The sequence below is a fragment of the Virgibacillus sp. GM2-2 genome (assembly GCF_055329585.1).
Window position 1 is genome coordinate 57672 of sequence record NZ_JBUZWC010000010.1, and the last position, 57671, is coordinate 115342.

General features: G+C 38.8%; 55 protein-coding genes, 1 riboswitch and 2 other annotated features (1 of these 58 only partly in view). Of the genes, 32 read left to right on the forward strand and 23 right to left on the reverse strand.

Annotated features, from left to right (window positions below):
- Window positions 1-50: 50 nt before the first annotated feature.
- The 6 genes from ACY9Z2_RS12620 to ACY9Z2_RS12645 all read left to right on the forward strand — a co-directional run bounded on the left by ACY9Z2_RS12620 (window position 51) and on the right by ACY9Z2_RS12645 (window position 6456).
- Window positions 51-920, forward strand: a complete 870-nt coding sequence (locus tag ACY9Z2_RS12620; protein ID WP_463610008.1) for a branched-chain amino acid ABC transporter permease — start codon at window positions 51-53, stop codon at window positions 918-920.
- The gene (locus ACY9Z2_RS12625) at window positions 917-1948 is read left to right on the forward strand and encodes a branched-chain amino acid ABC transporter permease (protein WP_463610009.1); all 1032 of its coding nucleotides are present in this window, start codon (window positions 917-919) and stop codon (window positions 1946-1948) included. The genes ACY9Z2_RS12620 and ACY9Z2_RS12625 overlap by 4 nt, the downstream gene beginning before the upstream one ends.
- A 318-nt stretch (window positions 1949-2266) precedes the next feature.
- Complete coding sequence (locus ACY9Z2_RS12630) at window positions 2267-3277, forward strand: 3-oxoacyl-ACP synthase (RefSeq protein WP_463610010.1); 1011 nt, start codon at window positions 2267-2269, stop codon at window positions 3275-3277.
- A gap of 11 nt (window positions 3278-3288) precedes the next feature.
- On the forward strand, window positions 3289-4197 hold the full coding sequence (gene phaZ / locus ACY9Z2_RS12635; RefSeq protein WP_463610011.1) for an intracellular short-chain-length polyhydroxyalkanoate depolymerase: 909 nt from the start codon (window positions 3289-3291) through the stop codon (window positions 4195-4197).
- Window positions 4194-4934: a 3-oxoacyl-ACP reductase FabG gene (gene fabG, locus ACY9Z2_RS12640; RefSeq protein ID WP_463610012.1), complete on the forward strand. Its 741-nt coding sequence runs from the start codon at window positions 4194-4196 to the stop codon at window positions 4932-4934. The genes phaZ and fabG overlap by 4 nt, the downstream gene beginning before the upstream one ends.
- Before the next feature lie 28 nt (window positions 4935-4962).
- Window positions 4963-6456 carry an acyl-CoA synthetase gene (locus ACY9Z2_RS12645; RefSeq protein WP_463610013.1) on the forward strand — a complete coding sequence of 498 codons (1494 nt, stop codon included), beginning with the start codon at window positions 4963-4965 and terminating at the stop codon, window positions 6454-6456.
- 328 nt (window positions 6457-6784) lie between these two features.
- On the opposite strand, the gene lipA is transcribed toward ACY9Z2_RS12645, so the two are convergent.
- Both lipA and ACY9Z2_RS12655 read right to left on the reverse strand, forming a co-directional pair.
- The gene (gene lipA, locus ACY9Z2_RS12650; RefSeq protein ID WP_463610014.1) at window positions 6785-7729 is read right to left on the reverse strand and encodes a lipoyl synthase; all 945 of its coding nucleotides are present in this window, start codon (window positions 7727-7729) and stop codon (window positions 6785-6787) included.
- A gap of 3 nt (window positions 7730-7732) precedes the next feature.
- A complete protein-coding gene (locus ACY9Z2_RS12655; RefSeq protein WP_463610015.1) occupies window positions 7733-8557 on the reverse strand; it encodes a lipoate--protein ligase family protein in 825 nt (274 codons plus the stop codon).
- Between the two features lie 191 nt (window positions 8558-8748).
- Window positions 8749-8855, reverse strand: a riboswitch (TPP riboswitch).
- A 463-nt stretch (window positions 8856-9318) separates the two neighbouring features.
- Between ACY9Z2_RS12655 and ACY9Z2_RS12660 the strand changes: the two genes are divergently transcribed.
- From ACY9Z2_RS12660 to ACY9Z2_RS12685, 6 genes are all read left to right on the forward strand, one after another.
- A complete protein-coding gene (locus ACY9Z2_RS12660) occupies window positions 9319-10971 on the forward strand; it encodes a M4 family metallopeptidase (RefSeq protein ID WP_463610082.1) in 1653 nt (550 codons plus the stop codon).
- Window positions 10972-11065: 94 nt separating this feature from the next.
- Window positions 11066-11458, forward strand: a complete 393-nt coding sequence (locus tag ACY9Z2_RS12665; protein WP_463610016.1) for a BsuPI-related putative proteinase inhibitor — start codon at window positions 11066-11068, stop codon at window positions 11456-11458.
- 415 nt (window positions 11459-11873) lie between these two features.
- Entirely contained in the window at window positions 11874-12887 is a 1014-nt protein-coding gene (locus tag ACY9Z2_RS12670; protein WP_463610083.1) for a S66 family peptidase, read from the forward strand.
- A gap of 81 nt (window positions 12888-12968) precedes the next feature.
- Window positions 12969-13832 (forward strand): AraC family transcriptional regulator, encoded by an 864-nt coding sequence (locus tag ACY9Z2_RS12675; protein WP_463610017.1) that lies wholly within the window; start codon window positions 12969-12971, stop codon window positions 13830-13832.
- Between the two features lie 135 nt (window positions 13833-13967).
- A complete protein-coding gene (locus ACY9Z2_RS12680) occupies window positions 13968-14600 on the forward strand; it encodes a TetR/AcrR family transcriptional regulator (protein WP_463610018.1) in 633 nt (210 codons plus the stop codon).
- Window positions 14587-15468 carry a GNAT family N-acetyltransferase gene (locus tag ACY9Z2_RS12685; protein ID WP_463610019.1) on the forward strand — a complete coding sequence of 294 codons (882 nt, stop codon included), beginning with the start codon at window positions 14587-14589 and terminating at the stop codon, window positions 15466-15468. Before ACY9Z2_RS12680 ends, ACY9Z2_RS12685 begins: the two co-directional genes overlap by 14 nt.
- Before the next feature lie 277 nt (window positions 15469-15745).
- Here the strand turns inward: ACY9Z2_RS12685 and trpA are convergent, their stop codons facing one another.
- From trpA to trpE, 7 genes are all read right to left on the reverse strand, one after another.
- Window positions 15746-16516, reverse strand: coding sequence for a tryptophan synthase subunit alpha (gene trpA / locus ACY9Z2_RS12690; protein WP_463610020.1), 771 nt, complete (start codon window positions 16514-16516; stop codon window positions 15746-15748).
- Window positions 16509-17714 carry a tryptophan synthase subunit beta gene (trpB, locus tag ACY9Z2_RS12695; protein ID WP_463610021.1) on the reverse strand — a complete coding sequence of 402 codons (1206 nt, stop codon included), beginning with the start codon at window positions 17712-17714 and terminating at the stop codon, window positions 16509-16511. The genes trpA and trpB overlap by 8 nt, the downstream gene beginning before the upstream one ends.
- A gap of 5 nt (window positions 17715-17719) precedes the next feature.
- On the reverse strand, window positions 17720-18319 hold the full coding sequence (locus tag ACY9Z2_RS12700) for a phosphoribosylanthranilate isomerase (RefSeq protein WP_463610022.1): 600 nt from the start codon (window positions 18317-18319) through the stop codon (window positions 17720-17722).
- Complete coding sequence (gene trpC / locus ACY9Z2_RS12705) at window positions 18309-19103, reverse strand: indole-3-glycerol phosphate synthase TrpC (RefSeq protein WP_463610023.1); 795 nt, start codon at window positions 19101-19103, stop codon at window positions 18309-18311. Before trpC ends, ACY9Z2_RS12700 begins: the two co-directional genes overlap by 11 nt.
- The gene (gene trpD / locus ACY9Z2_RS12710) at window positions 19104-20129 is read right to left on the reverse strand and encodes an anthranilate phosphoribosyltransferase (protein WP_463610024.1); all 1026 of its coding nucleotides are present in this window, start codon (window positions 20127-20129) and stop codon (window positions 19104-19106) included.
- A 140-nt stretch (window positions 20130-20269) separates the two neighbouring features.
- Window positions 20270-20869 carry an anthranilate synthase component II gene (locus tag ACY9Z2_RS12715; RefSeq protein ID WP_463610025.1) on the reverse strand — a complete coding sequence of 200 codons (600 nt, stop codon included), beginning with the start codon at window positions 20867-20869 and terminating at the stop codon, window positions 20270-20272.
- Entirely contained in the window at window positions 20853-22262 is a 1410-nt protein-coding gene (gene trpE, locus ACY9Z2_RS12720) for an anthranilate synthase component I (RefSeq protein ID WP_463610026.1), read from the reverse strand. Before trpE ends, ACY9Z2_RS12715 begins: the two co-directional genes overlap by 17 nt.
- A 62-nt stretch (window positions 22263-22324) precedes the next feature.
- Window positions 22325-22579: a binding site (T-box leader), on the reverse strand.
- Between the two features lie 40 nt (window positions 22580-22619).
- Window positions 22620-22869, reverse strand: a binding site (T-box leader).
- A gap of 146 nt (window positions 22870-23015) precedes the next feature.
- On the opposite strand from trpE, the gene ddlA reads away from it, so the two are divergent.
- Entirely contained in the window at window positions 23016-24122 is a 1107-nt protein-coding gene (gene ddlA, locus ACY9Z2_RS12725) for a D-alanine--D-alanine ligase (RefSeq protein ID WP_463610027.1), read from the forward strand.
- Between the two features lie 186 nt (window positions 24123-24308).
- On the opposite strand, the gene ACY9Z2_RS12730 is transcribed toward ddlA, so the two are convergent.
- Window positions 24309-24869, reverse strand: coding sequence for a nitroreductase family protein (locus ACY9Z2_RS12730; RefSeq protein ID WP_463610028.1), 561 nt, complete (start codon window positions 24867-24869; stop codon window positions 24309-24311).
- Between the two features lie 219 nt (window positions 24870-25088).
- On the opposite strand from ACY9Z2_RS12730, the gene ACY9Z2_RS12735 reads away from it, so the two are divergent.
- From ACY9Z2_RS12735 to ACY9Z2_RS12750, 4 genes are all read left to right on the forward strand, one after another.
- The gene (locus tag ACY9Z2_RS12735; RefSeq protein WP_463610029.1) at window positions 25089-26126 is read left to right on the forward strand and encodes a PTS sugar transporter subunit IIC; all 1038 of its coding nucleotides are present in this window, start codon (window positions 25089-25091) and stop codon (window positions 26124-26126) included.
- 72 nt (window positions 26127-26198) lie between these two features.
- Window positions 26199-26648 carry a nucleoside deaminase gene (locus tag ACY9Z2_RS12740; RefSeq protein WP_463610030.1) on the forward strand — a complete coding sequence of 150 codons (450 nt, stop codon included), beginning with the start codon at window positions 26199-26201 and terminating at the stop codon, window positions 26646-26648.
- A gap of 409 nt (window positions 26649-27057) precedes the next feature.
- Window positions 27058-28860: a ribosomal protection-like ABC-F family protein gene (gene abc-f, locus ACY9Z2_RS12745; RefSeq protein WP_463610031.1), complete on the forward strand. Its 1803-nt coding sequence runs from the start codon at window positions 27058-27060 to the stop codon at window positions 28858-28860.
- 85 nt (window positions 28861-28945) lie between these two features.
- Complete coding sequence (locus tag ACY9Z2_RS12750; RefSeq protein WP_463610032.1) at window positions 28946-29398, forward strand: DUF2269 family protein; 453 nt, start codon at window positions 28946-28948, stop codon at window positions 29396-29398.
- Window positions 29399-29620: 222 nt separating this feature from the next.
- Here the strand turns inward: ACY9Z2_RS12750 and ACY9Z2_RS12755 are convergent, their stop codons facing one another.
- The 3 genes from ACY9Z2_RS12755 to ACY9Z2_RS12765 are packed head-to-tail and all read right to left on the reverse strand — an operon-like array spanning window position 29621 to window position 33189.
- On the reverse strand, window positions 29621-31522 hold the full coding sequence (locus tag ACY9Z2_RS12755) for a PTS fructose transporter subunit IIABC (protein WP_463610033.1): 1902 nt from the start codon (window positions 31520-31522) through the stop codon (window positions 29621-29623).
- Window positions 31523-32440, reverse strand: a complete 918-nt coding sequence (gene pfkB, locus ACY9Z2_RS12760) for a 1-phosphofructokinase (protein WP_463610034.1) — start codon at window positions 32438-32440, stop codon at window positions 31523-31525.
- A complete protein-coding gene (locus ACY9Z2_RS12765) occupies window positions 32437-33189 on the reverse strand; it encodes a DeoR/GlpR family DNA-binding transcription regulator (RefSeq protein WP_463610035.1) in 753 nt (250 codons plus the stop codon). Before ACY9Z2_RS12765 ends, pfkB begins: the two co-directional genes overlap by 4 nt.
- A gap of 229 nt (window positions 33190-33418) precedes the next feature.
- On the opposite strand from ACY9Z2_RS12765, the gene ACY9Z2_RS12770 reads away from it, so the two are divergent.
- Window positions 33419-33955 carry an HD domain-containing protein gene (locus ACY9Z2_RS12770; protein ID WP_463610036.1) on the forward strand — a complete coding sequence of 179 codons (537 nt, stop codon included), beginning with the start codon at window positions 33419-33421 and terminating at the stop codon, window positions 33953-33955.
- A 157-nt stretch (window positions 33956-34112) separates the two neighbouring features.
- Here the strand turns inward: ACY9Z2_RS12770 and ACY9Z2_RS12775 are convergent, their stop codons facing one another.
- The gene (locus ACY9Z2_RS12775; protein WP_463610037.1) at window positions 34113-35114 is read right to left on the reverse strand and encodes a D-alanyl-D-alanine carboxypeptidase family protein; all 1002 of its coding nucleotides are present in this window, start codon (window positions 35112-35114) and stop codon (window positions 34113-34115) included.
- A gap of 273 nt (window positions 35115-35387) precedes the next feature.
- On the reverse strand, window positions 35388-36617 hold the full coding sequence (gene pepT / locus ACY9Z2_RS12780) for a peptidase T (protein WP_463610038.1): 1230 nt from the start codon (window positions 36615-36617) through the stop codon (window positions 35388-35390).
- Between the two features lie 62 nt (window positions 36618-36679).
- Here pepT and ACY9Z2_RS12785 point away from each other — a divergent pair, with 62 nt between their 5' ends.
- Window positions 36680-37177, forward strand: coding sequence for a GNAT family N-acetyltransferase (locus tag ACY9Z2_RS12785; RefSeq protein ID WP_463610039.1), 498 nt, complete (start codon window positions 36680-36682; stop codon window positions 37175-37177).
- A 50-nt stretch (window positions 37178-37227) separates the two neighbouring features.
- Here ACY9Z2_RS12785 and ACY9Z2_RS12790 read toward each other — a convergent pair whose 3' ends face one another.
- Window positions 37228-37839, reverse strand: coding sequence for a sterol desaturase family protein (locus tag ACY9Z2_RS12790; RefSeq protein WP_463610040.1), 612 nt, complete (start codon window positions 37837-37839; stop codon window positions 37228-37230).
- Window positions 37832-38542, reverse strand: a complete 711-nt coding sequence (locus ACY9Z2_RS12795; protein ID WP_463610041.1) for a GntR family transcriptional regulator — start codon at window positions 38540-38542, stop codon at window positions 37832-37834. Before ACY9Z2_RS12795 ends, ACY9Z2_RS12790 begins: the two co-directional genes overlap by 8 nt.
- A gap of 182 nt (window positions 38543-38724) precedes the next feature.
- Between ACY9Z2_RS12795 and ACY9Z2_RS12800 the strand changes: the two genes are divergently transcribed.
- Window positions 38725-39567: a sulfurtransferase gene (locus ACY9Z2_RS12800; protein WP_463610042.1), complete on the forward strand. Its 843-nt coding sequence runs from the start codon at window positions 38725-38727 to the stop codon at window positions 39565-39567.
- Between the two features lie 11 nt (window positions 39568-39578).
- On the forward strand, window positions 39579-40160 hold the full coding sequence (locus ACY9Z2_RS12805) for a DNA-3-methyladenine glycosylase I (protein WP_463610043.1): 582 nt from the start codon (window positions 39579-39581) through the stop codon (window positions 40158-40160).
- A gap of 220 nt (window positions 40161-40380) precedes the next feature.
- On the opposite strand, the gene bioB is transcribed toward ACY9Z2_RS12805, so the two are convergent.
- From bioB to ACY9Z2_RS12820, 3 genes are all read right to left on the reverse strand, one after another.
- Window positions 40381-41373 carry a biotin synthase BioB gene (bioB, locus tag ACY9Z2_RS12810; protein ID WP_463610044.1) on the reverse strand — a complete coding sequence of 331 codons (993 nt, stop codon included), beginning with the start codon at window positions 41371-41373 and terminating at the stop codon, window positions 40381-40383.
- A 19-nt stretch (window positions 41374-41392) separates the two neighbouring features.
- Window positions 41393-41992, reverse strand: coding sequence for a biotin transporter BioY (locus ACY9Z2_RS12815; protein WP_463610045.1), 600 nt, complete (start codon window positions 41990-41992; stop codon window positions 41393-41395).
- A 563-nt stretch (window positions 41993-42555) separates the two neighbouring features.
- On the reverse strand, window positions 42556-44319 hold the full coding sequence (locus tag ACY9Z2_RS12820) for a methyl-accepting chemotaxis protein (protein WP_463610046.1): 1764 nt from the start codon (window positions 44317-44319) through the stop codon (window positions 42556-42558).
- Window positions 44320-44489: 170 nt separating this feature from the next.
- On the opposite strand from ACY9Z2_RS12820, the gene ACY9Z2_RS12825 reads away from it, so the two are divergent.
- Window positions 44490-45002 (forward strand): hypothetical protein, encoded by a 513-nt coding sequence (locus ACY9Z2_RS12825; protein ID WP_463610047.1) that lies wholly within the window; start codon window positions 44490-44492, stop codon window positions 45000-45002.
- Between the two features lie 40 nt (window positions 45003-45042).
- On the opposite strand, the gene ACY9Z2_RS12830 is transcribed toward ACY9Z2_RS12825, so the two are convergent.
- On the reverse strand, window positions 45043-46476 hold the full coding sequence (locus ACY9Z2_RS12830; RefSeq protein WP_463610048.1) for an amidase family protein: 1434 nt from the start codon (window positions 46474-46476) through the stop codon (window positions 45043-45045).
- A gap of 388 nt (window positions 46477-46864) precedes the next feature.
- Here ACY9Z2_RS12830 and ACY9Z2_RS12835 point away from each other — a divergent pair, with 388 nt between their 5' ends.
- The 4 genes from ACY9Z2_RS12835 (at window position 46865) to rsgA (ending at window position 51068) form a co-directional block, all read left to right on the forward strand.
- Window positions 46865-46996: an RAxF-45 family protein gene (locus ACY9Z2_RS12835; protein ID WP_463610049.1), complete on the forward strand. Its 132-nt coding sequence runs from the start codon at window positions 46865-46867 to the stop codon at window positions 46994-46996.
- 109 nt (window positions 46997-47105) lie between these two features.
- Window positions 47106-48749, forward strand: coding sequence for a ribosomal protection-like ABC-F family protein (gene abc-f, locus ACY9Z2_RS12840; protein ID WP_463610050.1), 1644 nt, complete (start codon window positions 47106-47108; stop codon window positions 48747-48749).
- Between the two features lie 66 nt (window positions 48750-48815).
- Window positions 48816-49640, forward strand: coding sequence for an aldo/keto reductase (locus ACY9Z2_RS12845; RefSeq protein ID WP_463610051.1), 825 nt, complete (start codon window positions 48816-48818; stop codon window positions 49638-49640).
- A gap of 363 nt (window positions 49641-50003) precedes the next feature.
- The gene (gene rsgA / locus ACY9Z2_RS12850; protein ID WP_463610052.1) at window positions 50004-51068 is read left to right on the forward strand and encodes a ribosome small subunit-dependent GTPase A; all 1065 of its coding nucleotides are present in this window, start codon (window positions 50004-50006) and stop codon (window positions 51066-51068) included.
- A gap of 119 nt (window positions 51069-51187) precedes the next feature.
- Here rsgA and ACY9Z2_RS12855 read toward each other — a convergent pair whose 3' ends face one another.
- The gene (locus tag ACY9Z2_RS12855) at window positions 51188-51727 is read right to left on the reverse strand and encodes an HD domain-containing protein (RefSeq protein ID WP_463610053.1); all 540 of its coding nucleotides are present in this window, start codon (window positions 51725-51727) and stop codon (window positions 51188-51190) included.
- A complete protein-coding gene (locus ACY9Z2_RS12860) occupies window positions 51711-52331 on the reverse strand; it encodes a TetR/AcrR family transcriptional regulator (RefSeq protein ID WP_463610054.1) in 621 nt (206 codons plus the stop codon). The genes ACY9Z2_RS12855 and ACY9Z2_RS12860 overlap by 17 nt, the downstream gene beginning before the upstream one ends.
- Before the next feature lie 84 nt (window positions 52332-52415).
- Between ACY9Z2_RS12860 and ACY9Z2_RS12865 the strand changes: the two genes are divergently transcribed.
- From ACY9Z2_RS12865 to ACY9Z2_RS12890, 6 genes are all read left to right on the forward strand, one after another.
- Window positions 52416-52961, forward strand: coding sequence for a hypothetical protein (locus ACY9Z2_RS12865; protein ID WP_463610055.1), 546 nt, complete (start codon window positions 52416-52418; stop codon window positions 52959-52961).
- A 77-nt stretch (window positions 52962-53038) separates the two neighbouring features.
- Window positions 53039-53881: a VOC family protein gene (locus ACY9Z2_RS12870; RefSeq protein WP_463610056.1), complete on the forward strand. Its 843-nt coding sequence runs from the start codon at window positions 53039-53041 to the stop codon at window positions 53879-53881.
- A 415-nt stretch (window positions 53882-54296) separates the two neighbouring features.
- Window positions 54297-55220, forward strand: a complete 924-nt coding sequence (locus tag ACY9Z2_RS12875; protein WP_463610057.1) for a DMT family transporter — start codon at window positions 54297-54299, stop codon at window positions 55218-55220.
- 17 nt (window positions 55221-55237) lie between these two features.
- Window positions 55238-56296 (forward strand): type 2 isopentenyl-diphosphate Delta-isomerase, encoded by a 1059-nt coding sequence (gene fni / locus ACY9Z2_RS12880; protein ID WP_463610058.1) that lies wholly within the window; start codon window positions 55238-55240, stop codon window positions 56294-56296.
- 241 nt (window positions 56297-56537) lie between these two features.
- Window positions 56538-57401 carry a VanW family protein gene (locus ACY9Z2_RS12885; RefSeq protein WP_463610059.1) on the forward strand — a complete coding sequence of 288 codons (864 nt, stop codon included), beginning with the start codon at window positions 56538-56540 and terminating at the stop codon, window positions 57399-57401.
- 62 nt (window positions 57402-57463) lie between these two features.
- Window positions 57464-57671: the start of a DUF2188 domain-containing protein gene (locus ACY9Z2_RS12890; protein ID WP_463610060.1), read on the forward strand. It continues 242 nt past the right edge of the window; 208 of the gene's 450 nt are visible here — the first part of the coding sequence; the start codon lies at window positions 57464-57466; its stop codon lies off the right edge, out of view.

The window sequence follows — 57671 nt, forward strand, 5'->3', positions numbered from 1 at the left end:
CAACAATCATATAGGAAACAGCCAAAAAATAAGAAGGAGGGGACAGAAGAGTGGATACAATTATTAATTTAACTGTAAATGGGTTGTCAACTGGACTATTAATTTTCTTGTTGGCAGTTGGTTTAACGTTAATATTCGGTTTAATGGATGTATTAAATTTTGCTCACGGCGGACTATTCGCATGGGGAGCATTTTCAGGAATATGGACATATAACGCTACGGGAAGCTTCTGGTTAGGTATACTTGCTGCAATCGCTTCCGGTCTAGTATTAGGCTTTGCGATGGAGCGTTTCATCATTCAGCCGGTGTATGGTAATCATATCCGTCAAATACTTATTACACTTGGACTAATGCTCGTTTTAAGCGAGCTACTAAAGGTCGTTTTTGGGCCTGATCCAATTGCTGCAGCAACGCCACCTTATTTGGAAGGTAGTTGGACATTTGGCGGAATTATTTTAATAAAATATCGAATATTTATTATTGTTATTGGTCTATTAATTTTTGCCGGATTGATGTATTTACTAAACCGAACAAAAATCGGTTTGGTTGTACGTGCTGGGGTTATGGACAAGGAAATGGTAGAGGCTCTTGGAATTAATATTAAAAGGGTATTTATGCTTGTATTTATGTTTGGTGCAGCTTTAGCGGCATTAGGCGGTATGCTAATGGGATCCTACTCTAGTGTTATCTATGCTGAGATGGGGATGGAATATAACATTCTAGCATTCATTGTTGTGGTAATCGGTGGTATGGGAAGTGTACCAGGATCTGCTTTAGCAGCAATTTTAGTAGGGTTGCTAGGTGCTTATATGGCATATTATGTACCCGGGTTAGCAGTTGCTGTAAATATGTTATTGATGGTGTTTGTATTATTGTTCAGACCATCCGGATTATTCGGCGCAAAGGAGGATGTTAGATGAAAAAACTACAAAGTCTTCCTTCTAGGTGGAATGCGTTACTAATTCTGTGCTTTCTATTCCTTATCATTTTACCGTTCGTGTATGAATCGCATAGCCTGATGGTGTTACTAACGCAAGTATTTATATTTGCCGTATTTGCCATGAGCTATGACATATTACTAGGTTTTACGGGTATTGTTTCGTTTGGTCATGCGATGTTTTTCGGAATTGGGGCGTACGCAACAGCTATTTTCATGAAAAATTTTGAGCCGACCATCGGTACGATGCTCTTATCCATTTTGGCTGGTGCAGTGCTTGCCGCAATCGTCAGTTACATCGTAGGGATGTTGTCATTACGATTGAAAAGTCATTTTTATGCCATGCTAACACTTGCTTTTGCTCAATTATTTTTTATTTTAGCAGAACAGTGGAGAAGTCTAACGATGGGAAACGATGGATTTACCATTTTACTACCTACTATCTTCTACGATCGAACAAATTTATATCTTGCAGCACTTATCCTAATGGGTGTTGTCTACATGTTGTTAAGAAGGTTTACCCAATCACCGCTCGGAAAGGTGTTACAGGCCATTCGGGAAAATGAAAAGCGTGTAGAATCACTCGGGTACAAGGTTCTTCATTATAAAGTGATTGCTAGTATTGTAGCAGGAGTAGTTGCAAGTGTAAGTGGAGCAATGTATGTGTACACGTTGCGCTATGTAAATACATCTGTATTTGGAATTGAGCAAACGCTTGATGTATTACTAATGACCATAATAGGTGGGGTAGGCACATTGATTGGTGCAGTTGTTGGTTCTGGCTTAATCGAATTTGTGCATCATTGGTTAACAGAACTGTCGGATGTACATTGGATTTTTGAAAGATGGATTATCTTATTTGGGATTATCTATATTTTAGCGGTAATGTTTTTCCCGCAAGGTATTGTTGGGAGTATTCAAGAGAGACTTGGTAGACGTAAAGTAAATAATAGACTTCCAGTTGAAGAAAACTCCGAAGTTACAGAGGAAAAATCTTCTAAAGGAGCATAATTCGAAAAGCACAAGCGCCCGTTTAACAACGTACAAACTGCGCCCACGCAACGTGGGTGGTTCGATGTTGCACGCAAAGTGCGGTTTTAATCGAACTTCATTCTGAGATAAAGGAAACATGCCCCTGCAAAAGGGGTATGTCGACGTTGTGCGACAAGCACGGTTTTAGTCGACCTTCCTTTTTCGTACGAGCCGATGTTGACTTATCGCAGTGGAAGAGTGTGAAGTTTGCTAGTTGCTGGGCGCTGGAGCTAGACAGCTTCTCGTTTATACTTTCTTTGATAATAATAATGTTGGATAGATATGGAGGGGAATGGATTGTCAGTTGGAATTTTGAGCACAGGTATATATATTCCTCAAAATAAAATGACGAGTAAAGAACTTGCAGAGGTATCTGGTTTACCTGAAGACGTAGTAAGAACCAAATTAGGGATAAATGAGAAACCTATTCCTGGGGAAAATGACCATACGTGTGAAATGGGAATTCACGCTGCAAAAGATGCGATTAATAAAGCTGGAATTGATCCATTAGAAATTGATCTCATCATTTATATCGGTGAAGAACATAAGGAATATCCGGTTTGGACATCCGGTATTAAACTGCAAGAGGAGATTGGTGCTACGAACGCGTGGGCATTTGACACGGCATTACGATGCGGTACAACGGTAATGGCGTTAAAGGTTGCAAAGGATATGATGATTGCCGATCCCTCGATCCAGACTGTATTACTTGCAGGTGGTTACCGAAACGTTGATTTAATCGACTATTCTAATCCCAAAACACGTTTTATGTTTAATTTAGCAGCTGGTGGCGGAGCGATTCTCTTACAAAAAGACAGTGGGAAAAATGAAGTGTTGCAAAGTCACTTAATGACGGATGGAAGCTTTTCTGAAGATGTCGTAGTACCTGCCGGAGGAACAAAGCAACCCATTACTAGCGAAGCAATTGAACAGAAACAGCATTTCTTGGATGTCCCTGATCCAGCTGGTATGAAGGCGCGTTTAGAAAAAAAGTCGATGAAAAACTTTTTAAAGGTTATTCGCCATTCATTGGCGAAAAGTGGTTATAGTGACCAAGATATCGATTATTTAGGAATACTTCATATGAAAAAATCTGCCCATGACTTTGTTTTACGTGAATTAGGGTTATCTGAACAGCAATCTATCTATCTAGCAGATTATGGACACATTGGTCAGATCGATCAAATCCTTTCGCTGCAATTGGCTCTAGAAGAAGAGAAAGTGAAAAATGGCGATATCGTTGTACTAGTTAGTGCAGGAATTGGTTATGCATGGGGTGCTTCAACAATACGCTGGGGAACAAATTAAGGAGGTACATAATGCAAAAAGTAGAATTGAAATCGATCACACTTGCAAATGGTGAAACAATTGGATATCGAGAGCGGGAGGGTGGGGAAAAGTTACTTGTACTCGTCCATGGTAATATGACGTCCTCCAAGCATTGGGATGTGCTACTTGATGCGTTACCAGGTGATTATAAGGTTTTTGCGATTGACCTACGCGGCTTCGGAACATCGTCCTATCATAAACCAATAGCTACAATAAAAGATTTTTCGGAGGATTTATATCTATTTGTAAAAGAGCTTGATTTGAACGAATTTGCACTAATGGGCTGGTCGCTTGGTGGCACTGTAGCAATGCAATTTACTGCGGATCACACTGAATATGTTGAAAAATTGCTCTTGCTTGCTTCTGGGTCAACGCGTGGGTTTCCATTTATGGGTCTAGATAAAAATGGCGAGTTAACGAAACGGTTAACAACCATTGACGAGGTAAAACAAGATTATGTTCGTACAATTCCGATTCAAAAGGCTTACGATACAAAAGATAAAGAACTATTAAAAAATGTTTGGAATGCTGCGATTTATACGCATAACCAACCCACCACAGAGAAATATGACGAATACCTTGAGGATATGACGACACAGCGAAATCTTGCTGAGACATATCAGGCGCTAAATGTGTTTAATATCAGTGGAAAGGACAACGGATTTGGCCTTGGTAGTGGTGAAGTAAACAACATTCAAGTACCTACCCTCGTTTTATACGGTGAAAATGATTTAGTTGTAACAAAATCGATGACAGATGAAATTATAGAGGATTTATCAACCAATACAACCGTAGTCATGTTAAAGAATTGCGGACATTCACCTTTAATCGATGATATAGATCAGCTTGTTCAAAAGATTGATCAGTTTTTACAGGTGAAGGAAAGGAGAACAACATGAGATTAAATGGGAAGACAGCAGTAATCACTGGCAGTGGTAATGGTATCGGAAAAGAAACAGCACTAACTTTTGCAAAAGAAGGTGCAAACATCGTTATTGGTGAATTTAATCAAGAAGCAGGAGAAGCGACGGTAAATGCAATAGAAAAGCTTGGTGGGAAAGCAATTTTTCATAAAGTGGATGTAGCTAATCAGGCTCAAGTTGAAAAAATGATGAAGATTGCGCATGAAACCTTTGGGAGTATTGATATCTTAATTAATAATGCTGGTATTACGATGGATGGAATGTTGACAAAGCTTGACAGTGACGCATGGCAAAAGGTTATCGATGTCAACCTGAGTGGTGTTTTTTATTGCACCCAAGCAGCGATCCCTTACATGATTGACCAAGGTAGTGGAAAAATCATTAGTGCTTCTTCTGTAGTCGGTGTTTATGGGAACGTGGGTCAAACAAATTATGCTGCTACAAAAGCTGGCGTTATTGGGATGACAAAGACCTGGGCGAAGGAATTAGGACGCAAAGGAATAACTGTTAATGCCATTGCGCCAGGGTTTGTTCAAACGGATATGGTGGCAAAGGTACCTGAGCATGTATTGGAAAAGATGAAGGAAAAGGTTCCATTGAAACGATTGGGGGAACCATCAGATATTGCGAAGGCATATCTCTATCTTTCTTCAGAAGACGCAAATTATGTGAATGGAACAGTACTACATGTCGATGGTGGTATGGTTGTTTAACGTAATTGTGTAGGAAGGAGGGGTATGAATGAATTGGGAGACGAATTGGATTGAGGGAAGAAGTAGGATATCACCTAATAAAGAAGCTGTAATTGATGAAGCATCAGGTAAACGTTTTACTTATCTGCAATTGCAGGAACGTTCGAATAGCTTAGCGAAAGCATTACAGAATAAAGGTGTCAAAAAAGGTGATCGTGTAGCACTTTTATCGCCGAATCATATTAGTTATCTTGATTTATTATTTGCTTGCGGTAAAATTGGCGCAGTTTTTGTACCATTAAATTGGCGTCTATCCGCACCAGAGTTAGCTTACATTATTAACGATTGTCAACCAGTTTTGGTTGCTTTTCATAGTAAATTCGAAGCGCTTTGCGGACAATTAGAAGCTACATGTTTCATGAAAGTCAATAGTGTTGAATATGACGAAATAATTAGCAATAATGATGTGTTCACAGAAGAGATTGTGACGCCTCATGATCCGCTTGCTATCATCTATACTGGTGGAACGACAGGTAAACCAAAAGGAGTTGTATTAACACATCAATCCGTTAGCTGGAATGCACTAAATACAATTGTTAGCTGGGGATTAACAAGTGATGAGGTGACGTTAACCTATTTACCTATGTTTCATACAGGTGGGCTAAACGCCTTGACAATACCTGTATTAAAAATGGGTGGAACGGTTATTATCGGTCAGCAGTTCGATCCTGAACATACAATGGATTTGATTAATCATGAACAATGTACGATTATTTTACTTGTTCCAACCATGTATCACATGATGATTTGCAACCCTTTGTTTAAAAAAACAGCGTTTCCATCAATGAAAACATTTTTATCTGGTGGAGCTCCTTGTCCGCATTCCATTTATCAGGCTTTTCAAGATAAAGGTATTGCGTTTAAAGAGGGATACGGTCTTACAGAAGCAGGTCCAAATAATTTTTTTATTGAACCCAATGAGGCCATGGTGTATCCGGGATCGGTTGGAAAACCAATGATTTACAATAGTGTACGAATTATTAACGAATCCGGTCAAGAAACCGGTCCTGACGAGGCGGGAGAATTATTAATTCAAGGACGACATGTTTTTGATCATTATTGGAAAAACGAGTCCGCTACGAAAGATTCATTAGTTGATGGATGGCTACACACTGGTGACCTGGCTAGGAAAAACAAGAGCGGTTATCATTATATTCTAGGTCGGAAAAAAGATATGATTATCAGTGGTGGAGAAAATATTTTTCCAATCGAGGTTGAACAACGCATAGATGACCACCCAAATGTGAGTGAGGTTGCTGTGGTCGGGTTACCGCATGAAAAGTGGGGAGAAGTCGTCACTGCATTTGTTGTATTAAAAGATGATGAAGGAATAACCGAAGCGGAGTTAAAGGAACACTGTCAACACCGGCTTGGCAGTTATAAAATACCGAAAAAGTTTTTCTTTGTGGAGGAACTACCGAAAACGGACGTAGGTAAAATCGATAAAAAGGCCATTATACAAAAATATCGAGTAGTCACCTGAAGTGATTACTCGATATATTTATAACGTCATAAAGTATAAATTATGGTAGACCTTATAAAAAAAACTTCGGCATTCGCTATTAAAGCCGAGACGAATGCCGAGTTTTTTAATAGTAATTTGTTCAACACTGCTGCGAAATAGCGCAGTAACAGCTGATTATCGCGTGTTTGTAGCCTTAATTCGCGCAATAGCTGTTCAGATTCACGCGCAACTATAATAATTGCGCGAATTCTCTTGGATGTTGCGCGTTATCTTTAGATGATTGCGCTATTTGACAATGGGTTCGCGCGATTTTGTGACTAACTGTGTGTGATTTTTCCCATATAGTTTAAAAAGTAAAATCAACTGATTTCTTCTCGTGTTGTTCGTATTCCTTCATATATTTAATTCTTCGTTGTGCTGACGTTTGTGATACTTGCTCGTCTGCATGATACGATGAACGCACAAGTGGACCTGATTCGCAATGTTGAAATCCTTTCTTAAGAGCAATTTCCTTTAATTCAGCGAATTCATCTGGATGATAGTACCGTTCAACTTTCAAATGCTTCTTCGTAGGCTGTAAATACTGACCGATTGTCATAATATCCACATCGTGTGCTAGTAAATCATCCATCGCTTGCACAATTTCTTCTTTTTCTTCACCAAGCCCTACCATAATACTTGATTTTGTTGGTGTTTTAGGAGCAATTTCTTTTACACGCTGCAGTAACTGTAGGGATCGATCATACATCGCACGAGCACGAACCTTTTTCGTCAATCGGCGAACGGTTTCAATATTATGGTTAAAAATATCAGGTTCACTGTCCATCAAAGTATGTAAACTCTCATAGTCTCCCTTCATATCAGAAGGTAGGATTTCTATTGTGCAGCCAGGATTTTTACGACGAATTGCACGAACTGTTTCAGCGAAAACAGCTGCTCCCCCATCTTTTAAATCATCGCGGGCAACGGCAGTTACTACCGCATGCTTCAATCCCATAATTTCCACCGAATCAGCAACTCGTTCTGGTTCTCCCCAATCAAGTTCATTTGGTAAGCCAGTTTTCACTGCACAGAAGCGGCACCCTCGTGTACATGTGTCACCTAAAATCATGAATGTAGCAGTTTTTCGTTCACTCCAGCACTCGTGAATATTCGGACAACGTGCCTCTTCACAAACCGTGTTTAACTTTTTCTCACGCATTAATTTTTTGAGGCCAGTGTACGATTTATTCGTATTAATTTTTGTTTTTAACCACTCAGGTTTACGTATGTATTCTTCTTGTTTTGTCATCGATCACACACTCCTTTGATGAAATAGATTCCATTTTTCCTGACTGTACTTTGTTTCTGCTAATTCCGTAACTTCTTCCCATTGAATATCGGATAACTCTAATGGCACAAAGTGCATATTTAATTCTGTTTGAAAGCCTTTTTGAAAAGCTAATTTTAAATCAGGGTAAGTATGTTGTTTCTTTGTTATTTCATTTATAGTAGTTGCTTTGGTTGAAAATGCATTTCTCTTTCTTTCACGTATTTTTTCATTAGGGAAGTTAAATAGATCAAAAAGCATTTTTTTATTCATGCTCATTGGAATGGATCCATGTTGCAATAGAACACCATGCTTTCGTGTTTGCGCGTTTCCGGATATTTTTTTTCCATCCACAACCATTTCGTAAAAGGCAGGTTTCTCGAAACAGACTTCTGTTCGTTCTGCTTTTCTTTCCGGAGTGGCGTAGTCTGCAACGATTCCTAATTGTTTATATCCTTCCAATATCCCTTTTGATAAAACATAATAAGCTTCTTGAATGGAGGTTGGAATATAATCTTTCTTCTCTGAAACGACAATGCTATACGTCAGTTCGTCATCGTGTAACACTGCACTCCCGCCAGTTAATCGTCGTACGAATTCACAGCCGTGCTTTTGAACATTGATAAAATCAATAGCCTTTCCTGCTTTCTGGAAATGGCCGATGGAAAGACTAGGTTTTGACCAACCATAAAATCGTAATGTTGGAGGAATTTCCCCTTTACTATGCCAGTTAAGTAATGCTTCATCCATCGCCATGTTTATAGCAGCACTATTGTGGCCTGTATCAAGAACACCCCATGTTTCATTCACTTTCTTCACCTCCTAGAAAGGTCAATTGAAATTTTATTTTACACTGATATAAAATTATAAGATTTAAGGATATCAGTATAAGGCAACTAAGGCTTTCGCCAGAAAAGCTTGGCGATAAGCCAAGTTTTCTAATAAAAAAAACTGCAACCTACTGTTGGGGTGCAGTCTAATTTATTCAAAAGCTAATTGTTTGTACATAGACTACACTTCCCCACGCTAGAATTATCTAGTTCGGGTGTAAGGGTCAGAAAATGTATATAATTCTTCTCAGCCAAGAAAAGCTCCCCTAGTGCGGTAAAATACTATGCAGTTTTCTATTGTCTATCTTATCGACTTAAAGATAGAATGTAAAGGTTTAACAAAATTAGTTTACAATTCGGGCTAAATACCTTATCAGATAAACTTTTTGTCGAAAAATTCCCCGAAAGTACTATAAATTACCCTATATGATTAGAAGGTAGGCCTGTGTAAAATGTCTCAAAAATCCTTTATTAAAAGGATTTTTGAGCCTATAAGAAAAAATAACGAAATTCAGATGATACTGTCGTATTTTGGTTCTTTAATCCCTAAAATGTAACAAAATGGTACTATTTATTCGTTTTCTGAAAGTTTGGAAATAACTATAGGAATCTCGCAATATTTTTGCTATTGTGAATATAGACGGTCCGTAGAATTCTAAATGTCTTACAAGATTGGCCAATCCACTAACAAACGAAAGGGATGGGTGATGGATATTGAAGAAGAAAAATTTTAAGAAAACAATGACTGGCACTGCACTCGCGATAAGTTTAGCTTTAACGGGGGTAACAGGTACTGTTAGTGCAGAAGAAGCGGGTAACAAAGTGCTTCAAGATATGAAATCTATGACAAAGTCCAACTTTGATGTGGTTTGGAACAAAGACAAAAAGGTTCCAACATTTGTATCTGGGAATCTTTCAGAGAAAGCTGTTAAAGGAGTTGGACAAGTTAAGCAATATTTGGAGGACAACAAAGAACTTTACAAAATGGATCCAGACTCTGATCTTACATTTCTCCAAAAATCTACTGATGACCTTGGCATGACACACTACGAATTCACACAGTCTGTCGATGGTGTTCCGGTTTATGGTGCTAAATTTGCCGTTCATACGAACGAAAAAGGAATTGTCTCTGCGGTAACAGGTACTGTACATCCAGAAGCTACGAAAGATTTGGGCAAAAATCTTAAGGCAGACTTATCTAAAAATGATGCAATTGATAAAGCATGGAAATCAATCGATCTAACAAAAAAAGAAACAAAAGCTAAGAAAGCAGATAAAAAAGCATTAAAGAAATCTAGCAAACTAGATAAATCAGATGTGAAGAATACAGCAGAAAAAGCAGAGCTTGTCGTGTATTCAAAAGATGGGTCAAGCCATTTAGCTTATCATATCGAACTTCAATTTATTTTCCCTGAACCTGGAAACTGGCAAATATTCGTTGATGCAAACGATGGTTCCATAATAGATTCCTATAATGCTGTTACGGAAGCTGGAGCTGCAAATGGATATGGGTATGGCGTTCTTGGCGACTACAAGGAATTAAACACGTATTTATCAAATGGATATTATTTCTTATATGATGTGACAAATCCAATGCGTGGTGTAATCGAAACGTTTACTGCTGAAAACGGTACTTCCCTGCCTGGATATCGTTCATCTGACAGTAATAATGCTTTTACTAGTTCCTATCAAGGTGCTGCAGTAGATGCGCATGCATATGCTGACCAAACGTATGATTATTTCTACAATACTTTTGGTCGAAATAGTTATGATGGTAATGGAGCAACCATTCGCTCAACTGTTCACTACGGATCCAACTACAATAATGCATTCTGGAATGGACAACAGATGGTGTATGGTGATGGAGATGGAACAACTTTTGCTCCATTATCAGGGGCATTGGATATCGTAGCACATGAGTTAACACATGCCGTTACAGACTATTCAGCTAATCTAGTTTACCAGGACCAACCTGGTGCATTAAATGAATCTATGTCTGATGTATTTTCAGTATTCGTAGAACGTGAGGATTATCTACTTGGAGAAGACGCATACACACCGTATAAAAGTGGAGATGCTTTAAGAAGTCTTTCTAACCCTCCAGCATATGGACAACCAGGTCATATGAATGATTATGTTTATACCAATCAGGATAATGGCGGTGTTCATATAAATAGTGGAATTCCAAATAAGGCTGGCTACTTAACCATTGAGAGTATTGGTGTAGCAAAAGCGGAACAAATATACTACCGTGCATTAACTGTCTATCTTGGACCATACAGCAACTTTAGTGATGCACGTGCAGCACTTCTGCAATCTGCAGCTGATTACTATGGCTATGGTTCAGAATATAATGCCGTAGCTAATGCTTGGAGTAACGTAGGAGTTTACTAGGATTATAGAAATATAATTAAAATAATGCCGGCGATTGTCGGCATTATTTTTTTCTATTACTGGTTGCATGTAATCAACAGGGAGTGAATCAAAAATGAATGATAATGCTAAACCAAATGATACAAACGAGCAACATCAAAATGAAACATCTTCTGGCGGTGGTATCATAGCCGGAAGCTTAGAAACTTCACTACAGGTAAAGGAGGGGCATGCACTCTTCCGGGTGAAAAACCAAACAGAACAAGTAAAGGAACTAGCTTTTAAAAGTGTAAATGAGTTTGAATATGAAATTAGGTACGGTAATGGTGAGGTTGTTTTTGAAAAGTTGCTGGGTAAGGGTAGCGAGGTAACGTTGAAACAAGCAGAAGAACTAGTATATGAAATTGACTTGCCCAACGAATTATGCGAAGGAACGTATGTGTTAACAGCAACTCTTCATGCTAAATCTAAATTGAAAGCTAAAACGACATTTACAATTAGAGAGTAAAGACGCCAGCTTGCTAGATTATAGTGGGCTGGTTTTTTCATGGGACATAAAATTTGGATTTGGAGACATTTTTTTTATTCAGTTGGTGAACAGTGTTTTTCGCGGACAGACGATCCGTTATTTTGCTAAAATAGTTCAAAATGAACATGTTTGTTGACACCAGATATCTTATTTCACATAAATCCCAGGAAAATGACCTCCAAATGATCAAATAACGGATCCTGTGTCATCAAATTAACCAAATCTCGTAAATTTGTCTCAAATAACGGAACCACGGTCCGCTGAAACCACCTTACTATAAAACAGTTCATGTTATACCGGAAAAAAGAATAGTACTCTAGTTGAGAAATAAAATATCTGCTTTCATTTCCCAGTATATCCGTTATACTAGTTAAAAAGATTCGGAGGGATTTCTATTATTACATATCCTATATTAACAAAAGGTGCTACAGTCGGGGTTACTGCTCCGTCATCAGGTGTCGATCAAGAACTACATGATATGTTTAAGCAAGCTATTGGCCGAAGTGAGGAAAGAGGATATCCAGTAGTTTGTGGAGAAACCGTTTGGACGCAAATTAAGGCCAAATCCGCACCAGCTAACGTACGTGCTGAAGAATTAAATCGTATGATGCAGGATGAAACAATAGAATTCATCGTTCCACCGTGGGGTGGTGAACTACTTATTGAAATTATCGACAAGCTGGATTTTGACGCGTTTCAGAAAAAATGGTTACTTGGTTATTCGGATACGAGCGTGTTGCTTCTTGCAACAACATTGAAAACAGGTATGGCAACCGCACACGGGACTAATTTTGTCGATTTGCGTGGTGAGTACTCGGATAAAACGACCGCCATGTGGGAAAAAGTTTTATCTACTAAGGAAGGGGAAACCATTACGCAGCATTCATCGGATAAGTTTCAAAAGGAGTGGAACCACGCTAATCCTTCACCTGAAATCTTTCACTTAACGGAACAAACGGAATGGAAAACGGTGTCTGGTGAAAGTGTGGAAGTAAAAGGTAGATTGCTAGGGGGCTGTATCGATGTGATTCGGCATCTAATCGGAACCCCATTCGGAGATGTTCAGCAGTTCCAAAAGCATACCATCAATAATGAGCCAATCCTTTGGTATTTTGAAAACTGTCAGATGAGTACGACTGAATTACGAAGAACACTTGTCCATATGAAACTAGCAGGCTGGTTCGATAATTGTTCTGGAATCATGTTTGGACGTAGTGGTGCGAATGATAGAGCGGAAGATTATGATGTTATGGATGTGTACAAGGAAGTAGAAGGGGAACTAAAAATCCCTGTGGTTTACGATATTGATTGTGGACACGTTCCACCACAAGTGACGTTTATTAATGGTTCATATGCAGAAGTTGAGGTAAATAAAGGCAAGGGTAAGATAGTACAGAGCTTCATATAGAATTCTGTCCAAAAAGAGCACAAATGAACAGGATTGCAATTTTGTTCGATGCTAAAGTTGTAGTAGAAAGGGGAGCGGGAAATGGAAGGTCTAGAGCTGATGGCGGAAAGTATTCAGTTCATCGAGAACAATTTAGAAAGTAATTTTAAGATAGATCAAGTAGCAACGATTGCATGTATGTCAAAATTTCATTATCAGCGCATGTTTAGTATGCTGACCGGTGTGACCGTAGCTGAGTATATCCGAAGAAGAAGATTAACCCTAGCGGCACAAGAACTAACACATTCGAGCAGTAAAGTGATTGACGTCGCATTAAAGTTTGGCTATGAGACACCCGAATCATTTTCCAAAGCATTCCGTAAAATTCACGGAATCAGTCCATCAACTGTTCGTCAAAACAGTCAACAGCTTAAGGCTTTTCCGAAGCTATCCTTTCAAATTCAACTAAAGGGTGATGTGGAAATGAATTACAAGATTGTGGAAAAAGATGCGTTTCAGGTAGTAGGCAAAGGGATAAGGACGACGATTAAGGATGGACAAAATCATCGGGAAATCCCTGCTTTTTGGGATGAATCAAACAGTAATGGTTTTGCTTCTCGCCTAGAAAAAAAATGCGGGCCAATGGGAATCCTAGGTGTTTGTATGGACTTTGATAGTCAGCAAGAAGAATTAACTTATTTTATATGCGCTGAAAAAAACATCCAAAGTATTTCCTCGGATTGGGAAGAAAAAGTTATTCCGAAATCTACATGGGCTGTGTTTAAAGCAGTTGGTCCAGTCTCTACTGTGATTGAAAAAACTTGGGAACGCATATTTTCCGAGTGGTTTCCCTCGACAGGCTACGAACATGCTGGTGGTCCTGAGATAGAAGCATATCCACCGGGTGAAGATGTAACATCTAAAGAACATATATGTGAAATATGGATTCCGATTGTAAAGAAGTAATATCTTAGCACACGTTTTCAAATTAAATTTGAACGTGTGCTTCTTTATTATAATTAAAAGTTGCAAAAAGTAAGAATTACACATATAATTTATATAAACTAACCAGTCAGTTTTGATAAAGAAAGGGTGATGTAAGTGGCGCCGAGAATCTCCGAAGAGGCAAAAGAGGAAAAACGGCTAGCTTTATTGGAAGCGGCACTAGAATGTTTTGCGCAAAAAGGATACTATGCCACATCTGTTGATGACATTGTTAACTATTCTAACCTAAGCAAAGGATCCGTTTATAACTACTTTAAAAGTAAAGAAGAAATGTTCATTAGTTTACTTGAATATCAGACGAAGAATTCATTAGAACGGATTCAACAGAAATTGAATGAAATAGCGAGTCCCACCGATCAACTGAAATTTATGATCAATCTAGATATTCCATATAACATTCGGAAAAAGAAATTAATGCGGGTTCATTTGGAGTTTTGGATGTATTCAACCGAATCGCCAGAGGTGAAAAAATTGCTAACAGATCGATTTGATGTGGTGCTTGATTCGGTAAAGGATATTATCGCTAGAGGTCAGGAATTAGGTGAATTTAAAAAAGGGATCAATGCAGAACATGCGGCATCGATGTTTTGGGCACTTCATGACGGAATTTGGCTGCATGGGTTAGTTCGCTATGATGAAGAGGAAGTAGAAAGTCGTATTCGAGAAATGGAACGCATTATGCTTGCGTATTTATTGATAAGAAGAGGTGATGGAAATGATAACGATTAAAAAATTATCACAATGTACATTTGATGAAGCGTTACAGGCCTGGAATTTAGGGTTTGAGGGATATTTTGTTGAATTATCCATGACGTTGGATCGTTTTCTAGGACGTTTAGTAAACGAGGGTTTTTCTTCAGATTTATCCATTGTGGCGTTTGATGGGAAAAAACCAGTTGGCATAATCAAAACAGGATTTAGAACCATTAATGGTAGAAAAATTGGATGGAATGGCGGTACCGGGGTTGCAATGGAATATCGTAATAAAGGTGTTGGCAGACAGATGATGGAATACTTGCTTACGATTTATGAGGAGCAAGATGTTGATTTAGCAACACTCGAGGCAATTAAAGAGAATACGTATGCGATAAAATTGTATGAACGTATGGGCTATGTCACGGTTGAAGAAGTGGCGAATTTTTCGTTGAACGGATCGCAAATGAATGCAATAGATGCTGATTTAGATAAATACATGATTGAAAAAACAATACCACAAGCTGTTAGTCAACTCCCATTTTACAAAGCGGGAAATACATGGCAAACCCATTGGAAAAGTGTAACCAACGGTGAAGCTATTATTGTAAAAGATGAACATTCAGAAGCTGTCGGATATGCTTATTATCGCCGAATGTTTGATGATGACTTTAATCACAAGGCAACTGTTTTGTACCAATGTGAAGCAAATCCAGAACGTGACGATGCTTACGAAATCACAAAATTACTTTTAAGCAATATTTTTGATGATTTGTCTACGGATTTAAAGCGTGTAGTAGTTAATATGCCTAAACAAGGAAGTCAGATGACATATGGGGTATTAATAGAACACGGTTTCACTATTGATGTTGTTCAGGTGGCAATGGAAAGAGAAATGAAATAGTTTTGGTGGCGGATTGGTATAAGATCAATCTGCCAAAATCTTTATAAAAAAGAAGGGAGTGGATACAATGCAGAACAATTTAACTTTTAAGAAGTTGGTGTTTAAAAAATCGATGAAATTATTCATGTTTTCACTTCACCTTTTGATTCGATTTTTTGCGCGGAGAAGAGTCGATTTAGCTAGTAGTGTGAAGGTCAGAGTACAGCAACACGAAAAGGGAAAGACATAATAAAAGGCTCTGCATGCGGTAGTTAACCACATACAGAGTCATTTATTACTAAGAAGATTGAATTAAATTTCTAATCGCATCCCTTTTACTTTCATGAAACAAGTCAACAATCTTACTTCCAACAATCACGCCATCACAATTACTTCCGAGTTCTCTTGCTTGTTCTGAAGTAGAAACGCCGAATCCAGCTAAAACTGGTACTGGTGACACATTTTTTAGCTTTTGTAAGAATGCACCTACGTTTATCCCGTGGGATGCTTTAGCTCCAGTCGTTCCGGTAACAGATACGGCGTATAAAAATCCTTCTGACCTTTTTGCTATTTCCTTCGCTCGTTCCTCAGTACTTGTTAGTGCAACAAGCCGAACAAATGCAATGGATTTATCTCGAAGAAAGCCGTCAATGAGCCCTTCTTCTTCTAACGGAAGATCTGGAATAATGACGCCATCAACTCCCGCCTCCGCACAGTCACGCGCAAAATTTTCTATTCCATAAAGATAAACCGGATTAAAATACGTCATTAAAATGATTGAAATTTTCCTTTCTGTAATACGTTCTTTAAGTTTCTGTAGAACACCGGCTAATGTTGTTCCATTTTTTAATGCACGCAACCCGGCGTTTTGAATGGTTGGTCCGTCTGCTACAGGGTCGGAAAAAGGAATCCCTAATTCCACAGCACTGGCACCACAGGATTCTAGAAACTCAATGCGTTCATCTAAATTTTCCAAACCACCGTCGCCTGCCATGATATAAGGAATAAACAGTTTTTTACCCTGTGCTAATTTTTCCTGGAAAGCGTTATCCATTCGTGATTTACCCATTTTCATTTCCCTCCAATGCTGCTTTTACTTGTTCCACATCTTTGTCACCGCGACCGGATAAACAGATTAGTAGTGTTTGGTCTTCATTCATATCCTTTGCATGTTTCATGGCGAATGCTACTGCATGCGCGCTTTCGAGAGCTGGAATAATGCCTTCTTTTTTGGATAAAACTTGAAATGCTTCTAAAGCTTCCTGGTCGGTAATCGATGTGTACGCGACCCGAGATGTTTCGTGCAAGTGACTATGCTCTGGACCGACTCCAGGGTAATCCAGTCCTGCAGAAATAGAGAATGCTTCTTGAATTTGACCGTGTTCATCCTGTAATAAATGGGTCATCGTTCCATGCAACACACCGAGCTTACCAGCTGTAAGTGTTGCGGCGTGTTGATTTGTTTCAATTCCAGCTCCACCAGCTTCTACTCCATAAAGTGCAACATCTGAATCCTCCACAAATGGATAAAACATACCCATTGCGTTACTTCCACCGCCAACGCAGGCAATGACTGCATGTGGTAGATTGCTGGTTTGGTCTAGCATTTGCTGCTTCGACTCATTACCAATCACCGACTGGAAATCACGAACAATTTTCGGAAACGGATGTGGTCCAACGACAGACCCAATGATGTAATGGGTGTCATCCACATTACTTGCCCAGTAGCGTAACGCTTCGTTCACCGCATCCTTCAGCGTACCACTTCCTTGTGAGACGCTTTCTACACGTGCACCCAATAATTCCATGCGGAAAACGTTGAGCTTTTGTCTACGAATATCTTCTTCACCCATAAATACAACGCATTCTAAATCTAGTAACGCACAAACGGTAGCAGTAGCAACACCATGCTGACCTGCCCCCGTTTCGGCAACGACTTTTTTCTTGCCCATCCTGCGTGTCAGCAGCGCTTGACCAAGTGCATTATTGATTTTATGTGCACCTGTATGGTTCAAATCTTCCCGTTTTAAATAGATTTTTGGCCCTCCCAGCATTTTTGTTAAATTTTCTGCGTAGTAAAGTGGGGTTTTTCGTCCGACATAGTCTTTGAGATAGCCATTTAATTCTTCTATAAAACTAGGATCCTGCATTGCTTCCTCGTAACCATTTTCTAATTCTAGTAGGGCAGGCATTAATAACTCCGGTACAAATCTACCACCAAAATTACCGTAACGACCAGTTTTATCAGGCATTGTATAGGTTGTCATCTGAATCATCCTTTCGCGTTTTGAATAAAACTTTTGATTTTGTTTAAATCCTTAGCGCCATCCGTTTCAATTCCGCTGGAAACATCGACTCCAATTGGTTTAGCTAGTTCAATTGCTTCTTGTATATTGTCGGGGGTTAATCCCCCAGCCAAAATTAATTTGTTCGTGTTTACATTCAGTCTCTTTAATACTGTCCAATCGAATACAGTGCCATTTCCACCTCGGTTCTTTCCAAAGGGGCTATCGACTAAATAGTAATCACAAGGGTAGTTTGCTAGTTTGGCAAAGCCTTCCTCAGTTGCTGGGAATGCCTTAATAACCGGATAGGGCAATCTTTCGACCAATTCCGCTGGTTCGTCACCATGAAGCTGGATGTAATCAAGTCCAACTGTTTCGGCAATCGACAAGATGGTACCCACCGTTTCATTTACGAAAACGCCAACTTTTTTAACGGAGCTTGGCACTGTATCAGCAATTTCAGCAGCTTGTTCAGGTGTAACCTGACGTTTGCTTGGGGCAAAAACAAATCCGATAAAGTCTGCGCCAGCTTCGACTGCAGTTAAAGCTGCTTGCTGAGTCATTATTCCACATGTTTTAACGAGCATCGACGTTCACTCCTTTTACTGGTAGAGGGATCTTTAATTCACGAAATGTTGCTTCTAATTCTTGGGATCGCATTAGCGTTTCCCCGACAAGAATGCCTTTTGTTCCAGCTTTGGCCACTTGCTTTACATCACTTCTTGTTTTAATACCGCTCTCGCTAATCAAGGTAGTAGCTGAATTGTCAATCATCGGCGCTAGTCGCTCGGTTACGTCTAAATCTACGTCAAAGGTTTTTAGATTTCGATTATTGATGCCAATGATACTTGCCTCGAGGTTAATAGCAGTTTTCATTTCTTTTTCATTGTGTACTTCACAAAGTACTTCTAAGTCCTGTTGCTTTGCATAATTGTATAGTTCAAGCAATTTATTTTTGGTCAACGCTGCGACGATTAATAAAATCATGTTCGCGCCAGCATTCTTTGCCTGGTCGATTTGAATTTTATCAATCATAAAATCTTTGCAAAGAATTGGTAGATTCACCGCCTCCCTTACTGCACGCAAATCCTCCATCGAGCCATTGAAGAATGTTTTATCAGTGAGAACAGATATGACGCTGGCACCAAATTTCTCGTAGTTTTTGGCTTGTGTAACTGGATCGATCGCACTATTAATTGCTCCCTTTGATGGGGAGGAGCGTTTGATTTCAGCAATTATGTGCATGGAATCACTACTTGGCAAAATATCACTAACATATTTCATAGACTCGTTGTAACGCCTATAACCATTAATGTTAAGCTGTTCCACTTCGAATTTTTTTCGCTCAATAATTTTATCGAGTATGGTCATTTATGACACCTCACTTGGAATTTGTTTACTATATTCGACTAAGCGATTGAGTTTTTCTAAAGCAGCGCCAGATGAAATGCTTTCCTTTGCCAATTCCACCCCTTTTTCGATTGTCGCAGCAGTTCCATTTGCAAAAAGTCCAAGTCCTGCATTCAGTACGACAGTGTCAAGATAGGCGCCCGCTTTACCATGTAATACATTTTGCAATATAACCGCATTTTCCTTCGCGTCACCACCACGGATTTGATCGTTCGAGTATACAGGTAATCCAACCTCTTCTGGATGTAGTGTGAAGGAAGAAGTGCCTCCATTTTCAAGTAATACGATGTGGTTTTCACCTGCCAATGATGCTTCATCCATATATCCTGCGCCATTCACAACTAATGCCCGTCGTCTTCCTAGTTTTTTCAACGATTCTGCCATCATTTCTAACATGTCGCGGCGATAAATTCCGAGTAGTTGAGAGTCAAGTTTAACGGGATTTGTTAACGGTCCAATCAGATTAAAAATAGTAGGTAGCCCAAGCTCCTTCCGCACCTTCATAAATCGCTTTAAATTTGGATGTACATGTGGTGCGAAGAGAAATGCTATTCCATTCCCTTGTAAGATTTCTTCTGTTTGTTCAGGCTGAAACGATAGGGATATTCCCAAATGTTCTAATACATCGGCACTTCCGGTTTTGCTAGAAATACTGCGGTTTCCATGCTTCGCAATCGTCACACCAGCACCTGCAATTACGAACGCGGCAGTGGTACTAATATTAAAGCTTTGTGATTGATCCCCGCCTGTTCCGCAGTTATCCATCACATGTGGGAGTGAGGTAGGGATATCCTGCGATTCGGAGCGAATTACCTCCACAATCCCAGCAACTTCATCTGCTGTTTCGCCTTTTGCTCTTAGGGCAGTTAACAGAGAGGCAATCTCTGTATCTGTAATATTCGGCGTGAAGCAATATTCTGTTGCCTCCCGCATTTCATGTATGCTTAAATTTTGTTGATTTAATAGTTTTTCAAGTTGTTTTTTCATCTTAATGCTCCTTTCCAATTATGGTTATCGCGCGAAAATTGCACTGAATCGCACAACATCTGCTTAGATTCGCGCGATACTAGGGTTAATGTGCGATATCACTATGGCGTTGCGCGTTTTTTACACGTTAACGCGTGTTTTTATCCTTGCTCGGTCATAGCCTTCACATTTCCAATCTCATTCAAAAAGTTTCGAATGACGTTTTTGCCAGCAACTGTGCCTATGGATTCTGGATGAAATTGTAATCCATATACCGGAAAATGGTGGTGCCGAATTGCCATAATTTCGTTGTCGTCCATTGACGTTGCTACAACTTCTAATTCGGGTGAAAGTCTATCCCGATCAACGACTAGAGAGTGATAACGCATCACCTCTAAAGGTTGAGATAAGTAACTGAAAAGTCCTAAGCCATTATGGGTAATCAGTGAAGTTTTCCCATGCTTGATTACAGCTGCGCGTGTTATCTCACTGCCAAGTGCATATGCGATAATTTGATGTCCTAAACAAATACCGAGGATAGGAACCTTTTGATAAAAATCTTTAACAATCTGTACGCAATTTCCCGCTGTATTTGGTGTTCCTGGACCAGGCGAAATAATAATTGCATCTGGGTTTAATTCATCAATATCTGCACACGTGAGTTGATCGTTTCGGAATACGCGAACAGCTACCTGTTCACTTGAAAAATAATGAAAGACATTGTAGGTAAACGAGTCATAATTATCAATTAGAAGAATCATCGTGATTCACCTCCATTAAGGATCTTGCTTTATGCAGTGTTTCGAAATATTCGTTCTCAGGTACAGAGTCATAAACAACTCCAGCTCCTACTTGCAAGTATGCATACTTTTCTTTAATAACAAGTGAGCGGATAGCAAGTGCCATGTTGACATCATGGTTAAAATTGATATAACCGATCCCTCCGCCGTAGACACCCCGTTTACTTTTTTCTAAATCATTAATGATCTGCATGGCACGAATTTTTGGTGCCCCAGACACAGTACCTGCTGGAAGACAGGCGATCAATGCATCAATACCAGAATAGTTACGGTTCAACTTTCCATGGACCTCAGATACAATGTGCATCACATGCTGGTATTTTTCGACCTGCATATAAGTTGGAATAGTGATGCTGTCAATTTCTGATACCCGCCCAATATCATTGCGGCTTAGGTCTACGAGCATACGATGTTCAGCTATTTCCTTCTCATCGGCAAGAAGTTCTTTTGTAAGTTCTTCCTCTTCCTGCTCGTTCTTTCCGCGGGGCCTTGTTCCTGCTATCGGATTTGTGACAACACGATTTCCGGTAGATTGAACAAAGCTTTCTGGTGATGCCCCCAACACTTGATACGCTTCAAAGTCGATATAAAACATGTACGGCGATGGATTAGCTTTACGTAGTTTTCGATAGAATGAAAAGGAATCCCCACTAATGGGTGCCTTCATCCGTTGCGATAACACAATTTGAAAAGCATCACCTTGTTGAATGTGTTTTTTAGCAATTTTCACGTTTTCCATGAATTGTTGTTTATCCATTTCCGGTTTAAAAATCATGTTCGGTTCATTCGTTGTATCACTAATTGGGGATGCAATTAGCGCACTTTTTAGTTTCTCTAGCCGTTCGTCTAGAATAGTCTCGCTTTGTTGATCAGGATTCATGACAATTAAGTGGGCTGTTTCATTGCGATGATCAAAAGCAATCACATTTTTATAGATCATCAAGTGGATCTCTGGCATTTCGACTGTATCCGGTAACTCTTCACCTATTTGTTCATAGGAGCGAATGGCATCATATCCAATGTAACCAATGGCTCCCCCGATAAATGGAAGATCAAGATCGAGCTCCAAATTTGGAAGTCTTTCTTTTAAAATAGACAGGGCAGGGGACTTAAGTGTTTCCTTCTTGCCATTTTTGTGATCGATAACAATCGTTTTCTCTTTTTCACCAATAAATTCCTGGCAAGGGTTTGCCCCAATAAAGGAAAACTTTCCTTTTTTCTCGTGTGGAAAAGAGCTTTCTAATAAAAATTTTTTCTTACCCGTAAGATTTGTATAGATTCCAATCGGTGTTAATGTATCGGCATTTATTTTAATAACCTTGTAGGGAAGTGTTTTCTTTTTTTTCGTTTGCATAGGTTTCATCTCCTTTTCGAGAAATAAAAAAAGTCCTCTATAAACACAAAATTAATGTGTTTATAGAGGACGAATGCGATCGCGGTGCCACCTCTGTTGAAAGGAAATACAATTCCCTTCATCTCTTTCAGGTACGGGATAATGAAACTATCATCCGATACCCTATCCGTATAACGGCGGAGCTCCGTGTTTCCCTACTTATTTCAAGAAACCTCTCGTAAGGCCATTCAACATCCATTCACGTGTCGGAATCACACCATCACCGACTCTCTGTAACGCTTCAGTATATGTTTACTCTTCTTACTCAACGATTTTCGTTATTCACTTTTATTGGAAAACAAAAAGATCCCTCATCCAAAAAAGGACGAGGGACCCGTGGTACCACCTTTATTAGCTGAACAATCCAGCTCACTTAACACCATCAAGATAAATCTTAATGGCTGTCTTTGTTATCGATAAGACGTTCGCCAAAGCCTACTGCATAACTAGTATGGTTCGGTTTGGAAGTTCAGAAGGCCATTCATCAAGCGTTCCACACTGGTTCCCAGCACCACCAGCTCTCTTTGGAGGAAGCATCTCAATTACTATTCTTCGTCATCACCTTGCACGATTTAATTATTAGAATCTATATTAGTTAAGTAAAAGTAATATGTCAAGGACTTTTTGAAAAAATGGTAATAATTCTTCTGTTACCGAGAGCTCGTTTTGTGGTATTTTAGTAATAAGCTTATTTAGGAGAAAGGGCGTCTTATGATGAAAAAAATTAAAGTGGGGATTATTTTCGGTGGTAAATCTGCTGAACATGAAGTGTCCTTACAATCAGCGAAAAACATAGTAGATGCGATTGATAAAACAAGATATGATGTTGTCTTAGTTGGGATTGACAAACAAGGAAAATGGCATATCAATGATCAAACATCATACTTAATAAATGAAGAAAACCCTACATTAATTCAATTAAATAAATCAAATGAAAACGTGGCAATTGTTCCAGGAGAGACAAACAATCAATTGATCAATACAACGAAAGACGTGGATATGGACCAACTAGATGTTGTGTTTCCAATTGTACATGGAACGTTAGGTGAGGATGGAAGTATACAAGGAATGTTGCGTATTGCTAATCTTCCATTTGTCGGTACGAGCGTATTAGGGTCGGCTATTTGTATGGATAAAGATATTGCCAAACGTTTATTAAAAGAAGCGGGAATCAATGTTGCGAATGGCCTTGCGTTTACCCGTGCTAAGAAGAATAGTATTGATTTTGACGAGGTGAAAAATCAATTAGGTGTGCCGATGTTTATTAAACCAGCAAACCAAGGATCGTCAGTTGGTGTAAGTAAGGTTTCGACCAAAGAACAGTTTGACGAAGCAATCCGTGTGGCATTCCAATATGACCACAAAGTCATTGTGGAAGAAAATATTGTTGGACGTGAAATTGAGTGTGCTGTGCTAGGAAATGCAGAACCAAAAGCGTCTATTCCCGGGGAAATTTTACCACAAACAGAGTTCTATTCCTATGAATCAAAGTATATCGATGAAAGTGGAGCTAAATTAGATATACCAGCAAACTTATCTGATGATGAGGTTAAAAAAATCCAAGAAGCGGCCATTCATGTATTCCAAACGTTAGAATGTGAAGGGCTTGCGCGCGTTGACTTCTTCTTGAAGGAAAACGGCGAAATTTATGTAAATGAAGTAAATACGTTACCTGGTTTCACGCGCATCAGCATGTATCCAAAGCTATGGGAGCTTAGCGGTGTGACTTATCCTGAGCTTATTAACCAATTAATTGAGTTGGCAATGGAGCGTCACGAATTGAATGGCATGTTAAAGAGTGCTGTTTGGGATGAGGAGTAAGTTTTATTAGCCGAAATTGGGTTTACGATCCGATTTTTAATTTTACGATCCAGAATTAAAATTTACGATCCGAATTTCAGAAATACGATCCATATTTCAGATTTACGATCCGAATGATCCAAAATACGATCCGGATCACATATTTCTAAAAAAGACACCAGCCATCAATAGGCTGGTGTCTTTGTGTTACCCTTCAAATGTAGTAAATTTCTCGTGTACTGACTTTCGTTCCTTAGGAATGGGAGCTTCATCAAAATACCCCATATGGATAAAGCCAACAATTTTTTCTTCGTCGCCAACACCTAAAATAGATTTTACCGCTGGATCATAAATATGTGGGTTCGTTTTCCAAACAACACCTAGTTGCTGTTCCCACGCGAGTAGCTGGAAATTATGAATCATTGTAGCGGTTGCGCCAAAGTTTTCATCGAATTGCTTTTCATTGTCAGGTACATCCATTACAACAACCAAAAATGCATTTGGCTCATTTAAATATGCTTCACGGTTTTCCTGTTTTTCTTCAGGATAAGTACCAGCAACCTTTTTAGCAAACGTTGCTTTCTGATCTGTATCTACAAAAATAAATCGCCAAGGTTGACGCATTCCATGTGTTGGAGCCCAGACTGCGCTGTCTAGTAATTCTAATACTGTATTTTTATCAACCTTTTTATCGTTGTATCCTTTCTTAACCGAACGTCGTTCACGGATTAATTTTGCAAGTTCTGTAAGTTGTTTTGTTTCTTCCATCGGTCATCCCCCTAAAAACTTTCTAGTAATTCCATTATATGATTGTAACTGATAATTATTATCAGTTAAATTGTATCGAACCTCGCTAGGTAAATCAACGAAAATATTTTCTCGTGTTAAAAAAGTACTTGCCATGCGAGAATAATCACGTAATAATAGAGAAGTCTAATGGATTATATAGGTATTATATGTGAATTATTTCACAAAGGAGAGGGAAGAATGAAAGCGTTTTTACAAAAGAAAGGCATTTCTTTATCGTGGAAGGAATACGTGATTACTGCATTAAGCTATATGGCATTAGGACTTTTTTCATCATTAATTATTGGCTTAATCATAAAAACGGCTGGAGAGCAGTTAGCTCCTTGGCTCCCACTTTATATTGAAACCGCACTTATTGACATGGGTAAATATGCAATGGAGACAAAAATTATGGGTGGGGCGATTGGTGTAGCAATTGCCTATGGTTTAAAAGCTCCTCCATTGGTGTTATTTTCAGCTTTATTTGCAGGTGCATTTGGTGCCGAATTAGGTGGACCTGTAGGAAGCTATGTTGCAGCGCTATTTGCAACAGAGTTCGGGAAACTAGCGTATAAGTCTACACGAGTGGATATTGTAGTTACACCATTTGTGACGATACTGGTTGGATTTTTAACTGGTACATTTATCGGTCCACCCATCAATACGTTTATGATTTGGTTTGGAGAAGTAATTAACTGGTCGACAGCACAACAACCTTTCATTATGGGGATTTTGGTCGCGGTATTAATGGGCTGGGCGTTGACTGCGCCGATATCAAGTCTCGCCATTTCGATTATGCTATCTTTGGATGGACTTGCTGCAGGCGCAGCAACAATCGGGTGTGCAGCGCAAATGATAGGGTTTGCAGTAATTAGCTATCGGGATAACGGATTAGGTGGCTTCTTTGCACAAGGCATTGGGACATCGATGTTACAGGTAGCCAATATTTTACGAAAACCACTTATCATCATTCCGCCAACGATAGCAGGTATCGTACTTGCCCCGTTCGCAACCGTATGGCTTGAGATGGAAAATAATGCACTTGGAGCAGGTATGGGAACGAGTGGATTAGTCGGTCAAATCATGACCTTTGAAACAATGGGCTTCACATTAGATGTATTTTGGGCTGTATTGATCCTGCATATTGTTGCGCCGGCAATTATTAGTTTATTGGTTGCGGCATACTTTCGAAAAAAAGGTTGGATCAAGCCAGGTGACATGAAGATTAATTATGAGTAATAGATAATAGCAGCTACTTTAACACGGTAGCTGCTATTGGTATACTTAGAGAAAATATTGGAGGGTTGAACAATGAGTGAATTTATGAACCGTGCAGTTGAACTTGCATTAACTAATGTACGTGAGGGTGGACAACCTTTTGGTGCTGTATTAGTAAAAGATGGAAATATTGTTTCTGAAGGTGTAAACGAACTACACAAGAACTATGATATCAGTGGACATGCAGAACTACTTGCGATTCGAGTTGCACAAAAGCAACTCCAGACCAATGATCTCTCAGGGTATACCATGTACGCAAGTGGCGAACCGTGTCCGATGTGTTTTACTGCCATGCATTTTGTTGGAATAGATGATGTTTATTATTGCGCATCTTTACAAGAAGCGGTTGAAGTAGGGCTCACAAAGTCAAAAGTTGTATATGATGATTTAAAGAAGGACAAAAATAATCGTGAGTTGTCAATGAAGCAGTTACCAATTGATCATCAAGCTAATCCAATGACGGAGTGGAAAAAGAAACAGTAATGGAAATTGACAATTTTAAAAAATCTGCGTATGATAAAAGAAATCAACAAAGGAGGACCTATCCGCCAATGAAGTAAAAACACGTTTATCCAAGTAGTTTGAAGAAAGTCAAACGAGCGTTTCTGTCTGTTGAAACGAATGGGATACGTGTGCACTTTTATGGGATAGCCTTTTTAATATATGTAGTTTTTTCAGAACATACGTCTATCCATATTGCAAATTACCCATTCACAGGCAGATACCTGTGAATTTTTTAATGTCTAGCTCCGGCTCCTAGCGTCTAGCAAATAGTTAGTCAGGTTAAAAGTGGGGAGAACCACCCTACTATTCACCTGCCTATCTATTGTACGCCGCTAAGCAGTCGTCTACGCATTTCTAATGTAATTTTTTATAAGAAGGTGGGATAGGTATGTTTATTTTTAAAGCACAAGGACTACGGAAAGATTGGAATGGGGAAACCCTGTTTGAAAACATAGATATTGAATTAAGGAAAGGAGAGCACGTAGCTTTATTTGGCCGAAATGGAGTGGGGAAAACAACGTTATTAAAAGGTTTGATTGGAAGAGTTTCATTTGATGCAGGGAGCGTACAGCGTTTCGTTCCACTTGAGAAATGGGGAATGCTTGAACAGGAACCTGAGGTAACTGTTCCAATTACGACATTGGAATTTGTTTTATCAGGATCAACAGAGCGCTTTCAGTTAAAAAAGCAGTTGGAAAGCTTGCAGGAGCATGTAGGCGAAAAAAATCCTGAAGTTGTAGATCGTTACAATACAGTATATGAGAAATTTTTATCCCTAAATGGATACAGTCTAGAGACTGATGCAGAAAAGTACTTACAGGAAGTAAACCTTTCTGAACGGACATGGATGACTGACTTTACTCAATTAAGTGGTGGAGAAAAAACACGTGCACAGATTGCTAGAATTCTAATGCAAAAACCTGATTGTATCGTGATGGATGAGCCGACCAATCATTTAGACCAAGCGACGATCGAGTGGCTAGAATCATGGATGCAGTCCTACACTGGTGGTGTTCTGTACGTTTCCCATGACCGCTATTTTTTAGATAAAACAGCACATGCCATGTATGAGCTAACTAGCAATTCATCTGAACGTATTGATGGCGGTTATACCAAATATCGAGAACAAAAGGAACTCGAGAAGCGAACACAAGAAGCGCTATATCAGAAACAAAAACAAAAGAGAGCTGCATTAGAACAAACCATTCGAAATTATCAGCAGTGGTTTCAACAAGCGCATAAGGCCGCAGGAACGGATGACTTTGCTCGTGCAAAAGCGAAAAAAAACGTCTCTCGTTTCAAAGCAAAAGAAAAGGAATTAGAGCGGTTGGAAAATCAACAAGTTGATAAACCGCGGGAAAACAAAGAATGGAATGTAAAACTAGAAAGTAGTGCATTTTCAGCAAAACGCTTCGTACATTTGGAGAATTTTTCGTTTAGGTATGAAGAGGGGACTCCTCTATTTACGGACAAATCGTTATCCATTTATCGAGGGGAAAAACTCGCCGTAATCGGAGCGAATGGAACTGGAAAATCGACCTTGTTGAAGTTACTGACCGGGAAGCTTAGCCCAAGCCAAGGGAAACTGCAATTTAACCCACAAACAAAGATTGGTTACTTTGCGCAGGAACTTGATAATCTCGATGAGGAAAAAACGTTACTTGATAGCATGTTGGAACTTCCCGAAATGACACAAACGGAAGCTAGGACCATTCTAGGATGCTTCTTATTTTCTCGTGAAGATGTGTTTAAAAAAATAAAAAATTTAAGCATGGGAGAAAAATGCCGTGTTGCATTTCTAAACCTCTATTACAGCAAAGCAAACTTGTTAGTGTTGGATGAACCGACTAACTTTCTGGACGTTGCAACGAAAGAGGTAATGGAGGAGGTTCTTCAAGGATACCCAGGTGCACTGATAGTCGTATCCCATGATCGGTATTTCGTGAAAAAGATAGCAAATCGAATTATCCAGTTGGGTGAAAATGAGTGGATTGATTTCAAAGGAACCTATGAAGAATTTGAAGAAGACATATTGAAAGAGAAATCTGAACATGATACCGACATTCAAGCATTAGAGATGAGATTAACGCACTTAATGGTAATGGATGAAGTGGAAGATGATGAGGATCAGGCTAAGATCATGCGTGAGATTCGTTTGATAAAAGAAAAACTAGCTCGATTAAATTGTTAAAAAATGCTCACGAATCGTATAGATTTGATGTGCCCTTCAAATAGCTGAATCGTGTATGATGAAGATAGGTGAGGAGGGCTCGTCCATGACATTTTATTCTTTTTTAGTATTTATTCATATATTTTCAGCTATATTAGGTATGGGACCGGGATTTGTATTGACCTCCATTGTGAAAAATGCTTCGAATATGACAGAGCTAAGACATGCTTATGAAATCCGAAATCGGCTTCATATTTTAGTGATGATTGGGGGCACATTGTTGCTCTTATCAGGATTGTTTATGGGCGGATTGAATCCAATGTTATTTGGCGAAGGTTGGTATATAACTAGTTTGGTGCTTTTCATGGTTGCATTAGCTTTTGGACCAACTGTTTTGAAATCTAGCTCAAGGCCAATCAAGGAAATGCTAAAAAATACTACCGGTGAAAAAATACCAGATGCGTACTACTTGCTCGCGAAAAAATTGTTTTTCTTTGAGAGGATTGAAAATGCAATTTTTTTATTAATCATTGCACTGATGATAACAAAACCATTTTAATGTTAAAAATGAGGTTGCCCTTTTGGACAGCCTCATTTATTTTGGTTCAATTTTGAAGTAAACGCGCAATAACCAGTGAATTTCGCGCAATCTTTATTCAAAATCGCGCATAAAAATAAGATAATCGCGCGACACATAAAGAGTCGCGCGATTTATAAAGATTACTGCGCGATTTAGTCAGGATGCCGCGCGATAGTAACCAATTTTTGCGCGACTCGAATCTTATGCAGCCTTTTCTGCAATATTCTTTTTCAACAATCCTGCCATTAGTGCAGTAACTAGAGAACCAACGATGATTGCAAGAATATACAATAGAATTTTTGTAACACTTCCACCTTCAACTAACGGAAGAACAAATACACCACCGTGAGGAGCTCGTAAAGCGATATCGAAAACCATTGTCAATGCACCGGTTACAGCAGCACCCGTCATTACTGATGGTATAACCCGCGCTGGATCCGCTGCCGCAAGTGGTATTACACCTTCTGTAATAAAGCATGCACCAAGGGCATACGCAGTTTTTCCAGCATTGCGTTCTTGCTTCGTAAAGCGACTTTTAAATAGAGAAGTTGCCAGAGCCATTCCTAGCGGTGGTACCATTCCTGCGGCCATAACACTAGCCATAATGGTATAGTTTCCTGCATCGAGCATTGCGATACCAAATGTGTACGCTGCTTTGTTAACAGGACCACCTAAATCAAAGGCCATCATAGCACCAAGAATAAGTCCTAAAACGATTTGGTTTGCTCCGCTCATGCCTTCTAAAAATGATGATAGTCCAGTATATACGGTAGTTAAAGGTGGGTTGATTACCATCATGATTATTCCTGTAATCGCAATACCGAATAATGGATAAAAGAGAACTGGCTTCAAGCCTTCCAGTGCATCTGGCAGTCCAGCAAATGCCTTTTTGACAAGCAATGTTACATAACCGGCTAGAAAACCAGCGATTAACCCTCCAAGGAAACCAGAACCGCCGCCAGCTCCCTCAGCGCCTGTAACGGTAATGGCAATTAAACCACCAACCATGCCTGGAGCAAAACCTGGTCGATCAGCAATGCTGGATGCGATGAAACCAGCAAGAACAGGAACCATTAGGAAGAATGCTTTTCCGCCTCCAATCGTGTTAAGCATGGCAGCAAATTCATTGTAATCCGCATGACCCGGAACGCTTGACTTAATTCCCCAGAAGAAGGATAACGCAATTAAAATCCCACCACCGACAACAAATGGTAGCATGTTCGACACACCATTCATCAAATGCTTATAGAAACCACTTCTTGATTCTTTTTCACTAGAAGATGAATCTGACTTTTCAGATTGATATATCGGTGCATCTTGTTTTACCGCACGATTCAATAATTCCTTCGTCTCATGAATTGCTTTTCCAACGCCTGTTTGAATCACAGGTTTTCCAGCAAATCGCTCCATTTCAACCTTGGTATCAGCGGCAACGACAATAACATCTGCCTCAGCGATGTCGTCTGCAGTTAGACGATTTTTTACACCACTAGACCCGTTTGTTTCTACTTTAATCGATAGTCCCATTTCCTTAGCTGTTTCATTTAATTTTTCAGCAGCCATGTACGTATGGGCAATTCCCGTTGGACATGCAGTTACGGCAAGAATTTTTGAAGTAGCGCTTTCTGTTTCCTCGGGTTGGTCAACTTCAATTTCTTTTTCATTAACAGCGTCTAACACTTCTTCTTTTGAAGTAGCCTTATAGATTTTTTCTCTGAACTTTTCATCCATTAAAAACGTTGATAATCGTGACAGTGCTTCTAAATGATCATTATTTGCACCTTCACTTGCTGCAATCATGAAAAATAAATGAGCAGGCTGGCCGTCTAATGATTCAAAGTCAATTCCCGATTTGGAACGACCGAATGCAATTGCTGGTTCCTTAACCGCAGCAGATTTTGCGTGCGGAATCGCAATACTTTCGCCAATTCCAGTGGTACTTTGTGCTTCTCGGTTAAAAATATCATCTATAAATGCTTGTTTGTCGTTCAGTTTTCCAGCAGCATCTAACTGGTTTGCGAGTTCATGCAAAACATCCTTTTTTGACTGTGATGCTAGATCAAGAATGATGGTGTCTTGACCTAATAGCTCCGTGATTTTCATTTAGATCACATCCTCTCTTATAGTAACTTCTGGAACCAAACGGTCTACATCTTTTTCCTCACATAAATCGGTACGAAAGGCAGTGGCACTACCGCTTGCAATTCCATAACGAAACGCTTGCTCCAGTGTTTTTCCATGAACTGTAGCTGCAATGAATCCGGAAACAAGGGAATCCCCGGCTCCGACCGTGTTAACAACCTGTCCCTTTGGCGATTCAGCAATTAAAACTTGATTTTTGGTGACCAAAATTGCTCCGCTGCCACCCATTGATACAATCACATGCTCAATACCTTGTTCAATCAACTTTTTCGCATAACCAACTGCTTGTTCTTTCGTCGTTATCGTTGTATCAAATAACTCACCGAGTTCCTGTTGGTTGGGCTTAATTAAAAATGGCTTTGTATCAATTAATTTTTTCAAAGCCTTACCTGAGGTATCCAAAACATAGCGAACATTTCGTTTGTGACAGATTGCTGCAATGGCTTTGTAGAAAGAATCTGGAATATCAGCTGGTAAACTTCCAGCTAATACAAACCAGTCACCAGCTTCCAGTCGCTCTAGTTTTTCAAGTAATTTTTTCCGTTGCTCGTGTGTAGTATTTGGTCCAGGACCATTTAATTCCGATTCTTCATCGGATTTGATTTTTACATTAATCCGAGTGGGTTCATTGGTATTTATAAAATTCGTTTGAATACCTTCCTCATGTAAAAAGGATTGAATGTATTCTCCAGTGAAACCACCAGCAAATCCAAGTGCAATACTGTTTACATGTAGACGATTTAGCACACGTGATACATTGATACCTTTTCCACCAGGGTAATAATAAACTTCCTCTGTTCGATTTAACTGACCTACATGAAATGCTGGCAAATAGACCGTGTAATCAATCGAAGGTGTAAACGTACACGTATAGATCATGATGAAACCACCTCAATGGTTGTTTGACTTGATAGAATTTCGTAATCCTCACTTGATAATGGACCTGTTATCAATGAAGCTTCCTTTAGATCACAAATCTTAGCAAAGCTGACTTTGTTTAGCTTGGTGTGATCACTTAAAACAAATGATTGTCTAGCAAGCTTGCTAGCAGTTTGTTTGACGTATGCTTCCTCAGGATCAGGTGTAGTATACCCGTATATGGGGTGATAACCATTTACACCAAGGAAACACTTGTCAAATCGGTAATTTTCGAGTGATTGGATAGCTTGTTGTCCAATTAAGGCACTTGTTTTCTGTTTTAAAAATCCACCAGTCAAATAAGTAGTAATTCCATGCTCCATTAATGAATCAAGATGTGTTAATCCATTTGTGACAACTACAACCTGTTTATCTTTTAAGTATGGTATTAGTTGCAGTGTAGTTGTACCGGCATCAAGAAAAATAGTGTCTTCTTCTTGGATCCATTGTGAAGCTCGCTTGGCAATTAATTGTTTTTCTTGAAGGTTTCTGGTTGATTTTTCAGCAATACTATATTCCTGAAGCTTTTTCTCTGTTAATGTTGCCCCTCCATGAATCCGTTGTAATTTATGGTTAGCTTCTAAATCAGTCAAATCACGACGGATGGTTGATTCGGAGGCGAAAGTAGCTTCCATTATTTCCTGTGTTGTGATGGTTTGCTTTCCTTCTAGTAGCTTTAGAATAATAGTATGGCGTTCATTGGTTAGCATGTATATCATCCTTATTTCCTTATTGATACTAGTGTATAGTAAACGTTTCCAAAAATCAATCATAAACAATCATTTTCAATCATAAACAATCAATAATGATTAGGTAATGTTTAGAAACTTGATTAACAGGAAAATATGTATTGCAAATCAATTTTGAAAGTGCTATTGTATTTAACAATATAATTTTTTGCGCATACCATACTAGGATAAGTAGAAAGGAGGAACTACCGTGAGGAACGTTACATTAGAGGAAGTTTTTAAACATCCAATTACACAAAAGTATTTGAAACGATCAGGGATGGCTCATGCAATTCGAGTAGCTGAATATGCATTTCAGTTCTCGAAAGAACACAGTGTAGATCCAGACTTAGCAACGAAAGCAGCGTTACTTCACGACGTTGGCCATTATACGTGGTACCGTAATGGTGAATGGGACTATGAATTATACCGCGAAAATGATATCCATGCGATTAAAGGAGCAAGTCGCGCGCATAAGCTGTTAATTCGAATTGGCGAAGATCGGCATGCTGCAAAAGAAATAGCTGTTGCGATTCTTCTGCATACTGATTCCTATTTACCAGAAGGACACTTGAATTTAAAGCCGTTGCAATACGTCGTCTCACTTGCAGATGAAGCAGATGAAGAAACAGGTGGTAAACATCACTACCGCACAATTGATGATCATGAAGCATTGGAGCGAATTCGTAAGCTAGATAAGAAAATTAACACGTTTAAACAAAAAACTCGATTCAACAAAATTGGATAAGGTAAGAACAGTAAGCCCATTTTTAGAAATGGAGCTTATTTTAATTTTAGAAAACTTGGCTTGTCGCCAAGCCTTAGTTGCACTTATGCAGTAAGAAAGGATTTATACTTTCTTACCTGCCAATAAAAAAAGATCCGGTTAACCGGACCCTACAGCATTACTCTACGCCGAGGTATTCCTCGAAGGTAATATCTCGTTCATGAATGACTTCTGCCACTTTCTTGCCAACATAACGCAGATGCCATGGTTCATATTGATATTTTGTTATAGCTTCTTCCCCTTTTGGGTAGCGGATGATAAAGCCAAATTCGTGAGCATGGGCCTTTACCCATTTACCTTCATCTGTTTTAGCAAAGTTAGTATTTAAATTAAAATTAATATCTGGACTTGTCACATCCATCGTTAAACCTGTCTGATGCTCACTTTCCCCAGGTTTTGCACTATATTTATTTGCAGCTTCTTCGCCGTCTCTTGCCACATAGGATGCAAAAATTGCATCTTGCCTTTCATATGACCGATATCCAGATTGTGCATACAGGTTAAGCCCTGCTTTTTTAGATGCTTTAAATAAATTTTCCAACGCATGCGCAGCTTCCTTTCGCATGTAACGCTTCGGTAAATCCTGTGTAAAAGGAAAAGGGACATTCGGTGCGATTAAATCATCCGGAATATAATCAGCTGGTAAGGCATGACCTTTGTTAACTAAAACTAACGTACTTGATGGGTTATCGACAATGACTGTTTCTTTTGGATCAGAAATAGGAACACTTCCTTTCCCAGGTTTAACCGTAAACTTTCCATTTAAAGCTTTTTCTAGCCAGTCTTTTGTTGCTTCGTCGTAAACGCCTGAAGCGGGTAGTTCCAGTTGTTGTGCTTGAAAATCTTTTAATGCTACTTTTGTTTCTTTATCAAACGTTCCGATTGCTTGTAGTTTATATCCAAGGTCGATTAATACAGACTGAAGCTTTTTTACTGCTTCTCCGCTATCGCCATTTTTTAATGTAGGTGCTGGAAGTTTCGTGATAGTCTCTTCGACATGTTGCTTTGATTCTACAGTGGTATCCTTCGTGTTTGAATGATTAGCAACCGTCTGCTCTGTGCAAGATGTAAGTATTATAATCACCGAAACTAGTATAATCGGTAGTAGCTTTCTCTGCATCTGATGTAACGCTCCCCATAAATTAATTGCAACTATTAGTATATCATGGAAAGCTGAATCGCAACATGAGAATTATACTAGTTTGATAGATGGATTGGGTGATACCGAACGAATCGCCGAAGCTGTTGGATTTTCGCCGAATGATGTTCAAGAATCGCCGGTACTATGTGTAATTTCGCCGATAGTTATTCCAAATCGCCGATGCGTCCAGAGATTTTGCATCCAAAATTAAATAAAAAAACTGAACCCCGTAAATACAGAGTTCAGCTTGATCTACTTTTCTTCAAACAACCTGCATATCTCAACAATTACTTCAGTTGCTTTCATCATGTTATCGACGGAGATATACTCGAATTTACCATGATAATTTTCGCCACCCGTAAATATATTCGGTGTTGGAAGTCCCATGTAAGAAAGCTGAGATCCGTCCGTACCTCCGCGAACTGGTTTTATCAAAGGAGTTATATTCAAATTCTCCATCGCCTGTTGCGCGATATCCACTATTTCCTTTACAGGTTTAATTTTTTCGCCCATGTTGTAATATTGGTCGTTCATTGTTAACTGGACACGATGTTCTCCGTATTTTTCCTTGATTTCTGCAACTGCACCTTTTACGAATTCCTTCCTTGCCGCAAAATTTTCCTTGTCAAAATCCCGAATGATATAAGAAATACTTGTTTTTTCTACGTCGCCATTGATGGAGCTTAAATGATAAAATCCTTCATATTTTTCGGTATGTTCTGGTGTTTCCTTCGCTGGAAACTTTCCAACAAATTCAGCTGCCAGGCTTCCGGCATTTACCATTTTATTTTTGGCCGTACCAGGATGTACACTATTTCCGATAAATGTTATTTCTGCCGCTGCTGCGTTGAAGCTCTCATATTGCAGTTCGCCAAGTGGACCACCATCGATGGTATAGGCAAAATCTGCTCCAAACGCATCTACGTCGAATTTATGAGGACCGCGTCCAATTTCTTCATCTGGTGTAAATGCCACGCGAATCTTCCCATGTTTTATTTCCGGATGGTCGATTAAATAAGCCATCGCTGTCATAATCTCCGCGATACCGGCTTTGTTATCCGCACCTAACAATGTTGTGCCATCGGTAGTGATTAACGTGTGCCCTTTGTAATCGGGGAGCTCTGGGAATTCTTGGCCGGATAAGACAACGTTTAATTCCTTATTTAAGACCAAGTCGTTGCCATCAAAGTTTTCTACTAGTTGTGGATTTACATTCTTACCAGTGAAATCAGTTGCGGTATCGACGTGTGCCAAAAAACCAATTGTAGGTAAATCTTTGTCAGAATTAGCTGGGAGTGTTGCCATGACATACCCATTTTCATCAATCGTAACATCGTTCATGCCGATGTCTTTTAATTCAGTAACAAGTAGGTTAGCTAACTCTAACTGTCCTGATGTGGAAGGGGTTTGGTCATTTTTTTCATTTGATTGTGTATCTATTTTCACGTATGTAGTGAGGCGGTTAATTAAATCCTGCTTCATTGGGTTGTCATCTCCTGTTTCGTAAATTATGATTATTTTAACACAATGAGTGAGGTGAAAGCATGATCCGAGAAGCGAAATTACAAGATGCAGCGATGTTGCTTGATCTAGTAATGCAAGTAGAAAAAGAAAGTGACTATATGTTAATGGATCCAGGTGAACGAAAAAAGACTGTCGATGGTCAAGAAAAGATGATCAAAGCTTTCTTGGGAAAAGAAAATGCTACTATTCTGGTAGCAGAATTAAACGGGCAATTAGTAGGTTATCTGATTGCGAACGGTGGTGATGTAAACCGGAAACGACATAGCGCTTATTTGGTAATAGGAATTGCAGAGAGTCATCGTGGAAAAGGGATTGGTACAGCGCTCTTCAGTGAAATGGATGGATGGGCGAGATCTATAGGAATTCACCGTCTGGAATTAACAACAGCTGTTGAGAATGAGCCAGGGATTAGGTTATATAAAAAAGCTGGATTTGAAATAGAGGGAACGAAGCGGCATTCGCTCAAAGTTGATGGCAGGTATGTCGACGAATATTATATGGGAAGATTCCTAGATTGAGTGAGACCACTTGGACAGCTAGCCAAAGCTGTTTCAAGTGGCTAATTTAATCAGGCACGTTTTTCCAGGTTCCGTGCTGTTTCGCTTTTCTCCACTAGTTTCTGATTCTTAAATGTTCCAAGCGTTTTGTCAACGGATGTATGTGTTACACCAAACCAGTAGTTTTCGTTTTTAAAATGATGCCAAAGATGAGCCTTTTTAATCTTTTTACCCAATTTAGTAAGAGGTTGAATTGGTTTATGAGCTACATAATGTTTCCACTCGTAATATAGAAAATAGCTCATAAGACCAGTAAGAAAAGCCAGTGTAAGCTGTACATTCCCCGTAATTAAATAAAAGATTACCGAGCTAACAAAAAAGTTAGGCAGGCTAAACCAGAGTGGTAAGAACAATAAACTTAAATCTTTTGGATCAACGTGATGATCGAAATGTAGACGCTTAATCATTTTGAGTAAAAATGGATTCTCTGGTGTTTTCATATGAAATAAGAAGCGGTGTACCATATATTCGCTTAAAGCATATGCCGCCATTCCGATTACAAGGGCGATCCATGTGCTAACTTGTAGCATGTGTAAAATAGTGTATACGGAAAGGGGAGTAAAAAGAGCCAGCATAACAGTTACGTCTGGGAAAAATAAAAACTCCTTGTAGTACTTACTCATTTACATTTTCCTCCTTTCGTCTCCTTTTCTCGGAAATATGTGTTTCCCATAATGCATAACTTTTTTCCATCATAGATCGCGCTAACCTCTCAGATTGAGTGACATCGCCATTAAGGGCTACCTTCATTAATTCTTTATAATAACTGTAGGAAGCTTTACGGCAAAACGGCAATGAAAAGTAGATTTTTGCCATTTTAACATAAGCGGGTTCGAAACTGTTTAATAGTAGGGGGAAAATTGGATTCCCGGAAAGTCCTGCAAGTTCTTTCTGTAGTTTCCAATCAAATAGTGCATAATCCTCTGCTGAATCGGATAATTCATCCATTTTCGAAAGAATGGCAACTACTTTAGGGTGATGCATCATGATAGCTTTCTTTACGTATTTTGGTGTGATAGCTATACGCATTTCTAGGAAGTAAAGTACCAATTCATCTGGAATTTCATCATAATGTTGGATAATATCGACGATTGTATTGATGTTGCCCTCTTTCCAATAATCGTTCACAGTTGCAGACTGTCCTTTTCTTAGTGTTATCCAACCACTATGATGAAGACGCTGTAAAACTTCTCTAATAGTAGGTCGTCCAACTTTGTATGTAGTAGCAAGTTCTCTCTCTGTCTGTAATTGCGAACTAGCCGTATATTCTCCTTGAATGATTGAGGAAATAAATTGTTTTTCTATTGTATCAGACGTTCTACTCACGATAATCACCCTTTTGGTAATACCATAATTTATATTGGTCTTACCAAATAGTATGTATCACTCTGAAAATAAAGTCAATTAATTTTTTGAAATTTCGGTATATTAGTTTCGTATATGGAAAAATTGCTAGATTAGGCTTAATGTGAAATACTTTCATTAAGAGAAAATAGGAGGAGATAATCGTGTCTTATTTGGTTTCTGTTAATTGGTTGAAAAAGCAATTAGAAAAGGGTGTAAACGACCTAGTAGTTGTTGATGTTCGATTCTCATTGGCGAATTCGGATGAAGGTAGACAGGCCTATGAAAAAGGACATATCCCAACTGCGATGTATTTAGATCTAAATAAGGATTTATCTAGTCCTAAAAAAGAACATGGTGGTAATCACCCGCTTCCTGATGTTGAAATATTCGCAGAAAAGCTTGGTGAAATCGGGATTGATCGGGAGGCAACCGTAGTAATCTATGATGAAGATAATGATATGTTTGCCGCTAGACTTTGGTGGTTACTCGATTATATGGGCCATGAAAAAGCTTATGTGTTGGATGGTGGAATTTCAACATGGATAGAGAAAGGCAATGTTGTAACGAGTAAAATTCCGGTACCAGAAATGAAGCAATTTATACCTGAGATAAAAGAAGACGAAGTAGTAGATATCAATCAGGTAAAAGAGAGATTAACTGATCGGTCAGCAACTTTACTAGATTCACGTGGAAAAGATAGATACCTTGGAAAAACGGAACCATTATATGCAAAAGCTGGACATATACCTGGAGCAAAAAGTTACTTCTGGAAAAATGTACTTACCGAACACGGCTCGTGGAAAAGTGAAAAAGAATTAGAAGATACCTTTAAAGACCTTTCAAAGGATGAAGAAATTATTGTTTCGTGTGGGTCCGGAGTATCTGCATGTCCAAATGTTATGGCATTAAAAATGGCGGGGTATAAGAACGTGAAACTTTATCCAGGTAGTTATAGTGACTGGATTTCGTATGATGAAAATCTAGTTGAAACAAAAGATGAATAGGGGAATGACCGATGACGAAACGATGTGATTGGGCAACGTCTGATCAAATTTATATTGATTATCACGACCATGAATGGGGCAGACCTACCCATGATGACCAAGAACTATTTGAAATGCTTTGTCTAGAAGGTGCGCAGGCTGGACTTAGTTGGATTACGATATTAAAGCGGCGAGAAAATTACCGAAAGGCATTTGATAATTTTGACCCGGTAATTATTCAAGACTATGATGAAGCAAAAATCCAAGCGATATTGCAGGACGAGGGTATTATCCGCAACAAATTGAAAGTTCGTTCTGTCGTGAAAAATGCAAAAGCGTTTTTGAAGGTAAAAGATGAATTTGGAAGTTTTGATTCCTATATATGGAGCTTTGTTGGGGGAGAAACCATTTTAAATGATTGGAAAAATCATGCAGAGGTTCCTGCTACGACCACTGAATCCGAAAAAATGAGTAAAGATCTGAAAAAGCGTGGATTTTCTTTTGTAGGTCCAACCATTTGTTACGCTTATATGCAATCCACTGGCATGGTTAATGACCATACAAAAGACTGTTTTTTGTATTACGGAAAGCAAAAAGAAGAAGCTGGGACATAAGTAATTATATCATAGAAAATCCGAACGACTGATAACAGTTCAAAAAAACGCTTCGGAAATATACTTCGCTTTCCGCGGGCGAGTGACGAGCCTCCTCGGACTTACGTCCTCCGGGGTCTCGTCGATCTCTCACTTCCCGCAGGAGTCTACGTATATTTCCGAAGCTAACAAAGATTTTCGTTCGTTATTTTTCATGATAGATTACTTTATGTCCCAGCCTCTAAAATACAGGTAGCTCTTGATCATAATCTACTTCAAAACCAAGGTCGCGTAACATTTGATGGTCTTTTGTTCCTTCCTGACCAGCGGTTGTTAAATAATCACCGATAAATATAGAATTTGCTGCATATAGACCAAGCGGTTGTAAGGTCCGTAAGTTCACTTCACGACCGCCAGAAATCCGAATTTCTTTGGTTGGGTTAACGAATCGAAATAAAGCCAAGACTTTCAGGCAGTATAATGGATTTAGTTCGTCCGTTCCCTCCAACAATGTGCCTTCCATCGCATGCAGAAAGTTCACAGGAATTGAATCAGCATCAAGCTCTTTAAGTGCGATTGCCATATGTATAACATCTTCCAATGTTTCTTTCATCCCTACAATTACACCAGAGCACGGCGAAATACCAACAGCTTTCGCTTTGTTTACCGTAGCTACACGGTCTTGATAGGTGTGGCTGGTTGTAATGTTGTCATGATGTTTTTCTGATGTATTGATATTGTGATTGTAACGATCTACCCCAGCTTCCTTAAGCTCCTCTGCTTGTCCAGGTTTTAAAATTCCAAGACATGCACAAACCTTTAAATTATATCTTTGTTTTATTTCTTTCACAGCTGCTGTAACATGACTCAGTTCACGAGTAGTTGGACCGCGTCCACTTGCGACAATGCAATACGTACCGGAATTAAGCTGGTGTGCTTTTTCAGCCCCAGCTACAATTGTGTCTTTATGCATCATTCGGTATTTTTCAATAGGATTAGTTGAGTCCCTTGATTGGGCACAGTAACCGCAGTTTTCCGGACACGCACCAGATTTTGTATTAATAATCATATTTAGTTTTACCTTATTACCATAGTAATGCTTTCTAATAAGGTACGCACTATTTAGCAATTCTAAAATATCTTCATCGGGACATTCTAGTATCTGCATTGCTTCCCCTTCTGTAATTTCATATCCCTCTATAACTTCATTTGCAAGCGATTTGAAATTTAGCATTCTATTCCTCCTCAATTAGTTAAGCAGTTTTTTCTGTTCGATAATGTTTAGCTTTAATAATCCCGCTCCGCTCTAATCGAAATGCAAAAACTCCTGCCAGAATAGCAAGTACAATATCTTTTGGTAGTGGAACCATCATCCAGAGCCATGCCATTTGATAGGTAAATCCTTCTGGTGCATCAAACCAAAAAAGATAAGCAGCGTACATCCAGTTTGTACCGAAAACATAGTTAATGATCATCCCAACTAAGGCAGCAGTCACATACATTGGTAAGCCACGTTTGCGCTCTACAATTTTTCCTGAGACATATGCAAGTAAAATAAATGATAGAATAAAACCAAAGGTAGGTGATAGAATGGTTGATATTCCACCGGAAAATTTTGCGAAAATCGGTGCACCTGCCAACCCAAGCATCATGTAAACAAACATGGAAAAAGCACCTAGTCTGCTACCAAGTACAATACCTGCTAGAATAGCAAAGAAAGTTTGTAGTGTGATTGGAACTCCGCCAATAACTAAAAATGGGACAAGTGTAGTAATGTTTGCGCCAATGGCAGTTAATGCCACAAATAAAGCTCCCATAGTAAGGTTTAATGGCGTCCACATAGTTTTCTTCATGATAAATCGCTCCTCAATTTTCAAATGTTAACCTATTATTATTTAAGTTAACATATATTAGATTACCATAAATAGAAAAATTGTCCACTCAAAATCTAAAAAATTGTTGTTTTGTCACAAAATCGGTAAACTGCGAGCTAGTGAAATTTCCAATTACCTGATAACAGCAACGTTGATTTCCGCTGAGGACAAGGCTAGTGAAGTAATTTTGAACGTAATGGAATGATTGCGATTGCGTGCAGAATGGCAGCTATCGGACACACGATTCCTTATTTGTGAAAAATAAGGGTAAATGCGTTTGTTATCGGACTCAGGGTTTCTTATTTGGGTAAAAACGGTTGAAAGTCCTGTTTTTTAGCTGAATAAGGAATCGTATGTCCGTTAATCTTCGAAATAAAGGAAAAAAAGGTAAATAAGGCATCCTCAGTCCGATACCGATCAGTGTCCTTTACTTACATTCACAATCACCAAACCAAACTAGTTGCCTTCAACTACGAACATTAAAGGCAACAAAATAAAAAACCAGCTACCGTAATGATAGCTGGTACTAGATTACTATTTTTCTAAAGCTTAAAAGCTTTAAGTTCATTGTTTAATTGATCGGCTAGAGCTGCTAATTCATCCGCACTGTGTGAAACCTCTTCCATAGAACTAGAGGTTTGTTGGGCAGATGCTGCTGCTTGTTCAACTCCCGCTGCAGACTCTTCTGAAACGGAGGCAATCTCTTCTATTAAATTATTCATTTCATTACTATTCGCTGCTATTCCTTTTAAGTTGTTGGAAATAGCAATAATTTTAGTCGTCATTTCCGAAACGGATGCATTAATCGTTTCAAAGCTTTTACCCGTGGTTTCAATTTGGTTGGTTCCTTCTTTCACTTCATTGTATCCATTATTAAGTGATACAACTACATGATCGGTTTCATTTTGGATGGTAGAAACAATGCCAGTGATTTCTGCAACAGATGAAGTTACCTGTTCTGCGAGCTTTCGTACTTCGTCAGCAACAACAGCGAACCCTTTGCCGTGTTCACCTGCACGTGCCGCTTCAATTGCAGCATTTAAAGATAGTAGATTTGTTTGATCAGCGATATCCTTAATAACTTTTACTAATTTGGAAATCTCAGCTGATTGCTTATCTAGTCCTTGGACTTTATCAACAGCTTCGGAAACGATGGCATCTATTCGCTTCATTTGATCCATTGATTTGCGCATTAACGCGCTTCCTTCAGCAGTCAGATGCATGACGCCATCTGATTTGCTTGCGATTTCTTGACCGTCTAACTCCGATTGACGAACGATTTGAACGAAGTCATTCATATTCTCTGATAAATCAGATGCACTGTTGGCTTGTGTTTCTGAACCTGAAGATAATTCTTCCATCGTGGTAGCAATTTGTTCGTTACCTACTTTTACTTCGTTAGCTGATTGTGTTAACTCATCACTTCTGGATGAAACAGATTCAGATGCAGTTGCTACTTTAGCAACAATACTGCGGATATTACCTTTCATTTGGTTAACGGCACTGGATACCTGTCCAATCTCATCTTTTCCTTCGTAGTCCATCGATTTTACTGCAAGGTTTCCATTTGCTACCTCGTGCGTGATCGATACTACTTTACGCAGGTTTGCCGAAATTTTCCGGCTAATTAATAATAATAAAATAATACCAATAACAATTGCCAATCCATTCGCAACACCTAATACGATGGTGCTTTGGCTTATACTACCTTGGGCGTCTTCAACTGCCTGTTGTTGTTTATCTTTAACAATTGAAATTAATTCGTTCATTAATTCGACGTTTTGTGCACGTAAACTACTTACTTCTTCGCGTAAAGCTGGAATATTTTCCGGTTCTCTTGCTACTGCATGTGGGATGTCTGTCAAAAATGCCGTATTCAGCTTTGTATCGTTTTGTTGAATCTGTGTAAAAATTTCCTTTTGTTTTTCCGTTTCCATTTTCGGTGTTAGTTCTTCTTTTAGAACGCTAAACTTTTCGCGATATTCATTATACTTATCTACATATTTTTGGTCCTGTGTAATAATAAAATCGGCAATTTGAATATCCTTTAATTGCATGATAGATGAAAATTCCATCATTGCATTTACGCGTTCGCTTCTACGGTCAATAGCTTGGATATCCTCTTGTCCTTGACTTAATTGAATATATACAACAAAACCCGCAACTAAAAATAACAATGCAGTAAATATGTACACCGTAAGATATTTATGTGCAATCCTTATGTTTTTCCAACTAAATCGTAGTGGACGTTTCGTTCTGTTCTTCTTCACTTTAGGTGCTTTCATCTTATTCTTCTTTTTTTTCATCTTATGTATGTCCCCCAATTAATAAAAGCTTTCTAATTATATCGACAAATATCTACTAAGTATTTAGCACTAGTTTAAAAAATCTAACATTTGTATCTGTTGAGCATATACTGTAAAATAGCAAATTGTGTGTGAAAGTGGCACAAATCAATGCTAATAAGGTGATTTAAATGGTAGGTAGTGCTTTTTTAGAAGAAACAAAAAGCAAAGAAGAAATAAAAGATGAATTGGATACATTAGAAATACAACTTTTTCGGATGCAAAATAATATAAAAGAAATAGCAAAAAAGTGGGAGATCGTTAGTATCGATCAAACTGGTCATCAAAAATGGGTTATAATTTATGCAGATAAAGGTGAAGAGGCATGCCAAATTATGCTTCATGACTGTGATTCTGCTTTTCGTGGCAAATGGAATGCGGCAATAGAAGCAGAATATAAAGACGAAAACACAATCCATATTGCTGATATAAAAGGTGAAGAAAACAAAGGTTATGGTTCTATTTTAATGAATCATTTAAAAGATTTAGCACATGAAGAAAACTTTCAATATATTACTGGGGATTTAGTAAAGCGTGACTTTGATCATGTCAATCGGCTAAAGCATTTTTATAATAAGCATAATTTTGATGTGAAAATTGACCATACGGAGCAGTGTGGGGAAATTGTGTGGAATGAAGGTTAGAAAGAGCAATCTATTTCGTTGAATAGACTGCTCATTTTTTTTACTCTAAATTCGGTTCTTTACGATGGTTTGTAGCTTGTTCATACGCATAAGCCAATTCAATTAATTTTGGTTCAGAAAAGGCAAGTCCAGAGAAGGTAACTCCGACTGGCTTTCCTTGTTCCGTATAACCAGCTGGTACTGTAATAGATGGGAAACCGGCTCTGGCAGCTATAGTAGATCCATAGTTATTAGGGAATACAATAGCGTCTAACTGATGCTCAGCCATGACTCCATGCATTTTTTCTTGAGATATCTTTAAATCTGTCAACCGGTCATTAATATACTCATCTTCGGTTAACGTGCCACTGTTTCTTTCTGACTTGGTGAGCAATGTTTGGCCATATTTTAATGCCTTTTCCGCGTTTGCTTGATTAAATTGAATGACATCAAATAATGAATGAACTGGTGAACTAGATGGAAGTTTTCCTAAGTATGCGTTCACGCCATTTTTAAACTCATGGAATAATACACTTGAATCAGGTAAATCGTCTGGTAATTTTATCGAATCGATGATGGTGGCGCCTTGTTTTTTCATATCTTCTAGAGCTTGGTCTATTAACTCTAATTCGAACTTATCGAGTTCAGTCAAGTAGTTTCTTGGCACGCCTATTCTTGCGTTTTCTAACCCATCTATTTTTAAATACGATGAATAGTCCGATATTCGATCAGGATTTATAGCAGTAGCTGGATCTTTTTTGTCCTCACCAGTTAGGGTTCCAAGTAAAATCGCTGCATCTTCTACGGTTCGTGTCATCGGTCCAGCAGTATCTTGACTATGTGCGATTGGAATAATGCCAGAGCGACTAACTAGACCTAGAGTTGGTTTTATTCCAACGATGGAATTGCTGCTAGAAGGACTCAAAATTGATCCGTCCGTTTCTGTGCCAATTGCTAGAGTAGCAAAATTTGCAGCGATACCAGCACCAGACCCAGCACTGGAACCACCTACGTCAAACTTGCCTGGCCCATATGGGTTAAGTACCTGACCACCACGTGAACTATAGCCATTTGGCATGCCTTCTGTCATAAAATTTGCCCACTCTGTTAAATTTGCTTTCCCTAGAATGATTGCTCCAGCATCACGTAGTTGCTTCGTCACAAAGGCGTCTTCCTTTGCGTAGTGGTTTGCAAGTGCAACCGATCCAGCGCTGGTATGCATTTTGTCGCCTGAATCAATATTGTCTTTAATTAATACTGGCATACCGTGAAGTGGCCCACGCTTTCCGGTATTATTACGTTCGACATCCAATGCTTCTGCTATATGTAAAGCATCAGGATTGACTTCGATAACAGCATTTATTTTTGGTCCTGTAGCATTATACGTAGCAATTCGTTCTAGGTACATTTTGGTTAACGATAAGGCAGTTAACTCCCCGGTATCAATTGCTTTTTGAATAGTATGTATGGTTGCTTCGTTAAGTTTAAATGGCATAGATGTAGCCTCCTATAAAAATTCTTTGATAAGTATATATTCTATTTTTGTTAATAGAAATCCTTTGGAAAAAGTAAATTAAACAGTTGGAAGTAATTACAAAAGTTGAAAATACAGGATAATCTATTTTGAAAAAGATTTTCTTATATTGCAAACGGAATGAATTGAGGATAAAAAGCTACCGCTGCGGTTGAAGCATTATTTTTGGGTAATGATGCTAACGACATCGTTACCACGTTTTTCTTTAATAGAAGTGTAATCAGAGAAGTGATTTCTACTCTAATTATACTAGGTAGCATGACTGCAAACAGGTGTTCTATTTAATGTTCTTGACTTTCTCAATCTTTTCGAATAAACTAAAAACAACTATTTAAAGGAGGTGGGTAACATGTTTCAAACTGGTAAAGGCATTACAAAGTTCAGAGAATACCTCTGGATGTGTTATGCGCTTTTTGCTGATTTAGTTTACAACGGGATACGTCTGTCCTTTTTTAAACAATTAAATCAACAATACCAGTAAGAGACATCTACCCATATACGGATAACGTGAAGGACGACGGGGAAGCTGTATTCTCTGTCGTTTTTTTGTATCCAAAAAAGATTGTCTCTTCAAATCGGAGGAAGAGAAAATGATTGTATGTAGTGTGAGAAATGTTACCCAAACACATGGTGCAAATACTATTTTTAGTGATATGACATGTGAGATAAAAGAAAATGAACGGATTGGACTTATTGGAAGAAATGGAGAGGGGAAAACGACGTTACTCCATTTGTTAGCTAAAAAAACTGATCCGGCAGAAGGAACAATCAACTGGAAGAAAAATTTAACGGTTGGTCTATTAGAGCAAACACCAGAGTATGCGGATAATAAAAAGGTTGAAGCATTATTGTACGACGTTTTTGATACGCTAAAAGAATTAAAGCAAAAAATGACTGACTTAGAACATGCGATGGCAACGGAATCAGACCCAGATAAATTAACACGCCACATTGAAAAATATGGTGTATTACAGGAAAAGTTTCAAGAAGATGGCGGCTATGAGATCGATTCGCAAATTAGACGAATTATGAGCGGGTTACAAATAACAGAGTTATCACAGAAAAAATGGGATCAGCTAAGTGGTGGAGAACGGACAAAAGTTGGATTGGCTCAGCTTTTATTGCAAGCACCAGATTTATTGCTTCTGGATGAACCGACTAATCATCTTGATTTATTTGCGATCGAATGGCTGACTGATTTTATCAAGAATTACCCAGGTACCATTGTGATTGTCTCGCATGATCGTTACTTCTTAGATGAAACAGTTACAACTATTTTGGAAATGGATCAAGGCGAACTTATTCGGTATTTTACCAATTATACGGAGTACGTGAAGGAGCGAGAGGCACGGCTACTAATTGAGTTTCAGCAATATCAAGACCAACAAAAGAAAATGAAGAAGATGCGGGACACCATTAAACGTTTAAAGGAATGGGCAAACCAGGCTAATCCTCCAAACGCAGGCTTGCATCGCCGCGCGAAAAGTATGGAAAAAGCATTGGATCGTATGGAGAAATTGAAGAGACCAATTTTAGAACAGAAAAAGATAAACTTAGATTTTCAAATGAACAAACGAAGTGGAAAAGACGTTGTTATTGTAGACGATGTTTCGAAACGATTTGAGGATAAGACGCTATTATCTGGAGTAAATATGCATGTGCGGTTCCAGGAACGTATTGCCATTATCGGAGAGAACGGCTGTGGAAAGTCGACGCTTCTGAAAATGATTTTGCGGACTGAGAATTACGAGGAAGGTACCATTCAACTTGGTAGTAATTTATCAGTTGGATTTCTTTCTCAACATATGCTAGAAATGAGTGAAGATCGATCGATAATCGATGAATTCCGTGATCAGGTTCATGTGACAGAAGGTGATGCGCGCGGAATATTGGCTCGATTTCTCTTTTACGGAAATACCGTTTTTCAAAAAGTTAGCAGCCTAAGCGGCGGGGAGCAAATGCGCTTGCGCTTGGCACAGCTTGTTCACCAAGACCATAATTTATTGATATTGGATGAACCGACTAACCATCTGGATATTGAATCAAAAGAGGTATTAGAGGATGCATTGGAGCAATTTGATGGCACCATTATTGCAGTTTCGCATGATCGCTATTTTTTAGATCGATTATTTCCATTAACGTATTTAGTTGCTGATGAAAAATTGACTAGATTTGAAGGCAGTTTTACGTTTGCTAGGAAGAAGTGGACTGAATTGGATTCACTAAAAAGCTAATTTTTTTCCACACAATCTTCCGTATGATAAACTGCTAATACAGTATCAGTGAAAGGATGCGATTAGATGAAGTTTATTACATTGAACAACGGGGTGCGTATGCCACAGCTTGGCTATGGTGTATGGCAGGTTCCAGAAGATGAAGCAACACCAGCAGTATCAAAAGCACTTGAGGTTGGATTCCGTTCTATTGATACAGCAATGATTTATAAAAATGAACGTGGAGTAGGAAAGGCACTTGATACCAGTGAAGTCCCACGTGAAGATCTTTTCATTACAACAAAGGTGTGGAATTCCGATCAAGGATATGATAATACGTTAAAGGCGTTTGACGAAAGTCTTGAAAAACTAGGTCTGGATTATGTTGATTTATACCTTATTCACTGGCCAACTCCAGAATTTGATGATTATGTTGAAACATATAAAGCGATGGAAAAACTATATAAGGATGGGCGTGCGAAAGCAATTGGTGTATGTAATTTTAATATCGAGCATCTACAGCGTTTATTAGATGAATGTGAAGTAACACCTGTTGTTAACCAAGTAGAATGTCATCCATACTTGCAGCAAACAAAGTTACAAGAATTTTGTCAGAAGAATGATATATATTTAGAAGCATGGAGCCCATTGATGCAAGGTGGCGAAGTGTTGAATAACGATATCATAAAAGAAATCGCAAGTAATCATGATAAAACAGCTGCACAGGTTATTATTCGTTGGCATTTACAGAGCGGAAGAATTGTTATACCGAAATCTGTAACACCATCACGTATTGAAGAAAACTTTGACGTGTTCGGATTTGAACTAAGCAATGATGATATGAAGAAAATTACTGAATTAGATCGCAATGAACGTAAAGGTCCAGAACCGAGTGAAATGAATAATCGATAAACACGTAACAAACAGGCGGGGATTCAATCTTCGCCTGTTTTTATTTCGCCTTAATGGTCAGTAACCCCCCCTCTTAATGAAGAATCACTTTATGTCAGTTATTGTATTTCCCAGGAAATAATTATCAAATTTTGTCTTTCACGATGAATTGTTTATAAAAAATTTTCAATTGAATAAAAATAGTTGAAGCATCTACAATTTTTTTGTAGTATACTATATAGAAATCTTGTTCATCCATTTTAAAAGGAGTGGTGTTTTATGGCGAATGTAAAAAATATAGTAAACAACAAAACACAGATTAAAATGGAGGAACGGTCAGCGTAAGCACGGTCTTTCCTCCGATATACTAGGAGGAAATTAACATTGAATAAATTAGAAGCAATTGGATGGGATCAGTCTGTCCAAGTTACAAATGAAGAAAATGTAGCCCGCGTTATTGCGGTGCAAAAAAACAGCTATCGAGTAATAGATGGTGATATGGAATATTTTTCACATGTAAGTGGAAAATTTATAAATCAAGCGACTAGTTCTATAGATTATCCTGCTGTAGGTGATTGGGTCGTGGCGCAAAAGTTGGTTGATGAACGGAAAGCAGTCATTAACCAGATTCTACCTCGAAAGAGTCAATTTGTTCGACAAGCAGCTGGAACTAAAACAGAGGCACAGATAGTCGCAACGAATATGGATACGGTTTTTATCGTTAATTCACTAAATCATGATTTAAATTTACGTCGGATTGAGCGATATATTTTATCAACGTATGAAAGTGGAGCAACGCCAGTTATTGTTTTGACGAAAAAAGACGTTTGTCCACCAGAAGAAATTGAAACAATTATTGCCCAGGTTGAAGAGGTGGCGATTGGCGTACCTATTATTCCAATAAGCAACCTTACCAAGGAAGGTATAAATGAACTTCTTGAATATTTGCCAACCGGAAAAACTGCTGCATTGCTAGGTTCATCAGGTGTTGGAAAGTCTACTTTGGTTAATACCTTAATTGGAAATGTTGTACAAGAAACAAAGGATGTCCGCGAGGCGGATAGCAAGGGTCGTCACACAACAACACACCGGGAAATGTTTCAGTTGCCGAATGGAGCGTTGTTAATCGATACTCCTGGAATGCGGGAACTACAGCTTTGGGAAGGCGAATCAGCAATAGATGCGACTTTTCAAGATGTTGAGACGTTAGCTGCTGAGTGTAAGTTTACCGACTGTCAGCATGATACCGAACCTGGTTGTAGCGTACAAGAGGCAATAGCTAACGGAGAATTGTCGGAAGAACGGTTCCGGAGCTATTTGAAATTGCAACGTGAGCTGGCATATGAAAAAAGAAAGCAAGATCAAAAAGCGCATTTAGAAGAAAAAAATAAATGGAAAAAGATTTCAAAAGCGCAGCATGATATGCACAAATTTCGTAAAAAACGATAACAAATAAACACCTTCCTCTCGTGATAGAGGAAGGTGTTTTATCGTAGGTTGGGAAATGCTGAATTACTGAAATCCAACATTATTTTGCTCAGATTAGTTAAAAATGTAAAGGTAGGACGTCATGAAAACACACGTTTAACAGCTTCCTCGTATTCATGAAAATAGTTTGGAATTTCGGACGGAGCAAGTCCCACGTACATTTCCCTTGCTATGGATTCGTTGTACCATTTTTGTTGTTCTATCCCCGCGTTGAAATTAAGCCAAACAGCATCTCCTTTTAGGGATAAGGCTTTTTCAAGGTCAAGTAGATTGTCCAGTTTATCCGCTACAATTAAGAACTTTACTTCATTTTCGGCATTTCGAACAGTATCAATGGTGTGCTGTTTTCGTTCAGACCATGATTTCGACTTATCCTCGGTATGTGCAGCTACTAATTTCGCAACTCTTGGACCAAATGCTGCTTCGATATCTTCCATTTCATGAAGTGTATCCTCCACAACATCGTGTAAATATCCGGCGCAAACAACTTCGTCTGAAAATCCGACTCGTTCTAGTCGTTCGGCAACCCTAATGGGATGGGTAATATACGGCATACCTGAGTTCTTCCTTAGTTGTCCATTGTGTGCTTTTTTCGCAAACTCTTTAGCTTTCTGTTTCAAAATATCCACCTACATTTCTACACAATGATTTCAAATGGTACTTTAATGTATCTTTCATACTCTCTATCGGAAAGCGGTCTGGGTGAAGGATACCGTGTAATGCCATTCCATCAATTAGTGCATATAGTCGCTCAATTTCCATCGATTTATCCAAACCTTGTCGTAGTAACCCTAATTCTGAAAGTCTGTTTACTACAGTCGATACAGCATAGTGCATTTCATCGTATACTTTTTGACTTAACTCCTTTAACGATGGGTCGACAATTGATTTTGATGAAAAAACCATCCATACCTCCATTTCTATTCGCCGATCGTCATCGATTGGTAGGAATTCACTTAGTAATTCCTGCATAACGTGAAGCGGTGGACCGTCGTAGTTTTTACGTGATGCACGATTTTTTACTCGATCGGATACGAGCTGCATCGAAAATAAAAACAGCTCTGATTGCGTAGAAAAATAATGACGAAGTGACCCAACGGACATATTTGCTATCTTAGCAATTTTTCTGACGGATGCTTGCTCGAGTCCTTCATTCACAATAACTTTCCAAGTTGCTTCTGCAATTTTAATTTTTCGTTGTTCATGATTCACTATTTTTGGCATATTTTTATTATAACACATCTGTACTAAATCAAGTTCGTATGCTATAGTCGTTTTAATACAATTGTGCTAAAAAGGGGAATGAAGATGTTAGGTTGGGTTATTGTTGCGTGTGAAATTGGGTTTTGGGTATTTGTTTTAGCAGGTTTGTTTTCCAGATACGTTTTGAAAAAAAGAAAGTTAAGTAATGTATTATTAATTTGTACACCAGTAGTCGATCTCTTACTTTTGATTGTTACGGTGATGGATTTGAAAAATGGTGCGGTTGCTTCTACTGTACATGGAATTGCTGCAATTTATATTGGGGTGAGTGTGGCATTTGGTCATCAAATGATTAAGTGGGCAGATCAGCGTTTCTTTTATTATTTTGCTGGCGGACCGAAACCCGATAAGCAAAAGAAATACGGAAAAGCATTTGCAAAAAAAGAAAGAAGTGGCTGGTATCATCACTTGCTAGCCTGGATAATTGGTGTTGCGATATTGGGTGGCATTATCGTTTTTGTAGGTAATCCTTCACAAACAGAGGCGCTTTATCAAACAGGAAGATTATGGACCCTTGTGTTAGGGTTAGATTTTCTTATTAGTTTTAGTTACACGTTATTTCCCAAAAAAGATCCGAATGTGGTAAGGTAAATTTCTTTTCTCTTTCAAAAAAGTCGAAAAACAAGTAAACTAGTTTTAACTATAACTGGTTTAGAGGAGTCCCACCTATGTCTTTTCATACGGATAAAACGATGCATGTGAATCATGTTCATCTCAAAGTTTCAAATTTAGAACGCTCACTTTATTTCTATCAAAATGTACTAGGTTTTTTAGTCATCGAAGAACAGCCCCATCTTGCGAAATTATCTGCTGGCGGAGTAAAAACTATGGTTACTATTGAACAAATAGATAATGCAAAGCCCCTAGATTCTCGTAAAACAGGGCTTTTTCATATAGCTTTTTTATTACCAGAGCGAGTGGATCTTGCAAAAATATTGCGTCATTTTATGCATATTGGTTATCCTGTGCAAGGGGCGTCTGACCATTCGGTAAGTGAAGCATTGTACCTTGCAGATCCAGATGGCAATGGTATCGAAATTTATGTTGACCGTAGTTCAGATGAATGGAATTGGTTAGGTGAAGAAGTGGAAATGACCTCACTTCCACTTGATGTAAATGCTTTAATGACTGAAGTAGCCGAAAATGGGTGGCGTGGGATGCCGAGCGAAACGATTATTGGACACATTCATTTACAGGTTTCAGACCTATCTGATGTCGAACGATTTTACACCAAGGGGTTTGGATTTAAAATCGTAAATTTGTATGGTCAACAAGCTATATTTATTTCCTCAGCAGGATACCATCACCATATTGGGTTGAATACATGGAATAGTACGGGAGGATCAGTACCGGCAGATGATGAATCTGGCTTAAAAAGCTACGTTATTTATGTCCCTCAACACGAACGGTTGGAAATTGTCAAACGGTTACAGGGGTTAGATATTCCGGTTAACTTAGATGGAGAACAATATTTGGTAGCAGACCCATCTGGGAACCGTATTTATTTTTAAGAAACCCTGGATAGTAGCCGGTGTGGAACACCCTACTATTCACCTGCCTATCTATTTGTACGCCGCTGAACAGTCGCCTGGACTTTTCTTGTCTAGCTCCGGCTCCTAGCGTCTAACAAATAGTTAGTCAGGATGAAGTAGGGAAAGAACAACCTACTATTCACCTGTCTATCTATTTGTACGCCGCTGAACAGTCGCCTGTGCTTTTCTTGTCTAGCTCCGGCTCCTAGCGTCTAACAAATAGTTAGTCAGGATGAAAGTAGGGAAAGAACACCCTACTATTCACCTGCCTATCTATTTGTACGCCGCTAAGCAGTCGCCTGCACTTTTCTTGTCTAGCTAACCTTTGCGGTTGGCTTTTTACATAGGCTTTTGATATAGTGCTTGCAGGATAGAAAATGGGAGAAGGATCTTTATGAATAACAATCATTCGATAGCAATATATTTCTGGATGCTCCTTGTTCCATTGTTCTGGGGTGGGGCTTTTGTGGCTGCTGAGCATGTTATAACAGAGGTTCCACCGGTTACTGCTGCTGCATTTCGATTTGGAACTGCCGGAATTTTACTGTTAGTGTATGTATTATGGAAGAAAAAAATAGATTTACAAGCCATTAAAAAGCAATGGAAACCCATTTTAGCAATGGCTATCACCGGTATATTTGGTTATAATATTTTCTTTTTCATTGCCCTTGATATTACCTCAGCAATAAATGGTTCATTGATTGTTGCTACAACACCTGTCCTTGTGACGTTAGGTGCAGTATTATTTTTAGGTGAAGTGTGGAATAAACAATTGGGATTTGGGCTAATCCTATCATTAATAGGGGTAGTTGTCGTTATTTCAAGAGGGTCTTTTTCCACGTTATTATCACTTGAATTCAATGCTGGGGACTTGTTGTTTATTGGTGGGTTGTTATGTTGGGTGGCACACGGGCTTCTAGGGAAGATTGCCATGCGTGAGGTTACGCCAGTTGTTACGACTACATTGACAACATTGATTGGATCTTTTTTTCTCGGGATTGTGTCCCTATTCGAAAACAGTTGGGATGACGTATTTCGTATGTCTCTCCAATCCTGGGGTGAAATGCTTTTCATGATTGTCTGTTCATCAGTGATTGGATTTTTGCTTTGGAACCATGGTATCAAGCAAATTGGAGCAAGCAAATCCAGTATATATATGAATCTAGTCCCAATAAATACAGCATGGTTGGCGGTAGCCTTATATAATTCTACCATTTCTTGGACACAGTTGGCTGGAATGTTAATGGTAATTATGGGTGTATATTTTGTAACGTTACATCCTTATTTAAAAAATAAGCGATTGGCTGCAACACGATAAATGGAGGGTGCATATTAATGGATTTAGGAATTAATAAGCGTAAGACGGAACATATTCGTTTGTGCTTGAATGATAATGTGGAAGGTGTCAATAAAACAACGGGACTTGAAGGAATTTCATTTATACATAACGCTTTACCCGAGATAAATTTTGACGACATTCAGTTAGACACCGTATTTTTGGACAAAAAATTGAAAGCTCCGTTTCTCGTTAGTTCAATGACTGGGGGATCGGAATTGGCTGAAGAAATTAATCATAATTTAGCTATTGCTGCAGAACAAAAAGGCTGGGCAATTGCGCTCGGGTCAACGCGCGCACTTCTTGAAAGTGATGCACATAAGGATTCATTTCTCATTCGTCAGCATGCACCAACTGCTCCACTAATTGCAAATATCGGTGCAGTCCAATTTAATTACGGATATGGCGCAGAAGAATGTCAAAAAATTGTTGACCTAACTGAAGCGGATTCCCTATACCTTCATCTAAATAGCTTGCAGGAAATAACACAGGATGAAGGGGATACAAACTTTCATCAATTGCTCCCGAAAATTGAAGAAGTTTGTAAGAAGCTTACTGTCCCAGTTGGTGTAAAAGAAGTAGGATTTGGAATAGATGGTAGTGTAGCTAAGAAACTTTATGAGGCAGGAGTGTCGTATATCGATGTTTCTGGAGCTGGTGGAACTTCGTGGAGTCAGGTCGAGAAATTGCGTTCGAAAGACCCACTCCGAAAAGCTTCAGCTGAAGCATTTAATAATTGGGGCATTCCAACTAAAGATTGCATTGTCTCTGTTCGAAGTGAATTAGGTTCAGCGGTTCCAGTTGTAGCGAGTGGCGGAATGAAAACAGGTGTCGATGCAGCCAAAGCATTAACAATTGGTGCAGATGTTATCGGATTCGCTAGACAACTACTACAGGCTGCAACGGAATCTGCAGATGCAGTAATGCAAACGATGACTCAAATAGAATTTGAATTGAAAATGACGATGTTTGGTATCGGTGTTCAATCAATTGAAGAACTAAAAAATACTAATCGCGTGTCCATTATGGGGCGGTCTTTACTAGAAGAAAAAAGCTAAACTCTTTGAGTTGGCTTTTTTTATTTCACGCAAAAACTACATGAAATGCATTCCTTCAACCAATACTAATAAAGTGAAACTCCATTAAGTGGTGGTTTTCGCTTTCACTCATTTAATGGTAGTTGAACCAATCGGGTTTTACGGTCGGTTTATATCCCACTTAAAATTCTTCGAGCTACCTAATTTTTTGAAATGGGGGTATTACTGCCCGTCAAACTGCGATAAAAGGAGGGATGCTATCATGACCGCATTTATTTTTTCACTTTTTTTATGGATGGTGCCAATAGAAAATTTGGAAAATCAGTTAATCATAACGGATGATGAAAAAACACTTGAAACGGTTAAACTCAATCAATACGAGATGTCGTATGTTGATGCTATTTTTGTTAATGACGGAAAATTAGACATGTTAATGAAACAATTAAACGAAAAAATATATAAAGAACCAGTGAATGCCACCTTAGATGAAAATGGAAAAATAGTTCAAGAAAAATCTGGTATCTTATTAGATCGATTAAAATTCAAACAGCAATTTTATGAGTCATTTTACTTAGGACAGCCCACTAAAATGGACATACCAAAACAAGCGGTTTTTCCTAAGGTCGACAGTGAATTAATTGCTGAGATAAAAGAGAATGAAATAGGTTATTATGTTACCCAATTTAAAGAAAGTAATAAAGAGCGCTCGCATAACATTAAACTTGCGGCCGATGCAATTAACAATCATGTAGTTTTTCCGGGAGAAACGTTTTCTTTTAATAAAGTTGTAGGGAAGCGAACAGAAAAGAAAGGTTATAAGCGAGCCCCAGTTATCGTGAAAGGGGAACTAGCAGAAGATATTGGTGGGGGAATTTGCCAAGTGTCCTCGACCCTTTTTAATGCTGTAAATTTAAAAGGAATTCAAATTGTGGAGCGTTATTCGCATAGTCGTAGTGTTCCATATGTTCCACCCGGGCGTGACGCCACGGTAAGTTGGTGGGGACCAGATTTTGTCTTTAAAAATACGTACAATCAACCAATTTTAATACGAGCAACATCTAAAAATGGAAACATGAAGATTGCTATCTATTCATCGAACAGCGTTGAACTACACAATAGAAATTAGTTTTTGGTTTATCATCAATTAGACTGGGTATTGTACATAAAAAGCTTAGAGGAGGAGTACAGATGCCTTGGACATTAAATGATTATCCATCTTCTTTTAAAAATTTGGACAAAGCAGTTCGGAAAAAAGCAATTGATATCGCCAACTCAATGGTGGACGAGGGATATAGCGAGGATCGTGCTATTCCGATTGCGACAAGTCAAGCGAAAGAATGGTATGACAACGCAAGTAAACAAGAAATTGATGAATATAAAAGTAGTGGAAAGCCCA

Coding starts and splice junctions, on each gene's coding strand:
- ACY9Z2_RS12625 (WP_463610009.1), top strand. CDS start 917: ATGAAAAAACTACAAAGTCTTCCTTCTAGGTGGAATGCGTTACTAATT.
- phaZ (WP_463610011.1), top strand. CDS start 3,289: ATGCAAAAAGTAGAATTGAAATCGATCACACTTGCAAATGGTGAAACA.
- fabG (WP_463610012.1), top strand. CDS start 4,194: ATGAGATTAAATGGGAAGACAGCAGTAATCACTGGCAGTGGTAATGGT.
- ACY9Z2_RS12645 (WP_463610013.1), top strand. CDS start 4,963: ATGAATTGGGAGACGAATTGGATTGAGGGAAGAAGTAGGATATCACCT.
- lipA (WP_463610014.1), bottom strand. CDS start 7,729: ATGACAAAACAAGAAGAATACATACGTAAACCTGAGTGGTTAAAAACA.
- ACY9Z2_RS12660 (WP_463610082.1), top strand. CDS start 9,319: ATGACTGGCACTGCACTCGCGATAAGTTTAGCTTTAACGGGGGTAACA.
- ACY9Z2_RS12665 (WP_463610016.1), top strand. CDS start 11,066: ATGAATGATAATGCTAAACCAAATGATACAAACGAGCAACATCAAAAT.
- ACY9Z2_RS12675 (WP_463610017.1), top strand. CDS start 12,969: ATGGAAGGTCTAGAGCTGATGGCGGAAAGTATTCAGTTCATCGAGAAC.
- ACY9Z2_RS12685 (WP_463610019.1), top strand. CDS start 14,587: ATGATAACGATTAAAAAATTATCACAATGTACATTTGATGAAGCGTTA.
- trpA (WP_463610020.1), bottom strand. CDS start 16,516: ATGGGTAAATCACGAATGGATAACGCTTTCCAGGAAAAATTAGCACAG.
- trpB (WP_463610021.1), bottom strand. CDS start 17,714: ATGACAACCTATACAATGCCTGATAAAACTGGTCGTTACGGTAATTTT.
- ACY9Z2_RS12700 (WP_463610022.1), bottom strand. CDS start 18,319: ATGCTCGTTAAAACATGTGGAATAATGACTCAGCAAGCAGCTTTAACT.
- trpC (WP_463610023.1), bottom strand. CDS start 19,103: ATGACCATACTCGATAAAATTATTGAGCGAAAAAAATTCGAAGTGGAA.
- trpD (WP_463610024.1), bottom strand. CDS start 20,129: ATGAAAAAACAACTTGAAAAACTATTAAATCAACAAAATTTAAGCATA.
- ACY9Z2_RS12715 (WP_463610025.1), bottom strand. CDS start 20,869: ATGATTCTTCTAATTGATAATTATGACTCGTTTACCTACAATGTCTTT.
- trpE (WP_463610026.1), bottom strand. CDS start 22,262: ATGCAAACGAAAAAAAAGAAAACACTTCCCTACAAGGTTATTAAAATA.
- ddlA (WP_463610027.1), top strand. CDS start 23,016: ATGAAAAAAATTAAAGTGGGGATTATTTTCGGTGGTAAATCTGCTGAA.
- ACY9Z2_RS12730 (WP_463610028.1), bottom strand. CDS start 24,869: ATGGAAGAAACAAAACAACTTACAGAACTTGCAAAATTAATCCGTGAA.
- ACY9Z2_RS12735 (WP_463610029.1), top strand. CDS start 25,089: ATGAAAGCGTTTTTACAAAAGAAAGGCATTTCTTTATCGTGGAAGGAA.
- ACY9Z2_RS12740 (WP_463610030.1), top strand. CDS start 26,199: ATGAGTGAATTTATGAACCGTGCAGTTGAACTTGCATTAACTAATGTA.
- abc-f (WP_463610031.1), top strand. CDS start 27,058: ATGTTTATTTTTAAAGCACAAGGACTACGGAAAGATTGGAATGGGGAA.
- ACY9Z2_RS12750 (WP_463610032.1), top strand. CDS start 28,946: ATGACATTTTATTCTTTTTTAGTATTTATTCATATATTTTCAGCTATA.
- ACY9Z2_RS12755 (WP_463610033.1), bottom strand. CDS start 31,522: ATGAAAATCACGGAGCTATTAGGTCAAGACACCATCATTCTTGATCTA.
- pfkB (WP_463610034.1), bottom strand. CDS start 32,440: ATGATCTATACGTGTACGTTTACACCTTCGATTGATTACACGGTCTAT.
- ACY9Z2_RS12765 (WP_463610035.1), bottom strand. CDS start 33,189: ATGCTAACCAATGAACGCCATACTATTATTCTAAAGCTACTAGAAGGA.
- ACY9Z2_RS12775 (WP_463610037.1), bottom strand. CDS start 35,114: ATGCAGAGAAAGCTACTACCGATTATACTAGTTTCGGTGATTATAATA.
- pepT (WP_463610038.1), bottom strand. CDS start 36,617: ATGAAGCAGGATTTAATTAACCGCCTCACTACATACGTGAAAATAGAT.
- ACY9Z2_RS12785 (WP_463610039.1), top strand. CDS start 36,680: ATGATCCGAGAAGCGAAATTACAAGATGCAGCGATGTTGCTTGATCTA.
- ACY9Z2_RS12790 (WP_463610040.1), bottom strand. CDS start 37,839: ATGAGTAAGTACTACAAGGAGTTTTTATTTTTCCCAGACGTAACTGTT.
- ACY9Z2_RS12805 (WP_463610043.1), top strand. CDS start 39,579: ATGACGAAACGATGTGATTGGGCAACGTCTGATCAAATTTATATTGAT.
- bioB (WP_463610044.1), bottom strand. CDS start 41,373: ATGCTAAATTTCAAATCGCTTGCAAATGAAGTTATAGAGGGATATGAA.
- ACY9Z2_RS12815 (WP_463610045.1), bottom strand. CDS start 41,992: ATGAAGAAAACTATGTGGACGCCATTAAACCTTACTATGGGAGCTTTA.
- ACY9Z2_RS12820 (WP_463610046.1), bottom strand. CDS start 44,319: ATGAAAAAAAAGAAGAATAAGATGAAAGCACCTAAAGTGAAGAAGAAC.
- ACY9Z2_RS12825 (WP_463610047.1), top strand. CDS start 44,490: ATGGTAGGTAGTGCTTTTTTAGAAGAAACAAAAAGCAAAGAAGAAATA.
- ACY9Z2_RS12830 (WP_463610048.1), bottom strand. CDS start 46,476: ATGCCATTTAAACTTAACGAAGCAACCATACATACTATTCAAAAAGCA.
- ACY9Z2_RS12835 (WP_463610049.1), top strand. CDS start 46,865: ATGTTTCAAACTGGTAAAGGCATTACAAAGTTCAGAGAATACCTCTGG.
- abc-f (WP_463610050.1), top strand. CDS start 47,106: ATGATTGTATGTAGTGTGAGAAATGTTACCCAAACACATGGTGCAAAT.
- ACY9Z2_RS12845 (WP_463610051.1), top strand. CDS start 48,816: ATGAAGTTTATTACATTGAACAACGGGGTGCGTATGCCACAGCTTGGC.
- ACY9Z2_RS12860 (WP_463610054.1), bottom strand. CDS start 52,331: ATGCCAAAAATAGTGAATCATGAACAACGAAAAATTAAAATTGCAGAA.
- ACY9Z2_RS12865 (WP_463610055.1), top strand. CDS start 52,416: ATGTTAGGTTGGGTTATTGTTGCGTGTGAAATTGGGTTTTGGGTATTT.
- ACY9Z2_RS12870 (WP_463610056.1), top strand. CDS start 53,039: ATGTCTTTTCATACGGATAAAACGATGCATGTGAATCATGTTCATCTC.
- ACY9Z2_RS12875 (WP_463610057.1), top strand. CDS start 54,297: ATGAATAACAATCATTCGATAGCAATATATTTCTGGATGCTCCTTGTT.
- fni (WP_463610058.1), top strand. CDS start 55,238: ATGGATTTAGGAATTAATAAGCGTAAGACGGAACATATTCGTTTGTGC.
- ACY9Z2_RS12885 (WP_463610059.1), top strand. CDS start 56,538: ATGACCGCATTTATTTTTTCACTTTTTTTATGGATGGTGCCAATAGAA.